Raw genomic sequence first — 57520 nt, forward strand, 5'->3', positions numbered from 1 at the left:
TCGCCTTGACGCGTGCGGTGCGGGCGGCAACAATCACGCGGCGGGGAAGGAGGGAAACCCACCCCCACCCCGCCCAACAACCCCAAGGAACCCCACCCCAGGCGCCCCACCAACACACCCATGAGACGCCCAACGACCATTAGGGCTCCTACCCGAGGCACACCACCAAGCCACGATGCCTCGAACTCGATCGGCTAGGGCTCATTGCCCTGCCACACCGCGGCACGGGCAGGCGGCACGTGACGGCTCGCAGGAACGCCTCCGTGAAAAAGGCGCAGGTCTCCTCCTCGCCGGGCATGTCGACGACAGGGGGCGCCCGGTGATCGGGCGCGTCACGAAGTGCAGCAGGGTCGGAGCGATCATCTGCTGTATCAGGAGCGGTAGCGGCAGGGTTCGGACGCGCCCCATGGCCATCTCCTCGACGAGCATGGCCGGCAATACGCGCGGCTGTCGGTCGACCGCCTCCGGGGTGAGCGCGACCAGGCCCTGGTCACTGATCAGGTGGGCACCGGCGCGTCGGGTTCGTGCTGGTCGACCGGTTCGACTTCGTCTCCCCCGGTTCCACGATCGCGTCCGAGCACGTGCGTGAACTGCACGTGAACCGCACGGGGCGACCACCGAGTACCAACCCGTTCAGCACCCCCATGGTGATGCTGACCTACGCGCCCCTGGCGGAGGCGTTGCGGGAGGTCGGGGTGACACGCGAGGCCGAGAACGGTACCTGGTCGTTCGACATGTCCGCCTACCTGGAGCTGACCGAGGAACGCACCCGTTGGCGGGATCTTCCGGGCGACTCGGTGAGTTCGGGCAACCGCAACGAGGTCCTGGCGCGCACCACCGATCCCCGCACGTCGAACTCGGCGGCGATGCACATGGTGGTGTTGTCCTACCTGCTCAACGGTGAGGAGGTCGTCTCGCCCGGCACGGAGGACGACGAGCTCACCGAAACGCTGTCCCGGTTGTTCCTGGCCCAAGGCCAACCCCGGAGTCCTCCCAGCAGCCCTTCGAGCAGTTCCGGGACTTCAGCCCAGGAGCCGCTTGTGCAGGGCCGAGGCGGAGGTGTCGGTGAGCGAGGCGACCTGGTCGATGATGACGCGCAGCGCGGCGGCGTCGTCGGGCGCGGTCTCGTAGGGGTCTCGGAACTGGGGTTCGAGGGCTCCTGGTGCGCCGTGCCAGAGGACGTCGACCAGTTCGGTGAGGACGCGGCGTTCCTCGATCTGGTAGCGGCGTGCCTCCTCGCGGTCCATCACGAAGTGCGCGGCCATGGCCTTGAGCAGCGCGCATTCCAGGAGGGTGCGGCGAGGCACGATGAGGTCGGCGCCGTAGCGGGTGAGCCCGATCGGGCCGTGGACCTCGCGCGTGGCCAGTTCGGCGGCGCGGCAGAAACGGCCGATGAGTTCGCTGGTGAGGTTCTTGAGCCCGGCCAGGGAGGCGAGGTCACCGGTGAACTCGCGGGGCCAGATCGGTTCGGCGAGCAGGGAGAGGTAGACGTCCTCCAGTTCGGCGGCGCCGGCCTCGCAGTAGCGGTCGCCGGCGATGCGCACCACCTCGGCGCGTTCGACCGGGTCGCGCAGGGCCGCCATGCGCACCAGGCCGGAGTGCAGGGCGTCCTCGACGTCGTGCACCGAGTAGGCGACGTCGTCCGCCCAGTCCATGACCTGGGCCTCGAAACAGGTCCGACCGGTGGGCGCTCCCTTGCGCAGCCAGGTGAACACCTCGACGTCGTCGGGATAGCAGTTGAACTTGTGGGTGTCACCGCCCTCCCCTCGTCTCCAGGGGTACTTGACCGTGGCGTCCAGGGTGGCGCGGGTGAGGTTGAGTCCGGCGCTGCGGCCGTCGGGGTCGACGACCTTGCCCTCCAAACGCACGAGCAGGCGCAGGCTCTGGGCGTTGCCCTCGAACCCGCCGCAGACCCCGGCGGCCTCGTCGAGGGCCCGTTCGCCGTTGTGCCCGAAGGGCGGGTGACCGAGGTCGTGGGACAGGCAGGCGGCTTCGACCAGGTCGGGGTCGCAGCCGAGCGCCTGTCCGAGTTCGCGGCCGATCTGGGCGCACTCCAGGGAGTGGGTGAGCCGGGTTCGTGGAAAGTCGCTGACCCCGGGCTGGACGACCTGGGTCTTGGCCGAGAGTCGGCGCAGCGCGGAACTGTGCAGTACGCGGGCACGGTCGCGTTCGAAGGGGCCGCGCCTACGGCTCTTGCGGGATTCGAGGGCGAAGCGCTCGGTGTCGTCGGCGGTGTAGCCGCGATCGGCGGCCTCTCCCGGGGTGGTCGTCATGTTCGTGACCCTACTTCCGGCCCAGGTCAGGCGGCGTTGACGCGGATGTCGCTGCTGTCGTTGAAGACCCAGTAGTACCAAAGGGAGGCTGTCTCCCTGGTGATGTACCAGAGCTGGGTGCGGCGTTCGATCACGGCGGGCCCGGAGCGCGAAGGCGAGGTGCCCGCCTCGATGCCGACGTCGGAGGCCATCACCTTGGAGCGCAGGCTGTGCCAGGGGTCGGAGACGAGGACGGCGGTCTCCCACTCGTTGGCCTCGTACACCTCGGAGACGGCCTGGAAGCTCTGAAGGGTGTCGCTGCCCTCCTCGACCGCGACGACGTGGTCGGCGGGGATACCGACGTCCATCAGCCAGTTCCGGCCCGCGGCGGCCTCGGTGAAGTTGTCGTCGGGCTGTTTTCCGCCGACGGTGACGATGACGGGGGCGACCCCGTCCAGGTAGAGGACCTGGGCCTGGCGCAGGCGGGCCTCGAAGACGGGTGAGGGAACGCCGTTGTACTGGCTGGCGCCGAGCACGATGATCGCGTCGGAGGCCTCGCGGTCGTCCTGGCGGGCGGTGTACCAGACCCAACCCCAGGTCGCGGGCGGGATGGCCAGGGCGACGATCAGGACCAGGGTGATGAGCCGACCCAGCCGGAAGCGGCGACGCTTGCGGCGCACGGGGCGGCGGTCGGGACGTGGCTCGGGTTCCTCGTCGAAGGGTTCGGGTTCGGGTTCGGGAAGCGGCCTCGGGGCCCGTTCCTCGCGGGAACGCGGCTTGGGCCGGTCCCGGACGAACCTGCGGGTGAACTTGTCCTCTTCGCTTGGCGCGGACCGCCCGAACTCCTGGGTGTCCTCGGTGTCGGGGTCGCGGGGGAAGGAGGCGAAGTCGTCTCGCGAGAAGACCCGGGTGGCCTCGTCGTCCGTCTCGTCTCCGCGATCGTCGCCGGCCGTTCGCACCTGCTCACCTCCGCACAATCGTCACAGGGATACCTGTCCCCAACTGAGTTGTCCGGATACGCCGTCGGTGGGGAGACCGTCACGGCCGCCAGAATATATCACGAACGGATCACGACCACCGGCGCGGAAGAGGCGACCGTACAGGTCGAGTCTAGTGCCGAAAAAGCCCGTGGTGACGCTCTCGAACAAGCGTCACCACGGGTCGTGGCATGGGACACGTCAGTGGGTACGTCCAGCGGCGCGACCGGCCTCCAGACGGGCCACGGGGACCCGGAACGGCGAGCAGGACACGTAGTCGAGACCGACCTGATGGAAGAAGTGCACCGACGCGGGGTCTCCGCCGTGTTCACCGCACACGCCCAGCTTGATGCCCGGGCGGGCGGCGCGGCCCTCTTCCGCGGCGATGCGGATGAGTCGGCCCACCCCGTCCACGTCCAGGGACTCGAACGGCGAGACCCCGAACACACCCTTCTCCAGGTAGGCGGAGAAGAACGACGCCTCGACGTCGTCGCGGGAGAAGCCCCACACGGTCTGCGTGAGGTCGTTGGTGCCGAAGGAGAAGAACTCGGCGTTCTCCGCGATCTGGCCGGCGGTGAGCGCCGCGCGGGGCAGCTCGATCATGGTGCCGACGGGGAAGTCGAGCTCCACGCCGTTCTCCTCGCCGACCTCGCGCAGCACCCGCTGGGCGTCGTCACGGATGATCTCCAACTCCTGGACGGTGCCCACCAGCGGGATCATGATCTCCGGGCGGGGCCGGCCGCCCTCCCGGATCCGGTCGACGGCGGCCTGGGCGATGGCGCGCACCTGCATGGTGAACAGGCCGGGCACGACCAGGCCCAGGCGCACGCCGCGCAGGCCCAGCATCGGGTTCTGTTCGTGCAGCTTGTGCACGGCCTGGAGGACGCGCAGGTCGTTCTCGTGGCTCTCGCCGCGGGCCTCGGCCACGGCCACGCGCACCGACAGCTCGGTGATGTCGGGCAGGAACTCGTGCAGCGGCGGGTCGAGCAGGCGCACGGTGACGGGCAGGCCGTCCATGGCGTCGAGGATGCCGCCGAAGTCCTGCCGTTGCAACGGCAGGAGGGCGTCCAGCGCCCCCTGTTGTTCCTCGGGGGTGTCGGCGAGGATGAGCCGCTCCACCAGCCGGCGACGGTCGCCGAGGAACATGTGCTCGGTGCGGCACAGTCCGATGCCCTGAGCGCCCATGCGACGGGCACGGGCGGCGTCCTCGGGGGTGTCGGCGTTGGCGCGTACGTACATGCGTCGGGCGGCGTCGACGTAGTGCATCATCCGGTCGACCGCGCGTACGAGGTCGTCGGCTTGGTCGGAGGCCGGGTCGATCTCGCCCTCGAAGTAGCGGACCACCGGGGAGTCCACGACGGGCACCTCGCCGAGGTAGACCAGCCCGCTGGTGCCGTCGAGGGAGATGACGTCGCCCTCCTCGATCACCTCGCCGGCGGGCGCGGTCATGCGCCGGTTCTTGGTGTCGATGTCGAGTTCCTCGGCGCCGCAGACGCAGGTCTTGCCCATACCGCGGGCGACGACGGCGGCGTGCGAGGTCTTGCCGCCGCGGCTGGTGAGGATGCCCTCGGCGGCGATCATGCCCTCAAGATCGTCGGGGTTGGTCTCACGGCGGCACAGGATGACCTTCTCGCCGCTGCGCGACCACTTGACGGCGGTGTAGGAGTCGAAGACGGCCTTGCCGACGGCGGCGCCGGGCGAGGCGTTCATGCCGCGACCCAGGCGGTGGACGTCGTCGCCGGCCGCGACCTCGTCGTCGAAGCGGGGGAACATCAGCTGGGCGAGCTGGTCGCCGGTGACCCGCTGGACGGCCTCGTCGAGGGTGATCATGCCCTGGTCGACGAGCTGGTCGGCGATGCGGAAGGCCGCGGCCGCGGTGCGCTTGCCCACGCGGGTCTGGAGCATCCAGAGCTTGCCGCGCTCGATGGTGAACTCGATGTCGCACAGGTCGCGGTAGTGGTTCTCCAACGTGTCCATGATGCCCATGAGCTCTTCGTGGCTGTGGGCGTCGATGTCCTCCAGGTCGGTGAGGGGCACGGTGTTGCGGATACCCGCCACGACGTCCTCGCCCTGGGCGTTCCGCAGGTAGTCGCCGTAGACGCCGGGCTGCCCGGTTGCGGGGTCGCGGGTGAAGGCGACGCCGGTGCCCGAGTCCATACCGAGGTTGCCGAAGACCATGGAGCAGATGTTGACGGCGGTGCCGAGGTCGGCGGGGATGCGTTCCTGACGGCGGTAGAGGATGGCGCGGGGCGCGTTCCAGGACTCGAAGACGGCCTTGACGGCCAGGGTCATCTGTTCGCGAGGGTCCGCGGGGAAGGGCTTCCCGGTCCGATCGGCGACGATCTCCTTGAACCGTTCGACGAGTCGGCGGAAGTCGGCGGCGTCGAGGTCGAGGTCGTCGATGACGCCCTTCTCGGCCTTGAGGTCGTCGATGGCGTCCTCGAAGAGTTCACCGTCGATGTCCTGGACGGTCTTGCCGAACATCTGGATGAGGCGGCGGTAGGAGTCCCAGGCGAAGCGCTCGTCGCCGCCCTGGGTGGCCAGGCCGACGACGGACTCATCGTTGAGGCCGATGTTGAGGACGGTCTCCATCATGCCGGGCATGGAGAAGCGCGCGCCCGAACGTACGCTCACCAGGAGCGGATCGTCGGGTTGACCGAGTCCACGGCCCATCGCCTTCTCCAGCTCGACCAGGTCGGCCTCGATCTCGGCGTCCAGTCCGGCGGGCATGGTGCCGCTGTCGAGGTAATGGCGGCACGCCTCGGTGGTGATGGTGAAGCCGGGGGGAACGGGGAGACCGATGTTGGTCATCTCGGCGAGGTTGGCGCCCTTGCCACCGAGAAGATCCTTCAGGTCCTTGTTGCCCTCGGTGAACTTGTAGACGTACTTGGTCACGGGGGTGCTCCCTCGTTCTCTTGGCGACCCGGTGTTCCGGGCCGACCCCTGGATCTGGGCGCGACTCTATCCACATCCGACAGGAGTGACCCTTCAGATACCACCATTTCATGGCATATTCGCAGGTCAATAGAGCCAAAGAGGTCTATACCAATGGTCTAGTCATTGATCAGTGCCTCCACCTTGATTCCCCTGGATGAAAGAGCTACCGGCAGCCTCCGTGGCCCCGCAACCAATCCCTCGCCCCAGCGGGTTTCCGACGCCTCATTGTGCGGGGCGACACAGCTCTACCTTCAAGTAACCTACGCTTCCGTAAGTTAGGCTTTGCCTGGACCCGCCAAGGGGTGGGCCCGGACCGGAAAGGGTGCGCGCGGTGACTAAGAAGCAAGGACAGGGGGAGACCGAGGCGAACACCTCAGTGCCCGAACGGGCCGCTGCGGCCGCCGGCGACCTGTTGGAGTCCGTCAAGCCCAAACTGCGCGGTTGGCTGCACCTGGGCACCGCCCCGCTCGCGTTGGCCGCCGGCGTGGTCCTGGTGGCGCTCTCCCCCACCGTGCCCGCGATGCTCGCCGCCGCGATCTACGCGCTCAGCTCGGTCCTGCTCTTCAGCACCTCGGCCGTGTACCACGTGGGCCGCTGGTCACCGAGCGCTCAGCGCCTGCTGCGCCGGATGGACCACTCGAACATCTACCTGATCATCGCCGGCACCTACACGCCGTTCATCGTGCTGGTCCTGGACGGAACCCTGCGCGTGGCCATGCTCATCCTGGTCTGGGGCGGGGCGATCGCCGGGGTGACGTTCAAGCTCCTGTGGCTCAACGCCCCGCGCTGGCTGTCCACCGCCCTGTACCTGGCCATCGGCTGGGTGGCGGTGCTGTTCATCCCCGACCTGGTCAACGGCACGCACCCGGCCACCTGGATCCTCATCCTGGTCGGCGGCGTGCTCTACAGCGTCGGCGCCGTGGTCTACGGGCTCAAGCGGCCCGACCCCGCGCCCCGTTGGTTCGGCTTCCACGAGATCTTCCACTCGCTGACCATCGCGGCGTTCGTCTGCCACTACATCGCGGTGTCCTTCGTCGTGTATACGGCGGGCTGATCCGCCCCGCGACACACGCTGACCGCTTCTGGCCGGTTCGTCACGATTCGCTTACGCAGTAGGACAACAGGACCGAAACTCCCCGGAATCCCCCGAGCCCTACCGCTACGTTGTTACCGGTTCCCGCGATCGTGTGCGACCGCGGGTTCCAGGAGGCGGCCGGAAACCAATCCCCCCGGGTCCGGTCGTCTCTGCTATGCGCACGAGCCGTCAGGCCGAACCCGAGGCCGCCTCGATCAACACCCTCTCGCGACCCGCGTAGACGTTCATCGACTCTCCGCGCAGGAATCCCACCAGCGTCATCCCGGCCTCGGTGGCCAACTCGACCGCGAGCGACGACGGAGCGGAGACCGCCGCCAGCGTCGGGATCCCCGCCATCCAGGCCTTCTGGACCAGTTCGAACGAGGCCCGCCCGGACACCATCAGCACGCTCCCCCGCAGCGGTGTGCGTCCCTCGCGCAGGGCCCAGCCCACCACCTTGTCGACGGCGTTGTGGCGGCCCACGTCCTCGCGCACCACCAGCAGTTCGCCCTCGGTGGTGAAGAGTCCGGCCGCGTGCAGCCCGCCCGTCCGGTCGAACACCCGTTGGGCCTCGCGCAGCCGCCCGGGCAGTGTCGTCAGCGTCGACAGCCCGATCCCGCCCTCGTCCTCGGCCACCGACCAATGGGCCTGGGTGCGCACCGCGTCCAGGCTCGCCTTGCCGCACAGCCCGCAGGAGGAGGTGGTGTAGAAGTTGCGCTCCAGCGAGGTGTCCGGCGGAGGCACGTGCGGGGCCAGGGTCACGTCGAGCACGTTGAAGGTGTTGGAACCGTCCTCGGTCGCGCCCGCGCAGTAACGGATCACCCGCACGTCGTCGGTGTGACGCACCACGCCCTCCCCCACCAGGAACCCCGCGGCCAAGTCGAAGTCGTTGCCGGGGGTGCGCATGGTGACCGTGAGCGGGGAGCCGTCGATCCGCACCTCCAGCGGCTCCTCGGCGACCAGGGTGTCCGCGCGTTCGCTCACCACGCCGTCCCTGATCCGCAGGATCCTCTGGCGTGTGGTGACCCGTCCCATGTACCCCCCGTTCCGACGCCGGCCTCGACCGGACGTGTGTACGCGTCACGTTACAACCGCCGATCCGGCAGGTACAGGTCGGCACCCATGACACCAGGGCATTCAGGGGTGGGACCGGAAGGACCTTCGTCCCTGTTCCCCACCCCGACGACGAAAAGGGCCCCGTGCTCCGCGAGTGCGGTGCACGGGGCCCCAGAACCCCGGGTTCGAGGATCAGCAGCCGGGCAGACGCTCCAGCAGGTACATCTCCACGTTGTCCAGCGAGACGCGCTCCTGCGACATGGTGTCGCGATCGCGCACGGTCACCGCGTTGTCCTCAAGGGTGTCGAAGTCCACCGTGACGCAGAACGGGGTACCGATCTCGTCCTGGCGACGGTAACGACGACCGATCGCACCGGCGTCGTCGAAGTCCACGTTCCACCGCTTGCGCAGCATGGCGGCGAGCTCGCGGGCCTTGGGCGACAGGTCGGAGTTGCGCGACAGCGGCAGGACCGCGGCCTTGACCGGGGCCAGACGCGGGTCCAGACGCATCACGGCGCGCTTCTCCAGCTTGCCCTTGGCGTTGGGCGCCTCGTCGATGTTGAAGGCGTCCAGCATGAACGTGAGCACCGCCCGGTCGACACCGGCGGCCGGCTCGATGACGTAGGGGAAGTAGCGCTCGTTGCTCTCCTGGTCGAAGTAGGACAGGTCGACACCGGAGGCCTCGGAGTGCGTCTTGAGGTCGTAGTCGGTGCGGTTGGCCACACCTTCGAGCTCGCCCCACTCACTGCCCTGGAAGTTGAAGCGGTACTCCAGGTCAACGGTCCGCTTGGAGTAGTGGGACAGCTTCTCCTGGGGGTGTTCGTACAGGCGCAGGTTGTCCTTGGCGATGCCCAGGTCCAGGTACCACTGGTGACGCTGCTCGATCCAGTACTCGTGCCATTCCTCGTCACTGCCGGGCTTGCAGAAGAACTCCATCTCCATCTGCTCGAACTCGCGGGTCCGGAAGATGAAGTTGCCCGGGGTGATCTCGTTGCGGAACGACTTGCCGATCTGGCCGATGCCGAAGGGAACCTTGCGGCGGGCGCTCTGCTCGACGTTCTTGTAGTTGACGAAAATGCCCTGCGCCGTCTCCGGGCGCAGGTAGGCGAGGCCCTTGTCGTCCTGGACCGGGCCCAGGAAGGTGCGAAGGAGACCGTTGAACATGCGCGGCTCGGTGAAGGAGGCCTTGGCGCCGCAGTTGGGGCAGGCGATGGCGGCCAGGCCCTCGGCGGGCTCGTGGCCGTGCTTCTCCTCGTAGGCCTCGATGAGGTGGTCCGCGCGGTGGCGCTTGTGGCAGGCCTGGCACTCGGTGAGCGGGTCCGCGAACTCACGGACGTGGCCCGAGGCCTCCCAGATCTCGCGGGCCAGGATCACGCTGGAGTCCAGGCCGACGATGTCGTCGCGCTCCTGCACCATCGAACGCCACCACTGACGCTTGACGTTGTTCTTCAGCTCCACGCCCAAGGGGCCGTAGTCCCAGGCGGCGCGCAGACCTCCGTAGATCTCACTGGAGGGGTAGACCAGACCTCGGCGCTTGGCGAGGTTGACCAGTGCGTCCATTGCCTCTGACTTGGCGGCCATGGGTGACTCTCCATCCGGCTGGCGGTCGGTGGATCGCTGTTCGCGATACATCGTGGTGTGTGGGGAACGCGGATCACGCGCGGAGCCACGGATGTGGCGCTCCGGGCGACCGCGTCACTCCAGGCTAGAGCAATCGCGGGCCTCTCGCGCACTCCTTTCTCCCGTCCGGCACCGGCCGATCCGCCGCATATCAGGTCAAGGGGTGTCCTCGGTATCGAGGATCTCGAAGGCGCTGGGTTCGTCGATGGCTCGGGACAGCAGCGGCACGGCGTTGACCTTGACCTCGTAGGAGGACAGGGCGCGACGATAGAAGCCGGCACCGTCCCACTCGGTCACGACGGTCCACAGGGTGGGGTCGTCGGCGGCACGACCGATGCGGTGCCACCGGAATCCGGGTCGCTGGGAGAGCACCTCCACGGCGGCGTCGGCGTCGCTACGGAAGGCCTCGGTGTCGGCCTCGGGCACGGAGTAACGGGTGATGACGATCACCACCCCATTGTGGCGCAGGAGACGGGGCGGGCCGCCCCGGGAGTCCCGGAGCGGCCCGTGATCGATCCCCTACTTGCCGAACGCCTGGTCCACGACCCTGGCGGAGGCCCGGCCGTCGTCCAGGGGGCAGAACCGTTCGACGAACGATCGGTAGGAGGCGCCGGCTCGTTCGGCCACCTCGTCGATGTCGAGCAGGGCCGCGATGACGTCGTCGGACTCGGTCAGCAGCGGTCCCGGGGCGGTCTCCTCGAAGTCGAAGTAGAAGCCGCGCAGGTTGTCCCGGTAACCCTCCAGGTCATAGGTGAAGAAGAGCATGGGACGACCCGTGTTGGCGAAGTCGAACATCATCGACGAGTAGTCGGTGATGAGCACGTCGGTGATCAGGAACAGCTCCATGATCTCCGGGTACAGGGACACGTCGTAGACGAAGTCCTCACCGACGATCGGCACGCTGTCGACCACGCGGGGGTGCCGGCGCACCAGCAGCACGTGGTCGTCGCCGAGCTTCTCGTACATCCGGCGCAGGTCCAGGTTCAGGTCGAGCTTGTGCTTGCCGCGCGTGTAGTACTTGTCGTCACGCCAGGTCGGCGCGTACAGCACGACCTTCTTGCCCTCGGGCAGACCCAGGATGCGGCGGGTGCGTTCGGCGATGCGCTCCTTGTCCGCGGAGAAGAAGATGTCGTTGCGCGGGTAGCCGGTCTCCAGGATCTCGCCGTCGAAGCGGAAGGCGCTGCGCAGGATCGGTGTCGCCCAAGGGCTGGGCGAGACCAGGTAGTCCCACTGCTGTGTCTCCCAGGCCAGCTTGTCGAAGTAGTCGCGCGACTTGCCGCGGATGTTCTCCACGTCGAAACCGATGCGCTTGAGCATCGACCCGTGCCAGGTCTGCACGACCACCTGGTCGGGGTGGCGGTGGAACCAGGTGGGCTGACGGGAGTTGGTCACCAGGTAGCGGCTGCGGGCCAGCTCCCGGTAATACTCCTCGCCCTTGTGGCGGACCGGGGAGAGGTCCTCGGGCAGGCGCACCTGCCCGTCGGCGACCAGCCACGACATCGGATAGTCGGCCCAGCCCTCGCGCTCGCGCAGTTCGGCGTAGATGCTCTGCGGGCTGTCGGAGTACTGACGACCGGTGTAGGTGTCGAACAGGACTCCGTCGGTCACCGACAGTTCGCGCTGCGCCGGGTAGAAGACCTCGCGCAGCCGATGCTGGGCGAAGGTGCCCCGCTCCACCGGACGCAGGTCGCTACCCACCTGGAGCACCGGGATGCCGCGGTTCTGGTAGGTGAGCGTGTAGGTGCGTTCGGGGCTGTCGGTCTCCGACGGCAGCTCACCGATGACGGCGTCGGCGAACTCCACGCCCACGTCGGCGCTCTCCTCCCCGATGCGCCCCCACAGCTGGTAGGAGCCGGCCGGCAAGGAGATCTCACCGGACAGGGTGGAGATGCGGGAGGGGTCGAAGCTGGTGGTGAAACGGTCCCCCTCGCGTTCGAGTTCGAGCTCGTGCTCCTCGTCGCGGCCACGGGCCTTGGCGACGATGCGCAGGTCCACCCCGGCGGGGAACTCCCCGCCCAGGACCAGGGTCCGTTCCCGCCACTCGGCGCGGTCCGCCATGGGGCGGGCCCGGCCGGCGCGCAGCTTCAGGTGGCCGGTGGCGGTGCGCAGCACCACCAGTTCCTGCTGCGCCCCGTCGGAGTTGTAGGGGCGGCCCGGCACCTCGTCCGGCAGGATCAGGGGCACCCGGGCCCCCTCCTCCGTGACGAGTTCGGCGTCCCACTCCTCCTGGCGGATCACACCGCCGCACTCACTGAGGCTGCGGGCGAAGAGCTCGTCGGCGCGCACGCGGGCGCTGAACCGGCCGCCTTCGATCCGGACCGGGTAGGTGAGGCGGGCGGTGCCCGGGCGGCGGATCAGACGTAGTTCGGTGGCCTCGGCCGCGGGCGGCGCCACCAGCTCGCCCTCGATGTGGAGTTCGGCGTCGTGCGTATCGAAGCGGTGTTCGGTGACCCGGGCCCGCGCGGGTTCGATACCGATGAGGAGGTGGCGCTCCTTGTTCCAGTACGGACGGATCCACATGTCGCCGCCGACGCTGTGGTATCCGGGCCGCTCCGGCTGACCGGAGACGGGGTTGGAGATGAACTTGCGCCGGGTCAGGCCCCGGTTGAACACGACCAGTTCGATCTTCCAGTCACCCGGTTCCCAGGTGCGTGACGAGCGCAGCCGACGCGGGTCCACGATCGCGGTGAAGCCCCCGTAGTCGTGGCGGGCGGCGTCGGGAAGGTCGGGCAGCCGGTACTCGGCGGCCAGACGCACCTGGACGGGGACCCGGATGCGTCGCTTCGTGACGGTGTTGACCGCGAAGGCGACGAGGTGCTGGTGCCAGCGCTTGTGGGCGCGCAGGTGGCGGATGCCGACGCGCCCCTTGATGTGCAGGCGCCCGTCCTCCCAGTGGACCGCCTCGGTCTTCTGCCGGACCTTGATCTCGTCTTCGAGCCGATAGATCTCCCGAGGCACGGACTTGGTCTGGTCGTCGGTCTCGAAGAAGGGGTAGCGGATGTAGTAGCCCAACCCCTGACGGACGGCGGGCGCCTTCTTGATCTCGACGCTCTTGGCGAAGGTGGCGACCTCCAGCACGTCGTTCGAGCGCCGCTTGCGCACCAGGTGGTACAGGAGACGACCCAGGACCGGAAGGCCGCGCAGGAGGGATGCGGGCACATGGTCCAGATAGGCGTTGACCAGGTCCATGGCGGTCTCGCGCACCTGCGTGTCGGCGTCGTCCAAGCGCATGAGGAGACGGTGGATCTCGCCTTGGAGGAGGGTGCGGTCCCAGAGTTCGCGGTCGGCCTCGCCCAGGTCCTCGGCGATCCGGCGCATCGTGGTCAGGCGCCGGGTCAGGACGGCCATCTCCAGTGGCAGCCGGGTGTCGGTGCGTTCGCGCATGAGCAGGACGGGTGCGGGCAGGACGTCGACGGCGTAGGCCCGTAGGGAGAGCCGCCGGACGGCGAGGTCGTCATCGTCCGGGTCGGTCACGGGCGCGGTGTGCGAGAGCCAGAACTCCTTGCGCCAGAGCCGGTTGCCCAGGGTGGCGTCGGAGGCCAGACCGGTGATGGTCCGCGGATCCTCGGCCAGGCGGAGACGACCGCACAGTCTCTTGTGCGCCTTGGAGGGTGAGGCGCCCAGTTCGTTGAACCGGTACACGTTGCCGATGACCAGGTCCGAGCGCGTGTCGATGGCGCTGTGGAGCAGGTGGGCGATCGCGTAACTGGTCAGGGCGTCGGATCCGGTGAGGAAGAGCAGGTGGCTGCCGCCGGCCTCGGCGGCGCCGCGCGCGCGGGCCTCGGGGTGGTGCGGCGCCGGTTCCTCGTCCAGGAGCCGCACGCTCAGGCCGGTGGGCGGCGCCTGCGCGAAGGCGCGGGCCGTGGCCAGTCCGTCCTCACGTGCGGAGGCGACAGCCTCGTCGCCCTGCTCGCCCTGCTCGTCCTCCTCGGAACCGGATCCGTCGGAGTCGGCCTCGGGCCCCTCGTCCGCGCCGTCTCCGTTTTCTTCGTTGTCACCGTTGGCATCCGGTTCGGGGGTCCGCCCCTCGGGGACCTCCGGGTCGGTGGACTCGTCGACGGCGTCGCCGCCGTTGCGGACCGGTACGAGGATGACCTCGGTGTCGGTCCTGGCGCCGTCGGGCGACGCGGCCTCGGTCTGGACCTCGTCACGCTGACGGGCCAGGGAGTCGAGACAGTTCTGCAGATGAGGCTCGGTGACGTCGAACGTCACGATGACTGTGGGTTCGGGCACGGAAGTTGACACCCTCCGGAGGGTTCGTCGCGGTGCGACGTACGGGCAGCGTAGTGCGGACGATCCGCGCTGATCAGACGGTCACTAACTGAATGTAGAAGGTACTTGACCCTTCGCGCACCGAGCCCCCGACAGCCGGAACCGGGGGGAGAGGGGCTACGCGGGTCGGGCTCTGGTGCCCGGACCTACGCCGCGGTGCCCTCGATCAGGGTCTGACCCACGAACTCGGCTTCCTCCCAAGGCGGGATTGCCACACGCCTCGCGGCGGCGGCCGGTTCCTGCTTCACTGACATGGTGGCCCAGAGGTCTCCGCAGACTGGCACGGATCGCCTACCCGCGCATGCCCGCTGCCTCCAGCGGACACGCAAGCGAATCTACCAGGCAGGCGGGACAGGACATCCCGGTGGACACGGACGAAGGGGAAACGGGCGACGATGACTTCTCCCGAACACGAAGACGAGCGCCCGCTCCCCGCGGGTGACTCCCTGTTCACCCCGGGTGCGGGCCGGTTGCGCCGCGAGGTGGAGCGGCGCAGCGCGGTTCCCCTGGTGTGGTTGCACCGGCGTCCGCGCTGGTCGGCGCCGGTGGCGCTGGGCGCACTGTTCATCGCGGGCCTGATGGCCCCGGGCGTGTTGGGCGCGCTGTGCCTGGCGCTGGTGGCGGTGTTCTTCTCCTGGTTGGCGTTCCTGACCTGGCCGACCCTGGACCGACGGCAGCGGGCACCGCGGGTGTTGATGGTCTCGGTGGTGCTGGTGCTGGCGGTGGCCCGCGTTCTGGGTTACTGACCCCCGGGGACGGATTCGACCGGCCCCGGACCACTCATCAAGTTTTGACAACCATTTTCGTTTTCGCCATAATGTGTGAGTGTCTGCCCAGTTCACCGGGGAGGGGGATCACACCCCCGACGCCCCGCCCGCCTTCCAGGCCATCGACGCGCACGCCGCCTACGACGGCGTTCCCGTCCTCAACGGCGTCGACCTCCGGATCCCGTCGGGTCAGACCATGGCCGTGCTGGGACCCAACGGTTCGGGCAAGTCGACCCTGATGCGCGCGATGCTCGGCATCGTCCCCCTCACCTCCGGTGAGATCAGGATCCACGGCACCCCCCTGCGCCGCTTCCGCGACTGGAAGCGCATCGGCTACGTCCCCCAGCGGCTCACCGCCGGGGGCGCCGTGCCCGCCACCGTCCGTGAGATCGTCGCCTCCGGCCAGGTCGCCCGACGCCGTCGCCTGTCGCTGAGCACCAAGGCCGACCGTGCCGCCGTCGACGATGCCTTGGCCGCCGTCGACCTGAGCGACCGGGCCGGCGACGCCGTACGCGAACTCTCCGGCGGCCAGCAGCAGCGGGTGCTCATCGCCCGCGCGCTGGCCGGGCGCCCCGACACCTTCGTCATGGACGAACCCATGGCCGGGGTGGACGCCGAGAACCAGCGGGCACTGGCCCGCGCCATCGCACGCCTGCGCGAACAGGGCAGCACGGTGGTCCTGGTCCTGCACGAACTGGGGCCGCTGGAGAACGTCATCGAACGCGCCGTCGTCCTGGAGCACGGCCGGGCGGTGCACGACGGCGCCCCGCCCGAGGCCGATGGCGAGTGCGCGCGGCCCGGGCACGAACACCAGCACCCCCACCCCGATCCCAACGACCCCGACCCCCGTGTCGCGCCCACCGACGCGCACACGGAGATCGTCCGACTAGAGGTGCCCCACCGTGACTGAACTGCTCCACTACGAGTTCATGCAGCGGGCACTGATCGCCGCCGTGTTGGTGGGTCTGGTCACCCCGGTGATCGGTACCTTCCTCGTCCAGCGGCGCTTGGCCCTGCTGGGCGACGGCATCGGCCACGTCGCGCTGACCGGTGTGGCGCTGGGCCTGCTCACCAGCACCTCCCCCGTGGTGACCGCCGCGGTGGTGGCGACCCTGGGCGCCGTCCTCATGGAGTTGGTCCGGGTGCGCACCCGGACCAGCGGTGACGTGGCGCTGGCGCTGCTCTTCTACGGCGGCATCGCCGGTGGCGTGCTGCTCATCGGGCTGACACCGGGGGCGAGCAACGCCACCCTGACCTCCTTCCTGTTCGGTTCGGTCAGTACCGTCGCCGAGGAGGACATCTGGATCGTGGTCGTACTGGCCGTGGGCGTGCTGGCGGTCCTCGCCATCTTCGGCCGGGAGCTGTTCGTGCTGTGTCAGGACGAGGAGGTGGCGCGGGCCCACGGGCTGCCGGTGCGTTTCCTCAGCATCCTGTTGGCGGTGACCGCGGCGTTGACCGTGGTGATCGCGATGCGGGTGGTGGGCGTGCTGATGGTGAGCGCACTGATGATCATCCCCGTGGCCGCGGCGCAGCAGCTCAGCCGCAGTTTCCGTGTGACCATGGGCCTGGCGGTGCTCATCGGGTTGGCTTCCTCGTTGGGCGGGCTGACCACCTCGTTCTACTCGGACCTGGCGCCGGGCGCCACCATCGTCCTGCTGGCCCTGCTGGTGTACTGCGTGGCCGTGGTCGTCGGTGGGGTACTGCGCCGGGTCACCCGGCGACGAGGGTCCACACCCCTACCGCCGGTTTCGGGAAGCCCCACGGATACGATGATCCAGACAGATCGGGGGAAGGTGACACCATGAGTACACGACGTGAGGCCGTGCATCGGGCGCTGACGGCCTCCTCCGGTTTCCGCAGTGCGCAGGACCTTTACGCGGACCTGCGGGCCGACGGCTCCAAGATCGGCCTGACCACCGTCTACCGCGCCCTACAGGCGCTGAGCGACTCGGGTGATGTGGACGTGCTCCGCACCGACGAGGGCGAGGCCGTCTACCGCGCGTGCGACACCGAGAACCACCACCATCACCTGGTCTGCCGGGTGTGCTCCACCGCGGTGGAGATCGAGGGTCCCACCGTGGAACGCTGGACCGCCGAGATCGGCGCCCAACACGGTTTCACCGGGGTGACCCACACGGTCGAGGTCTTCGGCACCTGCGCCGAATGTTCCAAGGCCTGATGAGTGAGGCCCTCACCGATCGGTGAGGGCCTCACTCGCGTTCGGACCACTCCGAGCGCGGGGTCAGTCGCTGTGGCGGACGGGTTCGCAGCGTTGCAGGGTGGGACGCTTGGGGCTCACACCGTCGCCGGAGGAACGGCCGGTCAGCCGGCGGTGGATCCACGGGACCAGGAACTCACGGGCCCAGTGCAGGTCCTCGTGGCGGGCGGTCCGCCAGTCACGGGGCTCCGGCGGGGGCCACGGCTCGTTCCAGTCGCCCTCGACCGGCACGTCCAACACCTCGCACACACGCAGGGCCAGGCGCCGGTGACCTTCCGAGGACAGGTGCAGGCGGTCCCAGTTCCAGGCCCGGCTCTCGTCCAGGACACGCATGCTCCACACGTCGACGACGTCACAGCCGTACTTGTCGGCGACCGCGCGCATGTGCATGTTGTAGGTGGCGATCTTGCCTCGCAGGTGACGCATGACCGGCTGCCAGTTGGTGTCGAAGCCGGTGAAGACGACCACCCGGGCCCCGGTGGCGCGCAGTTCGGCCACCATGGACTCGAAGGTCTCCACGACCTGGTCGGGGTCGCTGCCAGGGCGCAGGATGTCGTTTCCGCCCGCGCACAGGGTGATGAGGTCGGGCTTCATCTCGACCGCGCGCGGCACCTGCTCGTCACGGATCCCGGCGATGAGGCGACCGCGGACGGCGAGGTTGGCGTAGCGGACCTCGGGCACGTGTTCGGCGAGATGCTCGGCCACGCGATCGGCCCAGCCCCGATAACGCCCGTTGGGCACGCTGTCACTGTCCGGGTAATGATCGCTCATACCCTCGGTGAAGCTGTCACCGAGGGCGACGTAGGACAGGATGTCCTTGCTCTTCAGGTCACCGGAGGCTCCGGTCGGCACACCACTCATGGTGTTCGATGATGCAACCTCCGACCCGGGTTACGCGACAGTAGGTTGATGGTTCGTCACGTTTTGGGGTGGAGCTCACACCACGGGCGGTGTACCGAAGGTCGCCCGGGGCGACCGCTCATGGCCCCCCGGGTTCGGGATCATCGGTCCTTGGTCAGGGGTGTCAGCTCGGGACGCTTGGCGGTCACCGTGTCACCGGAGGAACGTCCGGTCAGCCGCCGGCCGATCCACGGGCCCAGGGACCCCTTCACCCAGTGCAGGTCCTCCCGACGCGCCTCGGCCCAGCCCACCCGTTCCGTCTCGGGCCAGGGCTCGTCCCAACGCTCGGAGGTGGGCACGCCGAGGACGTCGGCCACGCGCAGCGCCAACCGGCGGTGCCCCTCCGGGGACATGTGCAGCCGGTCCTCGTCCCAGGCCCGGGCGTCGGTGAGCACGTCCATGGACCACTGGTCGACCAGGTGGCAGCCGTACTCGTCGGCGATCGCGCGCACGTTCATGTAGTAGCGCGCGAACAGGCCGATGGTGCCGCGCATGTACCCGGTCGCGATGTTCACGCCGGTGAAGAGGACCACGTCGCTGCCGCCCTTGCGCAGGCGGGACACGGTGTGCTCCAGGACGCGGGCCAGACGCTCGGGGTCGCCGGCCGGGCGCAGCAGGTCGTTGCCGCCGGCGCACAGGGTCACCAGGTCCGGAGCCATCTCCAAGGTGGGCGGCAGCTGGTCGGTGACGATCTGCCGGATGAGCTTGCCCCGTACCGCCAGGTTGGCGTAGCGGACCTCACCGACGTGGTCGGCCAGGTGCTCGGCCAGGCGGTCCGCCCATCCGCGGAACACCCCGGAGCCGTCCGGATAGGGGTCGCCCACACCTTCGGTGAAGCTGTCCCCCATCGACACCACGGACATCCCGGGCCGGATCGGTGAACTCTCGCTGTCCTTCACTTCTTCTCCCCCTTGACCGGGTTGGGCACGGCACCTCCGTACCGACGGTCCCGGCTCGCGTAGATCTCACAGGCACGCCACAGGTCGCGGCGGTCGAAGTCGGGCCAGAGCGTCTCCAGGAAGACGAACTCGGCGTAGGCGCTCTGCCACAACAGGAAGTTGGACAGCCGCTGCTCACCGGAGGAGCGCACGAACAGGTCCACCGGGGGAACGTCGGGGGCGTACAGGTGCTGGGAGATCGTCTCCTCGGTGATCTTCTCCGGGGACATGCGCCCCTCGGCGACCTTGCGGGCCAGCGCGCGGGCCGCGTCGACGATCTCGGCCTGGCCGCCGTAGTTCACGCAGAACTGGAGGGTCAGCGCCGTGTTGTCCTTGGTCATCTCCTCGGCGTCCTGGAGCTCGGAGATGACGCTCTTCCAGAGCATCCCCGCCCGACCGGACCACTTGACGCGCACGCCGCGAGCGTGCATCTCGTCACGGCGTCGACGGATGACGTCGCGGTTGAAGCCCAGTAGGAACCGCACCTCATCGGGGGAACGCTTCCAGTTCTCGGTGGAGAAGGCGTAGGCGGACAGGTTGGGCACGCCCATCTCCAAGGCGCCCTCGACCACGTCGAAGAGGGAGGCCTCCCCCGCCTTGTGGCCGTCGGTGCGCGGCAGGCCGCGTTCCTTGGCCCAGCGGCCGTTGCCGTCCATGACGACGGCGACGTGGCGGGGCACCAGATCTGCGGGGAGCTGAGGGGGCCGCGCCCCACTGGGGTGCGGAACGGGCGCGGTGTACTCCGGCCGGTTCCGCCCACCGTTGTCGAAGCCGAACATACTCAAGAACGCTCCACATGGCGCAGGGATCGAATTCCGTTTTCCAGGTGCCACTGTAGGTAGGCCGCGACCATCCCACTGCACTCGGAGCGGTGCCTGCCGTCGCTGGCGTCCGCGCTGTCCCAATCGCCTCCGAGCAGGTCGAACATGAGTCGGACCGTCTCGGGCGCGGGATGCACGGAGCCGTGCGGGCGGCACACCGAGCAGACCATACCGCCGGCGTGCACCGCGAACGCACGGTGCTCCCCCTGTGTTCCACAGCGGGCGCACTCGGTCAGGGCCGGGGCGTAGCCGGCCACCGCCAGCGACCGCAGGAGGTAGGCGTCCAGGACGAGCCTGGAGTCGTGACTTCCCTCACCCAGGGTGCGTAGAGCGCCGATGAGCAGGAGGAACTGGCGCAGCGCCGGGTCCTTCTCCACCGCGACGACCTTCTCGGCCGTCTCCAGCATCGCGGTGGCCGCGGTGTAGCGCGAGTAGTCGTGGACCACCGCCGTGCCGTAGGACCGGACGGTCTCGGCCTGGGTGATGACGTCGAGGGAACGTCCGGTGTAAAGCTGGAGGTCGACGTGGGTGCACGGTTCCAGGCGGGCGCCGAAGCGGGACTTGGTACGGCGTACGCCCTTGCCGACGGCGCGCACCAGCCCGGTACGGCGGGTCAAGAGGGTGACGATGCGGTCGGCCTCGCCCAGCTTCTGGTTGCGCAGGACGACACCCTCGTCTCGGTAGAGGCTCACTCCCCCATTGTCGCGGATGAGTCCGACCACCTGGTCGGTCACCCCCGAGCAGGTTTATGGCGGTTTAGATTCCCTTTTACGGACATTTGCTCTACTCTCACGCGCTAGGGAGTTTCGACGTTCGGGGCGTGCTGCCCCTCCCCCACGGCCGGTAGGACACCGGCGTCGTACGAACTCCCTCGGGCGCGGGCACGGGAAGGACCACACCGAGACGGTTCTCGCATGGTGGAGCCCCGATCACCCCACGGGGGTGCCCGCGCGTTCCCCGATCCCGCATGGAAGGTACAGCGAAATGGCGCGAGGCAGGCGCAGGATGAGCGCTCGCGAACAGCGCTCGCTCCACGACCCCCGATCATCGGAGTACGACGATCGTTACGACGACGAGTACGACGACTTCGATGCGAACGGCCCTGAGCGTCGCAAGAAGCGCCGAATGGTGCCCCTGGTCGCCGGTGTCATCGCCATCCCGGTCGGACTGACCCTGGCCGGGGCCCTGGTCTTGAACACGGTCAGCGAGGACGGCCAGGAGGCGGCCAACGGTACGAGCGCCGTCGGCGAGATCGGGGAAGGCGCCGTCGCCGACGACTCCTTGGTCCCCGAGGGTGAAGAGGACGACGACTTCTTCGACGAGCCCACCGGGTCGCCCGAGCGCACCGAGCCCTCCGGGGACAGCGCACCGCGCAGCGCGCAGGCGACCGCCACGTACTCGCCGGAGGACTCCGAGGAGGCCGACTCCGAGGGCGGCGGAAGCGGTGGCGGCGGAGGAGGAAACGGCGGCGGAGGCGGCGGTGGGGGCAACACCACCAACGCCGGCAGCGCCACGGCCAACGAGGTCGTGAACCTGGTCAACGACGAACGTTCCTCGAACGGGTGCGACCCGGTGCACGTGGACGGTCAGTTGACCGCCGCTGCGCAGGAACACAGCGACGACATGGCCGCCCGCGACTACATGGCGCATGAGAGCCCCGAGGGCGAGGGCCCCGGCGATCGCGCGAACCGCCACGGCTACGACGCCTGGGGCGCGGAGAACGTCGCCAAGGGGCAGCAGTCCGCCCAGCAGGTGATGGACGCCTGGATGAACAGCGAAGGCCACCGCGCCAACATCCTCAACTGCGACCTACAGGCCATCGGCGTCGGCGAGGCCGACTCGGCCTGGACGCAGAAGTTCGGCTACCAGTAGTCCGACGAGCACGATCGACGGAACGGGGCTCGCGATGGCCATCGCGAGCCCCGTTCCGTTCAGTGCCAGAGGTTGGGTTCAGGCGCGGGTCAGGCGCGGCCGATGGCGCTGCACATGGCCTTCAGCGAGGCCGTCGTGATGCTGCTGTGGATACCCACGCCCCACACGACCCTGCCGTCGATCTCGGCCTCCACGTACGCGGCGGCGCGGGCGTTGCCGTCCTCGCCCATGGAGTGCTCCACGTAGTCGTTGACGCGCACCTTGACGTCGACGTCGGTCAGCGCGTCGGCGAACGCGGAGATGGGACCGTTGCCGGTGCCCTTCAGTTCACGGATCTCGCCGTGCACGCGGGCGTCCGCCTCGATCGTGTAGGTGCCGTCCTCGGCGGTGCTGGAGCGGTGGGCCAGGACCGCGACGGGGCCCTGTTCGGCCAGGTAGGTCTTGGAGAAGATCTCCCAGATGCGATCGGCCACGAACTCGCCGCCCTCGACATCGGTGAACTGCTGGATGACCTGAGAGAACTCGATCTGCAGCCGGCGCGGCAGGTCCAGGGAGTGGTCCCGCTGCATGATGTAGGAGACGCCGCCCTTGCCGGACTGGCTGTTGACCCGGATGACCGCCTCGTAGTTGCGGCCCACGTCCTTGGGGTCGATGGGCAGGTACGGCACGTCCCAGGGGTACTCCTCGACGGGGACCCCGGCCTCGGCGGCGCGCTTGTTCAGGTCGTCGAAGCCCTTCTTGATGGCGTCCTGGTGGGAGCCGGAGAAGGCCGTGTAGACCAGGTCACCGCCGTAGGGGTGGCGCGGGGCCACGGGCAGCTGGGTGCAGTGCTCGACCGTGCGGCGGATCTCGTCGATGTCGGAGAAGTCGATCTTGGGGTCGACGCCCTGGCTGAACAGGTTCAGGCCCAGGGTGACCAGGCAGACGTTGCCGGTGCGCTCACCGTGGCCGAACAAGCAGCCCTCGACGCGGTCGGCGCCGCCCATGACGGCCAGCTCGGCGGAGGCCACACCGGTGCCGCGGTCGTTGTGCGGGTGCACGGACAGGACCACGTGCTCGCGTCGGGACAGGTTGCGGCTCATCCACTCGATCTGGTCGGCGTAGATGTTGGGGGTGGCGCGCTCGACGGTGGCGGGCAGGTTCAGGATGATCTCGCGGCCCGGACCGGGGTTCCAGACGTCCATGACGGCCTCACAGACCTCCAGGGCGAAGTCCAGTTCGGTGTCGATGAAGATCTCCGGCGAGTACTGGTAGCCGAAGTACTCGGTCTCGCCCAGGTACTGCTCGGCGAAGCGCACCACGTGGCGGGTGCCCTCGACCGCGATGTTCTTGCACGCTTCCTTGTCCACCTTGAAGACGACGCGACGGAAGGTGGGCGCGGTGGCGTTGTACAGGTGCACGGTGGAGCGCTTGGCTCCGATCAGGCTCTGCACGGTGCGCTCGATCAGGTCCTCACGGGCCTGGGTCAGCACGGAGATCTGTACGTCGTCGGGGATCAGGTCGCCCTCGATCAGCGACCGGACGAAGTCGAAGTCGGTCTGGCTGGCCGAGGGGAAGCCGACCTCGATCTCCTTGTAGCCCATCTTGACCAGCAGCTGGAAGATCTCGTGCTTGCGCGCGGAGTCCATCGGCTCGATCAGCGCCTGGTTGCCGTCGCGCAGATCGGTCGACAGCCAACGAGGGGCTTCGGTGGTGGTCTTGGTGGGCCAGGTGCGGTCCGGCAGGTCCACCGGCGTGAAGGCCTGGTAGCGCTCGAACGGCATGGAACTGGGTTGCTGATGCGGCACCATAACGGTGTTGCTCCTCGGGAGAAATCAGTGGCACGTGGTGTAACGGCCGACAGGGCAAGCCGAAGTCCCGCGGCGAGGGGGCCGACCTTTTAACGATCCCCGCCGCGGCCACTAAGGAGGAGCAGCTCGCGCAGCATAACGATCTTCACGCTAGCAGACGGTCGCGAAATTTCGACACTCTCTGCTCACATACTGAGACGTGACCCCTGTGACCTGCGGCGACCCGGGAGGCCCGCGCGGATATTAGATGATCGCTCAAAATGGGTACCTCGACTTCAAGATACAGCCGATGAGGGCTACTCTGGAGGGGAACCCTTCAGTGCTAGGGGGGTCATACGGAGTCCGTCGGCGGGACCCAGGGTGCGGCCAACACCCGAGGCCTCGGTCGGCCGGTAAGCCCGAGCCGCCGCAGCGCCGGTACCGCCGACGGACATCCTCATCCCGTCGCTCCTCGGGCCACCGTCACCGGTGGGAGCACGAACTCCGCCCAGAGCGCGATCACCGGTTCTCCCCACTCCCAGCGAAGCCTGCGAGCGCCCCACCCGTCGCTGAGGTGGTCGACCATCTCCAGGTTCCGACCTTCGGACTCGGGTTCGTCCGCCCCCGGGCACGGCATGGCCGCGACCTCGCTCCCCACCGGCCGCTCGGTGACGATGAGCCGCAGCACGAGGGAGGCACCGCTTCGCCCCAGGGAGAGCACGCGCACCACGTCCGCGCTGCGCCCACCCCGCGAGGCCCGTCTCATGGTCACCGTGAGCATCTCGCTGGCGCAGAGGATGACGGCCGCCTGCTTGTCGAGGTCGACGCCCGGCACCTTCCTCAGGTCCCGCGCGGTATCGAACCGGGCCCTCGCCAAGACCTCGACGGCCTGCGGGTACCTGCGCGAACTGGGAAAACCCGGATAGGCCATCCGTGAACCACGCGCTCGCGAGGGCCGGACGCGCTCACACGACCCGACTCCGCCCTCGGATCTCCTCATTCGGTCACCGCCCATACCGAGCGGTCGTCGTCCAGCCAGATGGTCTGCCCCGTCCGTCCGGCCGTCACCCCGAAGCGGTCGAGTCCCGGCCGTCCCGCCCTCTTCCACGCCAGGTGGGCGCGGGCCCACTCCTCGAAGAGCATGCGCGGACCGTGTTGCCTGGCCAGGATCCCTCGCGGCGCCTGGGCCGCGACCGCTCCCAGCGCCCAGGAGCCGGATTCGGGGTCGATGAGGTAGAGGGCCACACGCAGGTCCGATCTCAACAGGGCCGGCCGTACGATGCGACGCACCCCCGGCATCGCGAGACCGCAGCACAACGCGCTCGCCTCGTCCATGAGGTCCCAGGCGTCCAGGTCGAAGGCGTGGGACCGTTCCTCCTCGCCCGGTCTCACGTACCGGGAGATCAGGGCGGCCTCGTGGTCCCCCGCGAGCGCGGGAGCGTAGGGGCGCGCGATGGTGAACCGACCATGGGCACGGCCGTCGGCGCCCACGCGCAGGTCGGCCACCAGATCGTGGGAGAAGGAACCGCCCCAGCGAGTGAGGATCCGCCCTCCGGGCAGGCACTGGTCCATCCACGCTCGGGGCACCCGGTCGACCGGCACCGATGAGATCACCCGGTCGAAGGGGGCTCGGATCGCGCAGCCGTCCCCACCGTCGCCGTCCGCCACCGAGGGGGCCAGCCCCGCTCCCAGGAGGTCGACGCGCGCGTGCTCCGCACGGGCGGGGTCGATCTCGACCGATGTCACCGCCTCCTCGCCCAGGAATCCGCACATCAGGGCGGAGCAGTAACCGCTCCCCGTCCCGATCTCCAGGACGTCCATGCCGCGGGCGAGGTCGGCACGGATCAGCAGGTCGGCCGCGCGGGAGGGCGAACAGACGGAACCGACGGCGTGTCGGCGTCCGGCCATCACCCCCTGGTCGGCGTAAGCGGCCTCCATCCACACGGCCTCGTCGTCCCAGCGATCGACCTCGCCCTGTCCACCGTCCGGGACGAAGCGATCCGGAAGGAACAGGTGGCGCGGGACCTCGGCGAAGATCCGCTCCCAGTCGGAACCCACTCTCACCTGCGCTCGGAGACGATCGACCATCCTTCTGTGGGCCCGAATCACGGTGCCACCTCCGATCAAGGTCTTCGGTCCATTAACCGGCCCCCGAATCCGGGTAAGGATGAACAAGGTGAGCAAACCCCGTTCTCTCTTCGGCACGGAATCCTGTGCAGATATACACCGGTGATATGTATGGCGAAATCGCAGCTCCCGCCCCGGGCACTCCCGCCGAACCCGTTCTGGAATCGAAATGACGTTCGTGGCTGCCTCGCACGAAGGGACGCGGGTGCCCTCTTCGGGCTCGTGCGACAGCACACCGGGGCGAGCCAACAGACGATCGGTTCGGCGATCGACATGGCCCAGCCTCACGTGAGCGCGATCATGTGCGGGCGGCGGGCGGTCACCGCTCTCGACACCTGGCTCCGCGTGGCCGACGGTCTGGACATGCCCTCGCAGGCCAGAAGGGTTCTCGGGCTGGCCGCCTCGGATTCCGAGAATGAAATGGAGGCGTCGTGGACAGAATCCTCATTGCGCGATAGCGACTCGTCCCCCTCCGCCGATATGGCGCGGGAGATGGCCGACAACACTCTGAGGGACCTGATGAAACGTAGAGAGGCATTCGCCATCGGCGGCACGGTGCTGGCCGGGGCCGCCCTGACGGAACTCCTGGAACGGTGGTCCGCACCAGGGCCGAGGGGTACTCGAAAGGGCGGCTCGACCATCGGCGCGATGGAACTGGAACGGATCGAGGCGGCGACCGTGTGCCTGCGCCATTGGGACGAGCGGTGGCGGATGGGGACACGACGCAAGGCCGTGATCGGTCAGCTCTCCGAGGTCTCCGAGTTGGTCGAGCACCGGCAGCGGTCCGACGTGCAGCGGCGGCTGTTCGCGGTGATGGCCGAACTCGCACGGGTGGTGGCGTCGATGTCCTTCGACTCGGGCGACCACGGGATGGCGCAACGCTATTACACGCTCTCCCTCCGGGCGGTCCGGTACGCGGGCCCCGAGCACTCGTCCTTCGGGGTCCGTGTGCTGGCCGACATGGCGCGCCAGATGTTGGACCTGCACCATCCCGAGGACGCGCTCGACATCACGCGCCTGGCCCTGGACCAGGCGGCCTCGCTGGGGGCTCCGCCCGCGGTCCGTGCCCTGTTACGCACACGCGAGGGATGGTCGTACGCGCGTATGGGTCGCGCGGCGTCGTTCGAACGCACGGTGGTCCAGGCCGAGGATCTTCTGGCACGGGACGAGGGATCCGGCCCCGAGTGGTCGCCGGGGTTCGACGAGGCTGAACTGGCCGGGGTGGTCGGTGCGCGCTACCGCGACCTGGGGCGGTCCCTGGAACGGCCGGAGTCCGAACGCTTCGCGCTGAGGTCGGTCGAGTACATCTCGTCCGCGCTGGAACGACGTGGGACGGGAAGGGGAAGGACCCTCGACCTGATCGGGCTGGGTCGCACGTACGCGGTCCTGGGCGAGGGCACGGAGTCGGCGCGTGCCGTGCGCGCGGCGTTGGGGTCGGGTCCGGGGCTGGCGTCGGGACGGGTGCGCCGACGCCTGCGCGATTGGTACGTCGAGTCGTCGGCACTGCACCGGAACCCGGACACGGCGGCGATCCGTGACGAACTCCCCCTTACCCTTCTGGCAACGCCATAGAAGACAAAAGGGGCCAGGATGACACGGATCGGAATCACCGGGCACTCCAACCTGACCGAGGAAGGCCGCGAGGTGGTCGCCAAGGCACTCGGGGCGGCCCTGACGCCCTATCGGGGCGGGGAGCTGGTCGGCATCTCCTGCCTGGCGCGCGGCGCCGACCGACTGTTCGCCGAGGCCGTCCTGCGCGCGGGAGGCAGGGTCGAGGTCGTGCTCCCCTCCGCGGACTACCGCGAGAACAAGGTGAAGCCGGAGGACCGCGAGGACTTCGACGGCTTCCTCATCCGCGCGTCGTCGGTGCGGTACATGCCCCACAGGCAGGCCGGTCGCGCCGCCTACGAGGACGCCAACCAGGCGGTGCTGTCGGACGTGGAACGCCTCTTCGCGGTCTGGGACGGGCGACCCTCCGACGGGCGCGGGGGAACCGCCGACGCGGTGGACGCGGCCCGGGGCCAGGGGCTGCCCGTCGAGGTGATCTGGCCGGAGGGTGCCCGCCGCGGGTGAGCGTCGGGCGGTGCGGTACCCGGTTCCGGTTGGCCGGATCCGGCCACACTCGTCACGTGCGCGTCGACGGGAAAAGCGGGCTTCACGTGGCAAGTGCGCCAAACAAGACGATTCGCCACCTCGGTCGCGAAAAACTCGCCATATTGACAAGTTGCGGTGGTCCGATCTCCAATACCGCCTAGTAACCATCGCCTCACTCCCCGCTCATGGAGGCACAGTGGAGTACCCCTCCCCCGCAACCCCTGTCAGAAGAGCCCTCGTCCCCGTCGCCGCCGGCGCCCTCCTCCTGGGGACGCTGGCCACCGGAAGCGCCACCGCCGAACCCGCCTACGGGTTGTACGAGATCGACGGCGTGCGCACCGCGGAGGAACGTTCCGAGATCGCGGCCACCGGTGTGGCGATCGACCACGTCGGCGACGACTCGTTGCTGGTCACCGGATCGGCCGAGGACGTCGACGAGTTGGACTCCCTCGGTTACGCCGCCGAGCCCTACGACCTCCCCGAGACCTTCGCGAATCCGGACCCGGGTTACACCACCTACCCCGAACTGCTGGAGGTCGTGGACGAGGTCGTCGCCCAGCACCCCGACCTCGCCTCCCAGGAGGTCTACGGGCAGTCCTACGAGGGCCAGGACCTGGTCGCGGTGAAGATCAGCGACAACGTGTCCGTGGACGAGGATCAGCCCGAGGTGCTGTTCACCCACTCCCAGCACGCGCGCGAACACCTCACCGTGGAGATGGCGATCTACCTGATGCGCCTGCTCACGGACGGGTACGGCGAGGACGACCGGATCACCGATCTGGTCGACGGCCGGGAGATCTGGATCCTGCCGAACGTCAACCCCGACGGCAGCGAGTACGACATGGCGGGCGACACCTGGCGGGACTGGCGCAAGAACCGCCAGCCCAGCGAGGGTTCGTCGGCCATCGGCACCGACCTGAACCGCAACTGGGCCTACAACTGGGGCTGCTGCGGCGGTTCCTCCGGCGACCCGGAGAGCATCACCTACCGGGGCGACGCGGCCGAGTCCGGTGTCGAGGTGGCCGCCGTCGCGGACTTCGTGCGCGGCCGCGTGGTGGACGGCGAACAGCAGATCACCAGCGCCATCGACTTCCACACCTACAGCGAGCTCATCCTCTGGCCGTTCGGGCACACCTACGACGAGACCAACGACGCGATGTCGCAGGAGGAGTACGACACCCACGAGGCGCTGGGCGAGTACATGGCCGAGGCCAACGGGTACACGCCCCAACAGTCCAGCGACCTGTACGTCACGGACGGGTCCATCAACGACTGGTTGTGGGCCGACCAGGGCATCGTCAACTTCACTTACGAGATGTACCCGAAGTCGCCCGCGGACGGTGGTTTCTACCCGCCCTCGTCGGTCATCGAGCGTGAGACCTCGCGCAACGAGGAGGCGGTACTGCGCCTGCTCGACTACGCGGACTGCCCCTACCGCATCATCGACCAGGAAGGGACGTACTGCGGCTGACCCGCCTCAGTGAAGGCCCCGGTCCGCCCACTCGGACCGGGGCCCTCTCATCTACCCGAAGCGGTTGCGATACGTCAGCCCGTCCTTGACGATGACCGACAGGTTCCGCTCGGGATCGGCCAACAGGGAAAGGTCCTTGGTGGGATCGCCCTCCACCACCAGCAGGTCCGCCCAGGCGCCCGGCCGCACCACCCCCAGCTCGGCTTGACCATAGGGGTCGCGGTTCCCGGACATGCGCAGCAGGGCCGCGTTGCCCGAGGTGCCCACGCGCAGGGCGTCCACCGGTGACATGTACCGGTCCAGGCGGGCGAACATCCGTGATTGTCGATCGCCCGCGTCCGGGGCGAAGAGCAGGTCCGTGCCGAAGGCGAGCCGCGCGCCGTGATCGCGAGCCCAGGTGAACAGGTGGTCCACCCCTTGGCAGACCCTGGCGTCCTTCTCCTTGGACCGCGGGTCGGGGAAGGTGTGGTCGCCCTCGGCGAAAGGCTGGGTGCTCAGCCACGCCCCCTTGCTCGCGATGAGGGCGACCGTCTCCTCGTCCGCCAACTGCCCGTGTTCGATGGAGCGGACCCCCGCGTCCAGGGCACGCTTGATCCCCTCCGTGGTGAACACGTGCACGGCGACGTAGGTTCCCCAGTCCTCGGCGGCCCGGACCGCCACCCGTAGCTCCTCCGGGGTGAACTGAACCACGTCCAGGTCGTCATAGACCGAGGTGACCCCACCACCGGCCATGAGTTTGACCTGACTGGCCCCCTTCTTGAGCTGTTCGCGTACGGCGGCGAGCACCCGTTCGGTCCCGTCCGCGACCCGCATGATCCCCACCTGGTCCGCTCGGGAGAGAGGCCCGCCCAGGGCGGTGGGCGCGTCGTAGACGGCGGAGAAGTCGCCGTGCCCGGCGGTCTGGGAGATCGCGGCGTTGCTCGGATAGATACGCGGGCCCGGGAAGTCACCGGAGTCGATCACGTTCTTGATCGCCGTGGTGGGACCGCCCATGTCACGCGCCGAGGTGAACCCGCGCATGAGCATGCGTCGGGCCTCGACGAGGGCCTTGCAGTGCACCAGCCCGTCCGGGCCGGTCAGCACTTCGAGAGCGGAGACACCGGCCACGGCCAGGTGCGTGTGGGCGTCGATGAGCCCGGGCATGAGCACCCGGGTGATCTCTCCCGCCTCACCGGCGCAGTCGATGACCCGGGCGCCGTCGGGTTCGGCGAACGTGTCCGTGTGAGGGACGATCCGTTCGATGTGCCTTCCGCACACCACCACGTGCCCGGGTTCGAGTCGGTCGTTCTCCCCGTCGAAGACGCGCACGTTCTTGAGGACCAGATGTGATGACTCAGGGTTGTTGTTCACATCCCCCCTGTGATCACCGCCGCGCCCCCCAAAACCTCCGACCCCACTTCGACCGGGCACATCGTCGTACATACGAGGGGATTCGGCGATGAGTCCGGGGCGTGACGAAGGGCCCCTCCTGCCGGTCTCGGAGGGGCCCGGCCACGGGGCTCGGGTGCAGGTCCGGCCCCGTGGCGGTCTCTTCGGTCAGGCGCCCGGCAGCGGCTCGAACTCCTTGACCGCGTCGATGGCCGGACCGTGCGGGGTGTTGGCCTCGCGCTCGATCATGATCTCCACCAGCACCGGCCGCGAGGTCGCTTTGGCCTCCTTGCGCGCCCACTCCAGGGAGTCGCGGACCTCGCCCGGCTCCCACACGCGCCGCCCTGAGCACCCGTAGGCCTCCATGAGCTTGACGTTGTCGGTGCCGTACTCGTCGTAGTGGACGTCCACCTGGAAGTTCATGTCGAACGGGATGGACGCCTGGCGGATCAGGCCCAGGTACTCGTTGTTGAGCATGATGATCACGTAGGGCACGTCGTACTGGGCGGCGACCGCCAACTCCTCGACCATGTACTGGAAGCCGTAGTCGCCGACGATGCCGACGACCTCGGCGTCGGGCTCGGTGTTCTTGAGCGCCTTCTTGACGCCGATGGCCGCGGGGATCTCCCAGCCGAGCGGGCCGGCCTGGCCGCAGATCTGGTAGTGGCGCGGCTTGTACGCCTTCTGGTGCTGGCCGCCCCAGATCTGGTAGAGGCCGATGGCGGTGACGAAGTAGGTGTCGGCGTCGAAGACCTCGTTGATCTCCTTGTACACGCGCGGTGCCTTCACCGGGACACTGTCGAAGTCCTCGCGGCGGGTGAGGGTGTCCTTCAGGTCGCCGACGCGGGCGATCCACTCCCCCACCCGCGCCTTGGCCCGGCGACGCTTGGCGGCGTCCAGCAGTTCGCGCAGGAATAGGCGGGCGTCGGAGACCACGCCCAGGTCGGGTTCGAAGACCCGGCCGATCTGGGTGGCCGCGATGTCGACGTGGATGAACTTACGCTCGCCCCGGTAGACGTCGATCTGACCGGTGTGGCGGTCGGCGAAGCGCGCGCCCACCGCCAGGACCAGGTCGGACTCCAGGAAGGACGTGTTGCCGTAGCGCTGAGAGGTCTGCACACCGGTCATGCCCGAGTACAGCGGTGAGTCCTCGTCGAAGGAGCCCTTGCCCATGAGGGTGACCTGCACGGGGACCTGGAGGTACTCGGCGAGTTCGCGCAGGTCCTCGGACGCCTCGGCCAGGATGATGCCGCCACCGGCGAGGATGAGCGGACGCTCGGCCTCCAGCAGCAGGTCCAAGGCCTTCTCCACGCGCGGCAGGTGCGGCTCGACGGTGTTGATCTTGAGCGCGCTGTCCAGGGCCGGGTCGTACTCGATGACCTTCTGCGCGACGTCCAGGGGAATGTCGATCAGAACCGGTCCGGGGCGCCCCTCCTGGGCGACTCGGAACGCCTCGCGGAAGATCCACGGGGCGGTGGCCGCCTCCTTGATCTGCACGGCCCACTTGGTGACGGGCTTGGCGATCTCGACGATGTCGACCGCCTGGAACCCCTCCTTGTCGAGCAGGTCGGTGCGCTGCTGACCGGTGATGCACACGATCGGGACGGAGTCCGCGATGGCGGTGTACAGCCCGGTGATCATGTTGGTGCCGGCCGGGCCGGAGGTACCGATGGCCACGCCGACCTTGCCGGTGGTGCGGGACCATCCGTCGGCCATGTGGGTGGCGCCCTCCTCGTGGCGGACGGTCAGGTGCTCGATGCCACCGACGTCTTCGAGGGCCTTGTAGAGCGGGAGGATCGCTGCGCCTGGGCAGCCGAAGGCGGTATCGACGCCCTCGTCCTTGAGAATCTCCACGACCGCGTTCATCGCGGGCATCTTCGCCATGGGAGTGAACCCTTCAGTGCTGGGGTGACTGTGTGTGCCAGGGGTGGGGGCACCATCGCTTCGGTCCCGGGTGGGCCAACACCCGGGGACGACGGCGTCGCCCCGTGTCCTACGGGAGAATCGAGTTCCTACCGGTCGCGTCCGGAGAGCTGCTCGACGAGCTTGAGCAGCGCGGAGTGGTCGAGGCCGCCGTGCCCCTGGTTCTTGAGCGCGGCGACGTACTGCGCGACCTGCGACCCGAGCGGGATCGCCACACCGGCGGCGCTCGCGGAGTCGGTGATGATGCGCATGTCCTTGTCGTGCAGGGCGATCCGGAAGCCGGGATCGAAGTTCCGTTCGCGCATGCCCTTGCCCTTGCGCTGGAGAACGGTGCTGCCGGCGAGCCCGCCGCCCAGGACCTCCAGGCCGGCCTCGGTCTCCACGCCGTGCGCCTCCAAGAACACCAGGGCCTCGGCGAGGAGCTGAATGTTGCCGGCGACGATGAGCTGGTTGGCGGCCTTGACCGTCTGGCCGGAACCACTGGGGCCGACGAGGACGGGGGTGCTGCCGAGGACGTCGAAGATCGATCGGGCGGCGTCGAAGTCCTCCTGGGCACCGCCGACCATGATGGAGAGCTTGGACTCGATGGCACCGGCCTCACCACCGCTGACCGGGGCGTCCAGGACCCGGAAGCCGCGCTCGGCGCCGGTGGCGGCGAGGGCGCGGGCGACGTCGGGACGGATGGTGCTCATGTCGATGACGAGCGTCCCGGGCCCGGCGTGGTCGTAGACGCCGCCCTCACCGGTCAGGACGGCCTCGACGTCCGGGGAGTCGGGGACCATCGTGATGACGACGTCGGCGTCGGAGACCGCGTCGGCGACGCTGCCGCCGCGCAGGCCGCCCTCGCCGACCAGGGCGTCGACGCGCTGCGGGCTGCGGTTGTAGCCGGTGACGGTGTGACCGGCGCGGACGAGGTTGACGGCCATCGGCAGGCCCATGATGCCGAGGCCGATGAACGCGATCTTCTGGGCGGACATGGCGGGTCCTTGTCTGTCGGTGTGCGCGGTGCTCAACGAAGCCAGCCGAAGCTTTCGGCGGAGGGGACGGTGGGCTTGTACTCCAGGCCCACCGGGCCCCGGTAGCCGCCGGCCTGGGACGCGGTGAGGAGTTCGTCGATGGGGAGTTCGCCGGTGCCGGGTTCACCGCGGCCGGGGGCGTCGGCGATCTGGATGTGCCCGAAGGCGGCGGCGTGCTCGCGCACCACGGCGGCGACGTCGTCGCCGTTGACGGCGAGGTGGAAGAAGTCGGCGAGCAGGGCGACGTTGTCGGCCCCCGCGTCCTTCGCCCGGGCGACGAAGGCCAGGCCTTCGGCCGCGGTCTTGAGCGGGTAGGTCTCGGCCCCGCTGAGGGGTTCGATGAGTACGGTGCCGCCGACCTCGGCGACGCCTTCGGCCGCGGCGAGGGTGTTCTCCAGCGCGATGCGGTCCTGTTCGGCCGGGTCGACACCGTCCTGGCGCAGCCCGTAGAGGGCGTTGAAGCCGGTGGCTCCCGTACGTTCGGCGATCTGCGCGACGACGCCGATGTTGGCGCGGAACTCGGCGGCGCGGTCGGGGTGGGAGAGCACGCCGCGGTCGGGGCCGGGCAGCCGTCCCGCGAAGAAGTTGAGTCCGGTCAGGCGCACGCCGGCGGTGTCGATGGCGGTGACGAAGGCGTCGACGTCGGCCTGGTCGGGGGTGGCGGTCTCGAAGGGCCACCAGAACTCGACGGCGTGGAAACCCGCGTCCCTGGCGGCCTGGGGGCGTTCGTCGACGGGGAGTTCGGTGAAGAGCAGGGAGCAGTTCACCGTGTACCCGAGTGTGTGGCTCATGTTCGGCCTCCAGAAGCTACTTCCACATTACGGAAACTACTTTTCGCTTTAAGGAATGATTTGAGTGTGCAGCGACCCACTGAGCCTTGTCAACCACTCCGCCGCCCCGAGTCCACCTTGAGAACCGACCCACCCTCCGCGAACAGCAACTTCACGAGTTCTTCGCGCGAGGGCACGGAACCCGGACTTTTTCGCGGATTACCCCTTGCCAGTGTTGACAAGGTCACACTGTCATCAATTAGAGTCCCCTCAATCCGTAATGCGGAATCAGCTATCTGCCCTACGAAACCAAGGTCTGGGCTTTCGGACCCCACGCCCACGCGGGGCTACCGGCCGGACCCAGGGAGAACACATGCCCGAGACCACCCCGGACACCTCGGGGGCGGCCCCCGAACCGGGACTGGCCCACCTGAACCGGCTGTCGAAGGAGGACCTGCGCACCGAACTCGCGCAGTGCCTCGACATCGACCGCTGGGTGGAGGCCGTCGCCGCCGAGGCGCCCTTCACCGACCGCACCACCCTGCTCGCCCATGCCGACGAGCACGCGCGCGCGATCACCTCCGCCGAGGTCGCCACCGCCCTGGCCCGCCACCCGCGCATCGGGGAGAAGGCCTCGGGCGAGAACACCGAAGCGGCCTGGTCACGCGGGGAACAATCCGCGTTCGCCGCCGACATCGACGACGCCTCCACCCGTGTCCAGCGGATCTTCACCCACGCGCAGGGTGAGTACGAGGGGCGCTTCGGGCAGATCTACCTCGTCTGCGCCAGCGGACGCTCCAGCCGGGAGCTCCTCATGGACCTGGTCACCCGTCTGGACAACGATCCCGAGTCCGAACTCGTCGTGGTCGGCGACGAACTGCGCAAGATCGCCGGGCTGCGCCTGGTCAAACTGTTGGAGGCGGCATGAGCCACGTGACCACCCACATCCTCGACGCCGCGTTGGGACGACCCGCCCGGAACGTGCCCGTGCGCCTGGAGGCCGCCGCCGACAGCGCGCGCACCTCCTGGAAGCCGGTGGCCGAGGGTCGCACCAACGACGACGGGCGCGTCCCCGACCTCGGACCGGATCAGCTCGACGCCGGGTACTACCGGGTCGTGTTCGACACCGAGTCCTACTTCACCGCGACCGGGCAGAAGGGCTTCTACCCCGAGGTCGCCATCGTGTTCGACCTCGCGGACGAGGACGCGCACTACCACGTGCCGCTCCTGCTCAGCCCGTTCGCCTACTCGACCTACCGGGGTTCCTAGAACCACCCCGGACCCTCGACCCAGGAGAAGCGCCAGGACACATCCCGGCCCCGCATAGGCACCCCCGACTCTTCGAGTGCGTGACAGGTCCTTCCGCATGACCACAGCGGTCCTCCCTCATACGCACAGCGCGCACCGGCGCGAGCGATGAAACGAATCCATACGGATGGAGTTCACCCTGATGGGCATCAGGCTCGGAGACAACCAGTACGGCAAGGCCGAGGTCCGCCTCGTCCACATCAACCGCGACACCGCCGTCCACCGGATCAAGGACGTCAACGTCACCTCCCAGCTCCGCGGAGACCTGGAGGAAGTCCACACGGTCGGCGACAACGCCAAGTGCCTGCCGACCGACACCCAGAAGAACACCGTCTACGCCAAGGCCCGGGAGTGGGGCGGCGTCGGCGCGATCGAGACCTTCGCCCTCCGTCTCGCACGCCACTTCGTGGACGAGCACGACTACGTGTACGGCGCCCGGCAGGAGATCCAGGAGTACTCCTGGGACCGCATCTCCACCGCCAACGGCCCGCACGACCACGCGTTCACCCGCCGCGGCGCCGAGACCCGCACCACCGTCGTCAACAAGGACGGCGACAAGGAGTGGGTGGTCTCCGGCTTCGAGGGACTGAGCGTCCTCAAGTCCACCGGCTCGGAGTTCCACAGCTACCCCAAGACGCGGTACACGACGCTGCCCGAGACCGACGACCGGATCCTCGCCACCGACGTCACCGCCCGCTGGCGCTTCATCGGCACCGACCACGACTTCGACAAGGTCTACGCCTCCGTCCGCGCCCTGTGCCTGGAGGCCTTCGCCGAGACGCACAGCCTCGCCCTGCAGCAGACGCTGTACGCGATGGGTCAGGCCGTCCTCGAAGCCCACCCGGAGATCGCCGAGATCCGCTTCTCCATGCCGAACAACCACAACTTCCTGGTGGACCTGTCCCCCTTCGGCCTGGACAACCCCAACGAGGTCTTCTTCGCCGCCGATCGTCCCTACGGCAAGATCGAGGCCTCCGTCGAGCGTGACGACGCCCCCGAGGCGGGCGACGCCTGGAAGGCCGTACCGGGCTTCATCTAGGGCTCCGACCTCGACAGGACCCCCCACCTTCCGGGGCCCGCATGTGCGGCCGGGCCCCGGACCCTCGTCGGCGTACTCCCGTCGTCCCGAGGACACCCATCCGAGGACCACCTCGCCTGGCCCGCCGATCCGTGGGCCCCACCGGCCTCAGGCGTGCCCGAAATCGGGCCGCCGGGGTCGCAGCGACACCACCGGATCCCTTCGGATCCGCAACGCAGGTCTTCCACGACCGCCGATCGCAAAGGCTGGAAACTGGCCATGTCGAACAGTCCGTCCGCGAAGGACTCGGCCACAACGAACGCCACGACCCCCGATCGCCCGGAGGACGAGAAGCTGCCCCTTCGACTCCTCATCATCTACGGGCTCCAGCACATCCTCACCATGTACGCCGGTGCGGTGGCACCGGCACTCGTCATCGGAACCGCCGCTGGGCTCGCGAACGACCCCGCCGCCATGGGAATCCTCGTCAGCGGCGCGCTTCTGATGGCCGGTATCGCCACGCTCCTGCAAACCGTCGGCCACCGCAAGGTCGGTGCGCAGATGCCGATCGTGGTGGCCTGTTCCTTCGTCCCCGTCAGCGCCATCGCCACCCTGGCCGCGGGTCAGGACGGGGAGAACCTGCCCGTCGCCCTCGGCGCGTCCATGGCCGCCGGTGTGTTCGCACTCCTGCTGACCCCCTTCTTCGGTCAGCTCATCCGCTTCTTCCCCCCGATCGTCACCGGCACGATCATCACCGTCATCGGCATCAGCCTCATGCCGGTGGCGGCCGGCTGGATCATGGACGACGCCACGCGCGTCCTCGACGACGGCTCCACGGTTCCGGCCGCCCCCATGGCCAACCTCGCCCTGGCCGGGGTGACCCTCGCGATCATCCTGGTCGGTTCCCGGGTGCTCCCCGGCATCTGGGGACGACTGTCCATCCTCTTCGGTCTGCTCATCGGCACCCTCATCGCCGTCCCCCTCGGCATGGCCGACTTCAGCCGGGTCGGTGAGGCGGACATCGTGTTCAACCCGACCTCGGTGTTCTACTTCGGTGCCCCGGAGTTCGAGATCACCGCGATCGCCACCATGTGCGTCATCATGCTGGTCGTGCTCACCGAGGGCGCCTCGCACATCATCGCGGTCGGTGAGATCACCGGTTCCAAGGTCGACGCCAAGCGCATCTCCGCCGGTCTGCGCGCCGACGTGAGCGGCTCCATCATCGGCCCGATCTTCAACACCACCCCCACCAGTTCCTTCGCGCAGAACATCGGGCTGCTGGCCCTGACCGGTATCCGGAGCCGCTACGTGGTGGCCACCGGCGCGGTCATCCTCCTGCTGCTGGGCATGTTCCCGATCCTGGGCGGGGTCATGGCCGCCCTGCCGACCCCGGTCCTGGGAGGCGCGGGTCTGGTCCTGTTCGGCACCGTGGCCGCCAGCGGCGTCAAGACCCTGATCAAGGTGGACTTCAACAACAACCTCAACCTGATCCTGGTGGCCACCTCCATCGGCGTGGCGATCATCCCGCTGGCCTACCCGACCTTCTACTCCTTCCTCCCGGAGCCGGTCGAGATGATCGCGCACTCGGGCATCATCGGCGCGGCGATCATGTCGATCCTGTTGAACATCTGCTTCAACGTGATCGGCCGACCGCCCTGCGACGAGCCCCCGGAGATCGACCGGGAGGACATCGGCAGCGCCGGTCCGGGCGAGGCCAAGTACTCCCACCACGCCGGGTTCGCCTACCGCGACGAGTCGACCGACCCGACCGAGAAGGCCTGATCGAACCGGCCTGATCGACGACTGTCCGGGGCGGGTGCGCGAATATCGTGCGCCCGCCCCGATTCCGTTCAGTGGAGGTGAATGGTATGCCTGTGAGGGTGACCGACTGGGACCTGCGCAAGCTCCGTGTACTCCGCACCCTCCACGAGCTCGGAACCGTCCGGGAGACCGCCGAGGCACTGTCCATGACGCCCTCCGGCGTCTCCCAGCAACTGTCGTCGCTGTCCCGACAGGTGGGGGTGGCGCTGTTGGAGGCGCACGGGCGTCGCGTCCGGCTGACCGACGCGGCCCACGTGCTGCTGCGCCACGCCGACGTGGTGCTGGCCCAGCTGGAGCGGGCCGAGGCCGAACTGGACGGGTTCGTCCGCGGTGAGGCCGGGCGGGTTCGCGTGGGCGCGTTCGCCACCGCCATCCCGACCCTGGTGGTGCCCGCGCTGAGCACCCTGCGCCGCACCCACCCGCACCTGCGCACACGAGTGCACCAGGCCGAGGCCGCCGAGGTGTACGAACTGCTGGCCGCCGGGGAGGTCGACATCGGCCTGTCCCTGGCCGCCCAGATCCCCGGTGACCAGGACGGACGCTACGAACGGGGCGAGCTGCTGACCGACCCCCTGGACGTGGCGCTGCCCGCCGGGCACCGGTTGGCCGACGCCCCCGCGCCGCACCTGCGCGACCTGTCCGACGAACCGTGGATCTACGGTGCGGCGGGCCCTTGGCGCGACATCACGGTGGCCGCCTGCGCCCAGGCCGGTTTCGTGCCGGAGCAGGGGCACGTGGCCTCGGACTGGCGGGCCATCCTCGACATGGTGGCGGCCGGGTTGGGAGTGGCGCTCGTCCCGCGGCTGGCCGCGGCCGACGACGCTCCGGGGGTGGTGCTGCGGACCCCGCGCTCGGACCGGCCCCGCCGACACGTGGTGTGGGCGGTCCGCGCGGGTTCGGGCCGGCGTCCCCAGATCGACGCCGCCCTGCGCGCCCTCACCCAGGTCGCGGCCGACCTGCACAGCACAACCATTCAGTACAAGTGAACGTATAGATCAAAAACTTTCGCTGGAAGTTATCGGTTTCTCCTGCCAATCTGGAAACGTCCCACCAATCGACGTGCCAGGAGAACCATGAGCGGGGCCCAGCCCTTCGACCCTCGTGACTACAACGCCCGGCCCTACGGCGGAGGTGATCCCTACGCCGACTACAAGAAGACCAAGCTCGACTTCGCCGGCATGGTCGACCTCGCCGATCGGCGCCTGGGCGGCGGCGTGGTCGCGGCCAACGACGAGTTCTTCGCCCAGCGCGAGAACCTCCTGCGGCCCGAACCCGCCGTGTTCGACCCGCATGCCTTCGGGCACAAGGGCAAGGTCATGGACGGCTGGGAGACCCGCCGCCGCCGCGGCGTCAGCGCCGAACAGCCGCACCCCACCGCCGACGACCACGACTGGGCGCTCGTCCGCCTGGCCCTTCCCGGCGTCGTCCGCGCCCTGAACATCGACACCGCGCACTTCCGGGGCAACCACCCCACCGAGGTGAGCGTGGAGGCCGCCCAGGTGGAGGGCACCCCCACCACCGAGGAGCTGCTGGCCGCCGACTGGACCGAGCTGGTGCCCCGCACCCCCGTGTACGGGCACGCCGCCAACGGCTTCGAGGTGACCTCGACCCGCCGCTGGACCCACCTGCGCCTCAAACAGTTCCCCGACGGTGGTGTGGCCCGGCTGCGCGTGTACGGCGAGCCCGTCGCCGACCCCGCCTGGCTGGCCGCGCAGGGCGCGTTCGACGTGGCGGCGCTGCTCAACGGCGGCACCGTGGAGGACGCCTCGGACCGGTTCTACTCCCCGCCGGAGAACATCATCGCGCCGGGCCGTTCCCACAAGATGGACGACGGCTGGGAGAACCGGCGCCGCCGCGACACCGGCAACGACTGGGTGCGTTTCCGGCTGACCGCCCAGTCCACCGTGCGCGCCCTGGAGGTGGACACCGCCTACCTCAAGGGCAACGCGGCCGGATGGATCACCATCAAGGGCCGTGACGCCCACGGCGCCGACCCGGACGCCTGGTTCGAGATCGTCGGCCGGACCCGTCTGGAGCCCGACAGCCCGCACCGCTTCGTCCTGGATGCCCCGGTGACCGTGACCCACGTGCACGTCGACGCGTTCCCCGACGGCGGCATGGCGCGCCTGCACGTCTTCGGTTCCCTCACCGAGACCGGTGTGGCCGACCTGGAGTCCCAATGGAAGGCCACCCGCGGCTGACCGCTCGGCCCCTCCGGCCAGAGAGGGCCCCACCGTCTCGGTGGGGCCCTCTCCGCTGTTCCGGGTCGGTCCTACCGGGTGATCATGTGCCCGTCGACGCTGTCCGCCGTGACCTCGGCGCCGCGCAGCAGCGTGCGGCGTACCCGGCCCTTGAGTTCGGCGCCGTCGTAGGCGCTGACCGGATTGCGGTGGGCCAGCTCGCCCACCGACACCCGGAAGGGTTCCTCCGGGGCGAACACGGCCAGGTCGGCCTGGTTCCCCACGGCGATCGTGCCCTTGCCGCGGACCCCCGCCACGCGGGCGGGCCCGGCGGACATCCACCGCACGACGTCGGCCAGGGGCACCCCGCGACCGGCGGCCTCGGTCCACATGGCCGACAGACCCAACTGGAGCCCCGCGACGCCGCCCCAGGCGGTACCGAAGTCGCCGGTGTCCAGCTCCTTCAGGTCCGGCGTGCTGGGCGAGTGGTCGCTGACCACACAGTCGATCAGCCCGTCCTGGAGGGCCCGCCAGAGTAGGTCGCGGTTGGCGGAGTCCCGGATGGGCGGGCAGCACTTGTAGCTGGTGTCCCCCGCCGGGATCTCCTCGGCGGCCAGGGTCAGGTAGTGCGGGCAGCTCTCCACAGTGAGCGGCACGCCCTCCTGCTTGGCCTGAGCGATCAGGGGCAGCACGGAGGCACTGGACAGGTGCAGCACGTGCGCCCGCACCCCGGTTCGGCGGGCGGTGTCGACGACCAGGGCGATCGCCGCGTGCTCGGCTTCGTCGGGTCGCGAGGCCAGGAAGTCCGCGTACTCGCGTCCGGACGCGGCGGGCGCCGAGTCCAGCACGGTGGGGTCCTCCGCGTGCACGATCAGCAGGCCACCGAAGGCGTGGATGGCGCCGGCCGCCGTGTCCAGGTGTTCGGGGTCCAGGTGCCCGAACTCGTCCACCCCGGAGGGCGACAGGAACGACTTGAACCCGAACACCCCCTCCGCCCACAGGTCGGCGAGGGCGCCGATGGTGTCGGGGCCGGTGTTCTCGGGAACGGCTCCGCCCCAGAACCCCACGTCGACGGCGAGCTTGCCCTCGGCGGCCGCCTTCTTCGTCTTGAGGTGGTCGGTGGTGGTCGTGGGCGGCACGCTGTTGAGCGGCATGTCCACGAGGGTGGTCACCCCGCCCAGGGCGGCGGCGCGGGTGGCGCTCGCGAAGCCCTCCCACTCGGTGCGTCCGGGCTCGTTGACGTGCACGTGGCTGTCGACCAGCCCGGGCAGTAGAACCTCGTCGTCGGCCAGGCGCAGCTCACGGCGGGCGTCGACGGCGACGTCGGTTCCGGAGAGGACGTCGATGATGCGTCCGTCGTCCACCACCACGGTGACGGGACGCTCCCCCTCGGGGGTGAGGGCGCGGTCGGCCCGCACCACGAGTTCGTGTTCGCTCATGACTACTCCTGTCCGACCCGGCGGGTGGCGAGGGCCTCGATGCCGGCGGCGTCGGTACCGCAGGCGTCGACGACCTCGGTCTCCTCCAACGCCCCGCAGCGCAGGCCACGGGCCAGGACGGCGGCCAGGGCCTGGGCGGTGGCGGGTTCGTCCATGACGTTACCGCCGGCGTGGCCGAGGTAGGCCTGAAGGCGTGCGGCCGCGGGGGCGAAGGCCTCCCGGTAGAACGCGTAGGTGGCCAGGAAACGGATGGGCAGCTGGTGGGGGTGCAGGTCCCAGCCCTGGTAGTAGCCGCGCTCCAGGGAGCGCCGCACCAGCCCGGCGTGCAATCGCCACGCGGAGTGGACCTCTTCGGGGGTGCCGGTGGGCATGATGTTGCTGCCCCCGTCGGAGAGCCACACCCCGGTGCCCGCGGCGGCCACCTGCATCACGGACTTGGCGTGGTCGGCCACGGGGTGGGCCAGGCTCTGGTGCGCCGCGGTGATCCCGCAGGCCGCGCTGTAGTCGTAGGTGCCGTAGTGCAGGGCGGTGACGCGGCCCTGTCCGGCCTGGATCATCCGAGAGACCGCGACGGTGCCGTCGGGCAGCAGGATCGATTGGGGGGTCTCGATCTGCAACTCGAAGCGGATCCGTCCCTCCGCCAGGTCGAGGTTCCGCTCCAGGCGTTCGCTCAGCCAGACCATCGCCTCGACCTGCTCCACCGAGGTGATCTTGGGCAGGGTGAGCACGAGGTTGTCCGGCAGGGAGCCGTGCTCCTCCAGGAGAGTGCCCAGGAACATGCCCAGGGTGCGCACCCCGCGGTGTCGGCCGGCGGCTTCCATGCCCTTCATCCGGATGCCGAAGTAGGGCGTGGCCTCCCCCTTCGCCAGGTCGGACGCGAAGGCGCGGGCGACCCTGAGCACGTCCCGGTCCTCGGCTTCCTCTCCGGGGCTGCCGTAGCCGTCCTCGAAGTCGGCGCGCAGGTCCTCGATGGGTTCGCGGGCGAGCTTGTCGCGGACCCGGGGCAGGGCGTCGGCGACGGCGGCCTCACCGATGCCGGTGGCGGCGGCCAGGTCGGCGGCCTTCGGGGCGAACTCGTCGAGAGCGGCCAGGGCCTTGGCCCCCCAGTCGGCGGCCAGACCCGCCCCGACCTTGTCGGCGGGGACGTAGACACTGTGGACCGGCTGGCGGCCGCCCTGGTCGCCCGGGTACTCGCGCTCCAGGCGGGCGTCGGCCTCGGCGAGTCGGGTGTCGAGTTCGGTGGCCAGGCCGCTCGGGCCGGGTGGGGTGTCACTCGCCACGTGGGGTGTCCTCCTCCGTCTGCGTCACCGGCCTCCACTCGAAGGCCGGGTAAGTTTTCTACATGCGGATACTAACTTTTGCTATTCGGAAGAACAAGGGCCGGCGGGCGGCGAAAAGCCACCGCGCCGGCCTTCTCTGAGCGACCAAGAGCGAAAAGCAGCTTTCGTATTGCAGAATGAGAGCGTGACCGTAGCGGCCCTCAGCATGGGAGCACGACCCTTGTCAGCCTCACAGACCCCCCACATGGACCAACCCCGCCCCGCCGCGGAGACGGCCCGCCGCTCCGGTGGCGTACAGTCCCTCGACCGTGCCTTCTCCCTGTTGGAGATCATGGCCGAGGCGGGCGGCGAGGCCTCCCTGAGTCAACTCGCCGACTCCTCCGGCCTTCCCCTGCCCACCATCCACCGCATCATCCGCACGCTGGTCGGCAACGGCTACGTCCGCCAACTGCCCTCGCGCCGATACGCGCTGGGCCCCCGCCTGATCGGACTCGGCGACAAGGCCGCCCAGATGCTCGGTACCTGGGCCCGTCCCCACCTGGCACAGCTCGTGGAGGACCTCGGCGAGACCGCCAACCTCGCCATGCTCGACGGCGACAAGGTCATCTACGTGGCACAGGTCCCCTCACCACACGCGATGCGCATGTTCACCGAGGTGGGCCGCCGCGTCCTGCCGCACTCCGCCGGTGTCGGCAAGGCCTTGCTGTCCCAGCTGAGCGACGAGGACGCACTGGCCACCGTGCGCCGCACCGGCATGCCGGCCGCCACCGAGCGCACCATCACCGACCCGGACGCCTTCCTGGCCGAACTCCACCGCATCCGCGAGAACGGCTACGCCATCGACGACGGAGAACAGGAGATCGGTGTGCGCTGCGTGGCCGTCCCCGTCAAGGACGCCCCGTCCGGCATGGCGGTCTCCATCTCCGGCCCCGAAGCCCGCGTGAGCTGGGACTTCGTCGACCGCGCCGCCCCCATCGTGCGAAGCTCCGCCACCCTTCTGGCCACCGACCTCAACAATCAGGCCTGAACCGTCCATGACGAGGGGCCCTGACCGAAAGTGGTCAGGGCCCCTCGTCATGCTCGCGGCAGGCTACGTCTGTTGGTCGAAGCCCAGCTTGCGCAGCTGTTTGGGGTCGCGCTGCCAGTCCTTGGCCACGCGCACCCGCAGGTCCAGGAAGACCCGCCGGCCCAGCAGACCCTCGATCTGCTTACGGGCCCGCGAACCCACGTCCCGTAGCCGCGTGCCCTTGGACCCGATCACGATCGCCTTCTGGCTGGACCGCTCCACGTACAAGGACGCGTAGATGTCCACCAGTTCCTTACCGGGCTTGGTGTTCTCGCGCTCGAACATCTCGTCCACGACCACCGCGATGGAGTGCGGCAGTTCGTCGCGCACGCCCTCCAAAGAGGCCTCGCGCACCAGTTCGGCCACGAGCATCTCGTCGGGTTCGTCGGTGAGGTCGCCATCGGGGTACAGCGGCGGCCCCTCCGGCAGGTGCGAGCAGAGCACGTCGGCGGCGGTCTCCAGCTGGTAGCCGCTCCGACCGGACACCGGCACGATGTCGGCCCAGTCGCCCAGCTCGTTCACCGCCATCAGGTGCTCGCCGAGCGTGTTCTTGTCGACCAGGTCGGCCTTGGTCACCACCGCCACCACCGGGGTGTTGCGCTGCGCGGCCAACTCCTTGGCGATGTAGGTGTCGCCGCGACCGATCGGCTCGTTGGCCGGCAGACAGAACACGATCACGTCCACCTCGACCAGCGTGGACCGCACCAGCGAGTCCAGCCGCTCCCCCAACAGGGTGCGGGGTTTGTGCAGACCTGGTGTGTCCACGATGATCAACTGTGCGTCGGGGCGGTGCACGATCCCGCGCACCGTCCGCCTCGTGGTCTGGGGACGGCTGCTGGTGATCGCCACCTTCTGCCCGACCAGCGCGTTCATCAAGGTGGACTTGCCGACGTTCGGGCGGCCCACAAAACACGCGAAGCCGCTACGGAAACCCTCCGGATAAGAGGGCATCTCCAGCGGAACGCGGAGTTTTTCGAGGTCGAGGTCCTTCATCAGTCCTTCTCAGCGCCGGGTGATGCTCGCGGGCACCCCGTCGGGGGCCGCGATCACCAACACCTGGGTCTTCAGGTCGTCCGCCACCGCGCGGTCGTCCTCGGTCAATTCCTCGGCCTCGGTGACGATTACCGCCGCCTCCAAGGCGGAGGCCTCGCTGGAGACCGCCGCGGCCACGGCGGCCTGGAGCGCGGACAGGCGCAGCGAGCGCAACGACACCGTGGTGGCCGCGTACGTGCGGCCCGTCTCATCGCGCACCGCGGCGCCCTCGGCGGTCGCGTTGCGTGCCCGGGAGGCGCGCGCGAGCGTGATGAGCTTGGCGTCCTCGGGGCCGAGCCCCGTCGTGTCCGTCACTGGTCCGTGCTCCTTACGTTCTCTTCCTTGCCCCGCTCGGGTTCGGAGTCCTCCTCCGGCAACCGTTCCACCAGGACGGTCGTCATCCGGTTGCGGCGGCTGCTCTTGCCCTCCAGGGTGAGCCTGAGTCCAGCGTATTCGGCCTGGGCCCCTCCGGCGGGGACCCGACCCAGCACGAACGCGACGAGTCCGCCCACGGTCTCCACGTCGGACACCTCCAGGTCGAGTTCGGGGAAGACTTCGGCGAGCTCGCCCAGTGGAAGGCGCGCGGTCACCCGGACTCGGGACTCGTCCAGACGCTCCACCGGCGCGATCTCGTGGTCGTACTCGTCGGTGATCTCCCCGACGATCTCCTCCACGATGTCCTCGATGGTGACCAGACCGGCGGTCCCGCCGTACTCGTCGATGGCCACCGCCACGTGGTTGCGCTGCTTCTGCATCTCGCGCAGCAGTTCGTCGATCGGCTTGGTGTCGGGGACGTAGGTGGCCTGGCGCATGACGTCGCCCGCGGTCAGCGGCACGTCCTCGGCGCCGCCCGCGGCCGCCGCCCAGCGGTCGCGCAGCCGCTCCACCAGGTCCTTGAGGTAGAGGATGCCCACGACGTCGTCCTCGTCCTCACCCGTGACCGGGATGCGCGAGTATCCGCTGCCCAACGCGAGGGTGAGCACCGCGTCGGCGTCGGCGTCGCGCCCGGTGAAGACGATGTCGGGCCGGGGCACCATGACCTCGCGCACGGAGGTGTCGTCGAGCTTGAACACGGAGTGGATCATCTGCCGTTCCTCGGCGTCGATGACCTCCCCTCGTTCGGCCAGGTCCACCAACTGCCGCAGTTCGGTCTCGGTGCTGAAGGGCCCCTCGCGGTCGCCCTTACCGCGCGGGGTGAGCGCTCGGCCCGCCCCGACCAGCAGTCGGGCCAGGGGGCCCAGAACGACCTGCGCCGGGTGGATGACCGCGGCGCTGACCCGGGCGACGGGACCGGCGAACTGGCGACCGAGGATGCGCGGGGTGACGGCGATCAGGACGCACTCCACCACGATCATCGCGACGGCGGTCAGGACGAGCGCGGGCCACCCGATTCCCAGCAGGAACACCATGCCCACGCCGGCGGCCAGGACGGCGCACACCTCGCACACCACACGCAGGAACAGCAGCATGTTGAGGTGCGCGGTGGGCTCCGCGGCCACCCGCTCCCAAGCGGGGCTCGCCTTGACGGCGCGTTCACCGTAGGTCGCCTCCAGGCCGACCGCCATCACTCGGGTGACGGCGACCTCGGCGGCCACCAGGAACCCGGCCATCGCGATCAGCACCAACGCCACGAGCAGGGCCAGCGCCCATTCCCAGGGTTCCCCGGTGCTCACCGGGGCCAGGTCCGGCCAGATCGCGCTCATCGGGCGGTCTCGTCCCCTTCGAGTTCGGCCTTCCGCGCGGCTTCGCGCTCACTCCAGGAGGCGAGGATCTCGCCCTGGAGCCCGAACATCTCCTTGTGCTCGTCGGGATCGGCGTGGTCGTAGCCGAGCAGGTGCAGGATGCCGTGGGTGCACAGCAGGTCGATCTCGGCCTGGGTGCCGTGCCCGGCCTCCTCGCCCTGGCGTTCGGCGACCTGCGGGCAGATGATCACGTCACCGAGCACCCCGAGGTCGCTGGTGCGGCCGGGTCCACCGGGACGCAGCTCGTCCATGGGGAACGAGAGAACGTCCGTGGGACCGGGTTCGTCCATCCAGCGCACGTGCAGGTCGGTCATCGTCCCTTCGTCCACCAGCACGACGGAAAGCTCGGCCAACGGGTGGACGCGCATGGCGTCGAGCACGTGCCGGGCGAGGCGGGAAAGCCTCTCCTCGTCCATGGTGGAGACGCCGGACTCGTTGGCGACGTCGATACTCATCGGATTGTCGGTGCCTCACTTGATCGATGGTGGTCGGCGGGGCGGCCCCACCGGGCGTTCTCGCGCCAACGCCGTATCCGACAGCGGTGGGCCCGCGCACGTGGCGGGCCCACCGGCCGGTGTCACTACGTACTCTTCCTCAGTCTGCCCGGTTCCGGCCGCCCGCGTCGCCGCCGCCCTTGCCCTGAGCGACGTCGTAGCGGTCGTAGGCGTCGACGATCTGGCCCACGAGCTTGTGCCTGACGACATCCTCGCTGGTCAGCCGACAGAAGGCGATGTCGTCGACATCACGCAGGATGTTCTCGATGGTGCGCAGTCCGCTGGTCTGCCCACCGGGCAGGTCGACCTGGGTGACGTCACCGGTGACCACGATCTTGGACCCGAAACCCAGACGCGTGAGGAACATCTTCATCTGCTCCGGCGAGGTGTTCTGCGCCTCGTCCAGGATGATGAAGGAGTCATTGAGGCTTCTGCCGCGCATGTACGCCAGGGGGGCGACCTCGATGGTGCCGGCGGCCATCAGCTTGGGGATGGTCTCCGGGTCGAGCATGTCGTGCAGGGCGTCGTAGAGCGGACGCAGGTAGGGGTCGATCTTGTCGTAGAGGGTGCCGGGCAGGAAACCCAGACGCTCACCGGCCTCGACCGCGGGACGGGTGAGGATGATCCGGTTGACCTCCTTGTCCTGCAGGGCCTGGACCGCCTTGGCCATCGCCAGGTACGTCTTTCCGGTACCCGCCGGGCCGATGCCGAAGACCACGGTGTGCTGGTCGATGATGTCGACGTACCGCTTCTGGTTCAGCGTCTTCGGGCGGATGGTCTTGCCCCGGTTGGACAGGATGTTCGTGGTGAGCACGTCCGCGGGGCGTTGGTTCCCCGGGGCGCTCAACATGTGGATCATGCGCTCGATCGTGTCCGGGGTGACGTGCGTACCGCTCTTGGCGAGTTCGATGAGCTCTTCCACGAGGCGGACCACGACGGCCGTCTCCTCGGGGTCCCCCTTGATCGTGAACTCGTTGCCGCGGACGTGGATGTCACTGTCGAAGGCCCGCTCCAGCGCCCGGAGCAGTTCGTCACCCGAGCCGAGCAGACTGATCATCGTGTGCTCGTCCGGCACCACGACCTTGACCTGGCTGCCGGCGTCCGGGTGCGTATGAGTTGACTCGGCCATGGTGTGGCCTTGCGGCCGCTGTCCCTACCCTTCGGTCACGGGCCCCTCGTCGGGGCCGGGTCCCGGGCTCGGCACCGCGGTCGACGGCGCCGTCCCGGCTCACCACGGGGTTCGTGACTCCCGAAGTGGCCGGTGGGGCCCTGTGCACGAGTCTACCAAGATGCATCCTGCGGACTCGATGGGTCGAATCCGGCCCCACCGGAGGAACCGGACTACCCGGGAGGCCAGTTGAGGCCACGGCCGCCCAGGAGGTGTCCGTGGAGGTGGAACACCGTCTGCCCGGCGCCGGCACCGGTGTTGAAGACGAGTCGGTAGCCGGTCTCGGCGATGCCCTCGGCCACGGCGACCTCGTGGGCCTCCCGGGCCAGGACGTCCATCAGACCGGTGTCGCCGGCGGACGCGGAGGCGACGTCGGGGTGGTGTTCGCGCGGGATCACCAGAACGTGGGTGGGCGCCTGGGGGTTGATGTCGCGGAAGGCCACCGTGCGCTCTCCCTCACGGACGATCTCCGCCGGCACCTCCCCCTCGACGATCTTGCAGAAAAGGCAGTCGGGATCGACCATCGCACACCTTCCATCTCGGGACCCGTGCCGTGCGGCGAGGCCCTTACCCGGTTCGTTCGTGGACCATGATGCCGCAGTGACCCGTCGGCCGCAGGGGACACAGGAGGGAGATGAACTCTCAACCTTTCCGAAACCGATCGGATCATGGTTCCCCTGACGACAGTGGGATCCGGCACGATAGGCTTGGCGTCCGTGCGCGTCAGGGCGTCTGCTCCGCCTGCCGTTCGGCCGGATTCGGCGTGTTCGGATGGGAACGCACATCTACTTGGAAAAGAAGAGGTATGCCCTTTCGTAAACCCCGCGACAAGGGTGTGCGTCGAACAGATGTGACGACAGAAACCATGGTTGCCGGGGCCACCACGGCACCGCTCTCGGTCGAGTGGGACGCCGACCACGCCGTGACGGAGCTCTACCGAGAGCACTACCGTCCGCTCGTCCGGCTCGCCACCCTTCTGCTCCGAGACCACGCGACCGCCGAAGAGGTCGTCCAGGACGCCTTCGTCGCGATGCACGGAGCCTGGCGCCGCCTGCGGGATCCCAACAAGGCGCTCTCCTACCTACGTCAAGCGGTGGTGAACAAGGCCAGGTCCGTCCTGCGCCACCGCGCCGTGGTCGAGAAGCACGCCCCCAAGGCCCTCCCGGACGCTCCCAGCGCCGAACACGGTGCCATGAACCTGTTGGAGCGCGAGGCCGTCATCCGTGCCCTGCGCAAACTTCCCACCCGCCAGCGAGAGGCCATCGTGCTCCGGTACTACGGCGACCTGTCCGAAGCACAGATCGCCGATGCCATGGGCATCAGCCGCGGCGCGGTCAAGAGCCACACCTCCCGTGGTGTTTCCGCGCTCCGCTCTGCACTGGAGCAGACCACATGAGCAGCCCCAACGACCCGAACACACCGGAGTTCGAGGACCGACTCCGGCAGGCCCTCCGCGCCGAGGCGGACGAGTTCACACCGTCGGCCGAGGGCCTCAACCTGATCCGCGAGCGCACCGAACGCAGCCGTGGCGCGTTCTGGTTCGGTCTGCCCTGGCTACGACCGGTCGCGGCGGTGGCGGGGGCCGTGCTCATCGCCGGATCGGTGATCATGTCGAGCCCCCAGGTGCGCGACCAGGTGATGGAGATCGTGCCGGCGGGCGCGGACCGTGAGGGCACGCCGCCCTCCGCCGGCGGGGGCCAGGACGGGGACGCCGCCGCGCCGTCCACCGCGAGCGACTCCGCGACCGGGTCCAGTCATCCCACCCAAGAGCCCGAAGAGGGCTCTCAGGCCTCCCCGTCCCCCGAGGGCGAATCGGGCACCGAGGAGGAGGGCCAGGAGGCCACCGCCTCCTGCCCGCCCCAGGACGAGGTCACGCCCACCGCGACCGAATCCGAACGGGACGAGGACGAGAGGGAGGCGGCCTCCGCCGACCCCGAGTGCGACCCGGAGCAGCAGCCGACGGACGAGCCGACCAGCCCCGGTACGCCCCCCGGCACCGACCCGGAGGACGACCCCGAGGACGATGAGTCCCCCGGCGGCGGCACCCCCGGCAACGGGAACAACGGCGGCGGAAACGGTGCCGACGACGAGCTCCCCAGCACCCAGTGACCTCGATGACATGACCTGGAGAACAGGAGAGGGGCCCGCGCTATGAGCGCGGGCCCCTTCTCGTTATCGTTTCACCAACGACCGGTGCGGGCCTGAAGCAGCGCCAGGGCCGCTACCCCGGCGGTGGAGGTGCGCAGGACCGAGTCGCCCAGAAGCGCCCGTACGGCGCCCGCCTCGTCGAAGGCGGCGAGCTCCGCGTCGGACACCCCGCCCTCGGGCCCCACCACCAGTACGACTTCGGTGACGGAGTCCGGCAGCGGCAGTCGGGACAGCCGTTCGGCCGCGCCCTCGTGCAGTACCACCGCCAGGTCGGCGTCGGCGAGCAACGCCGCCGCGCCCTTGCGGTCCACGGGTTCGGTGACCTCGGGCAGGTGGGCCCTACGGGCCTGCTTGCCGGCCTCCCGGGCCACGGCCCTCCACTTGGCGAGGGCCTTGGCGCCCCGGTCGCCCTTCCACTGGGTGACGCACCGTTCCGCGGCCCAGGGAACGATGGTGTCCACCCCGACCTCGGTCATCGTCTCCACCGCGAGCTCGCCCCGGTCCCGCTTGGGCAGGGCTTGGAGCACGGTCAGGCGAGGACTCGCCTCGGGTTCGTCGAGGCGTTCGAGGACCCGGCAGAGAAGCGTCTCCTTGCCGATGACCTCCACCACCTCGCACCGCGCCCGCAGGCCGAGACCGTCGGAGAGATCGACGGTCTCGCCCTCACGGACGCGTCGGACCGCGGCGGCGTGCCGCCCCTCGGGCCCGTCGAGCCGGATCCGGTCGGCGGCCAGGGCCGCGGTGTCGACCAGGAAGACCGGTGGGGTCACTTGCCGGCGCCGAAGGCATCTCGGATCTTGGAGAAGAACCCGCCGTGACCGGGACTGAACCGGCCCGGGTTCTGGTCCTCGCCGCGCAGCTCGGCGAACTTGCGCAGGAGCACCTCCTGCTCCTCGTCGAGCTTGCTCGGCGTCTCCACGTCCACGCGGATGCGCAGGTCGCCCCGCCCACCACCGTCGAGGTGACTGACGCCCTTACCGGGCAGGGTGATGATGTGTCCGGAGTTGGTGCCCGGGCGCAGGTCGAGGTTCTCCGTGCCGTCGAGGGTGTCGAAGGCGAAGGAGGCTCCCAGCGCGGCCGCGGTCATCGGCACCGCGATGGTGCAGTGCAGGTCGTCGCCGCGCCGCTCGAAGGTCGGGTGCGCCTTCTGGACGATCTCCAAAATGATGTCACCGCGCGGTCCGCCGTTGGGGCCGACCTCACCCTCGCCCGCGAGCTGGATGCGGGTGCCGTCGTCCACCCCGGCGGGGATCTTGACGGTACGGGTGACCTTCTCCCGGACCCGCCCCTCACCGGCGCAGTCGCCGCAGGGGTTGGTGATGACCGAGCCCTGCCCCGAGCACTGCGGGCAGGGGCGCGAGGTCATGACCTGACCCAGGAAGGAGCGCGTGACCTGGGAGACCTCACCCTGGCCATGGCACATGTCACACGTGGAGCGGTGTGAGCCGGCGGCCGTCCCCTCACCCTGGCAGGTGTCGCACAGGATGGCGGTGGGGAAGGTGATCTCCTTGCTGACGCCGAACGCGGTCTCGACCAGGTCCAGCTCGATGCGGATCTTGATGCTGCGTCCGCGCCGGACCCGCTCACGCGGGCCCCGCCCACCGGGCTGACCTCCGCCGAAGAAGGCGTTCATGATGTCGTCGAAGGCGAATCCGCCGGCGCCGCCGAAACCACCGGCGCCGCCACCGCCTCCACCACCAGGGGCGAAGGGGTCATGGCCCATGTCGAACATCCGACGCTTGTTCTCGTCGGAGAGGACCTCGTAGGCCTGGGTCACCTCCTTGAAGCGCTCCTGAGTCGCCGGGTCCGGGTTGATGTCCGGATGCAGCTCGCGCGCGAGCCGCCGGTACGCCTTTTTGATCTCGTCCTTGGACGCGTCGCGACGCACCCCGAGAACCTGGTAATAGTCTCTGGCCACTGAGTTACTGTCCTGCCAAAATCTGTCCGACATACCGAGCCACCGCACGGACGGCGCCCATCGTCCCTGGGTAGTCCATCCGGGTGGGTCCCACCACACCGATCTTGGCCAGCGACTGGTTTCCCACACCGTAGTCGGCCGACACGATGGAGGTGGACCGAAGGCCCTCGTGGAAATTCTCCGCGCCGATGCGCACGGTGAGCATCGAGGGGTCCTTCGCCTCACCCAACAAGCGGATGAGGACCATGTTCTCTTCCAGTGCTTCGAGCACTTCCCGCAGGCTCGCCGCGAAATCGACCGCGGCGAGGTTGGCGGTTCCCGCCAGTACGATCTTCTCCTCGTGTCGTTCGACGAGGCTCTCCAGCAGGACCGTGAGGACGGCGACCGCCACGGGTCTGTCCTCCGGTGCGATCTGCGCGGGAAGGTCGTCCACCGCGTCCGGGACCTCACCGAGGTGTTTCCCGGCTATGGCGCGGTTGAGCATGTTGCGCAGATCGTCGACGACGTTCTCGCTGACGGCGCCCAGCCCGTCGATGACGCGCTGTTCGACCCGCCCGGTGTTGGTGATGACGACCATCATGATGCGTTGGCCGCCGAGGGGTACGAGTTCCACGTGCTGCACCGACGAGCGGGTCAGCGACGGGTACTGGACGATCGCGACCTGACGGGTCAGCTGCGCGAGCAGCCGCACCGTACGGGCGACGATCTCGTCGAGGTCCACCGCACCGCCGAGGAAGGACTCGATGGCTCGGCGTTCGGCCGCCGAGAGCGGCTTGACCGAGGAGAGCCGGTCCACGAACAGGCGATACCCCTTGTCCGTGGGCACCCGCCCGGCGCTGGTGTGCGGCTGGGCTATGTACCCGTCCTCCTCCAGCGCGACCATGTCGTTGCGAATGGTCGCCGAGGAGACACCGAGCGGATGTCGATCGGCCAACGCCCTGGAACCGACGGGTTCATTGGTGTTGACGAAGTCCTCGACAACGGCACGCAGGACCGCGAGCTTGCGCTCGTTCAGCAACTCGCCACCTCCTGGCACTCCGTGGTCCTCAGTGCTAATTCTATGCCCGACCGCAAACGCGTGTGTGTACTCGGCGGTAGTAACACGGGGAAGAGGTGATCTTCTTCCCGACGGAACGGCGACGTGCGCCACCCGATCGCGTGGGTTCGAGGCCTCCCACCAGTACACTGCGGCACCGTGGTTACCAAGGGAGCCGGCCGTTACGGCCGCGACGTTCTGGCCGGAGACTGGCGACGCGCGAAGAAGGGCACGGTGCCCGAGATCCCACTCGACCGTGACCTGGTGGTCGAGGACGCCGACGAGACGTTCTGTGGGGCGGTGGTGGCCTGGGACAAGGCCACGGTGACATTGGAGGACGGCGCCGGCGGACGGCGGGTGTTCGAGTTGGGCCCCGCCGCGTTCCTGGTGGACGGGAAACCGGTGACGCTGGTGCGCCCCGCCGCCGGGCCGAAGGGTCCGCTGCGCAGCGCCTCGGGTTCGATCGCGGTGACTGACGCGCGGGCGCGTACCGCGCGAGAGAGCCGTATCTACGTCGAGGGCGCGCACGACGCCGAGCTCGTGGAGAAGGTGTGGGGTCACGACCTGCGGGTGGAGGGCGTGGCCGTGGAGTTCTTGGAGGGCGTGGACGACCTGCCCGCGGTGGTGGAGGAGTTCGCTCCCGGGCCGGGGCGCCGGTTGGGCGTCCTCGTGGACCACTTGGTGCCGGGGTCCAAGGAGAGTCGTATCGCCGAGCGGGTGCACGGCGAGGACGTGCTCGTGGTCGGGCACCCGTACGTGGACGTGTGGCAGGCGGTCCGACCGAGCGCGGTCGGGATCCGGTCCTGGCCGGAGGTACCGCGCGGACGCCCCTGGAAGGAAGGGGTCGTGGACGCTCTGGGCTGGCGGATGGAGACGGGGGAGGCCTGGCGCCGCATCCTGGGTTCGATCCGCGGCTACGGCGACCTCGAACCGTCGTTGCTGGGACGTGTCGAGGAGCTCATCGACTTCGTCACGGGCCCCCACCCCCTGGAAGACTAGGCTTGCGGGACCACCGGCCCCACCATTCGGGCACGTCCGATCAGCATCCCCGACAGCGGATCCAAGGAAGACCATGAGCGAGACCCCGTCGAACCCCCCGTCCCCGGACGAGCAGCAGGGGCGGCAACGGCCTCCGCTGCCGCCACAGGCACCCCAGCAGCAGGTGCAGGGCGGGCCGGGGTACGGACAATATCCGCAGCAGCAGCCTCAGCGGTACGCGCCGCAGCCGGGGCCGCCCCCGGCCCAGCCCTATGGGCAGCAGGGACAGCCGGGCTTCGCCCCGCCTCCCCCACAGCCCGGTTACGGGCAGCAGTACGCGCAGCAGGCACCGCAGCAGTCGCCTCAACAGGGATTCCCGCAGCAGCAACCCCGGCCGGTTCCCGGACAGCAGCCCTATGGTCAGCCGGGGTACACGCAGCAGCCCCAGCCGTCGGGCGGCGGCAATGACATCCTGGTCGCGATGTTGGCGCACCTGACCGGCTTCATGTTCGCCTTCCTCGGTTGGATCCCGCCGTTGGCCATCTACTTCGCCAAGCGCAACACGTCGCCGTTCGTGCGCCACCACGCCGCGGAGGCCGCGAACTTCCAGATCACGATGCTGATCCCTTACGTGTTCGCGGGGGTTCTGTACGTTGGACTGGGTATCTTCTTCGGGAACCTGGCGTGGATCGGTTCCCTGTTCATCGCTCTCGTATGGATCCTTTCCATCGTCTTCGGCGTCCTAGGAGCTTCAGGCGCGAACAAGGGCGCGTGGTACCGCTACCCGTTCAGCATCCGACTGCTCAAGTAGAACCAGCTCTCGCATCGACAAGGAAACCGAGCCATGTCCTATCCCAACGGCCCGTCCCCGGAGGATCCGTACTCCCAGCAGGGCGGTCAGCCCTCCGGGGGCTATCCCGCACCCGATCAGTCCGGTGGCTACCCGCCGCCCCCGCAAGGTCAGCCCGGTTACGGCCAGGGCGGTCCCCCGCCCGGTTACGAGCAGGGTGGCTACCCGCCGCCCCCGCCCGGCTACGACCAGGGTGGTTACGCGCAGCAGGGCCAGTACGGCGGCTACGCACCGCACCCCGGCATGCAGGGGTCCTCGGCGACCACCGGTCAGCCCAACCAGGACGAGCGCACCATGGGTCTGCTCAGTCACCTGAGCGGCATCCTGCTCGGGTTCCTCGGCCCGCTGATCTTCTTCCTGATCAAGAAGGACGAGTCCCCGTTCGTTCGCGACCAGGCCGCCCAGGCACTGAACTTCCAGTTCATCCTGTTGATCGGCTACTTGATCTCGGCGGTGCTGTACGTCATCTTCATCGGGGCCATCCTGCAACTGGTCGTGTGGGTGTGCGCGGTCGTCTTCGGCATCCTGGGCGGTGTCGCGGCCAACAAGGGCGAGTGGTACCGCTACCCGTTCAACGTCAGCTGGGTGAAGTAGTCCCCGGCGACACCGTGAGGGGCTCGGCTTCGGCCGAGCCCCTTCGTCGTGGCCTCAGGTGAGGTCGCGCACGACGGCGTCGGCGAGCAGACGGCCGCGGCGGGTCAGGACGGCGTGCCCGCGGGTGTGGGCGTCGGGTTCCAGCAGCCCCTCCCCCACCAGACGTTCGGCGGCGGCCAGGCCGGAGGCGTCGAGCAGCTCCAGGGGACACCCCTGTTCCATCCTCAGTTCGAGCAGGACGCGTTCGAAGCGACGTTCGTCGTCGGTGAGGACCTCCCGGGCCTGGGCGGGGGTCTCCCGGGCGACCAGGCGTGCGGCGTAGGCGGCCGGGTGCTTGACGTTCCACCAGCGAGTGCCGCCGACGTGGCTGTGCGCGCCGGGGCCCACGCCCCACCAGTGCCCACCGGTCCAGTAGAGCGTGTTGTGCGCACTGCGCCCTTCGGGGGTGCGGGCCCAGTTGGATACCTCGTAGGGGGTGTATCCGGCGGCGGCCAAGGCTTCGTCGGCCATGAGATAGCGGTCGGCCATGGTGTCGTCGTCGGGTTCGGTGAGTTCGCCGCGGCGCACACGGGCGGCCAGGCGGGTGCCCTCCTCCACGATGAGCGAGTAGGCGGAGACGTGGTCGGGTCCCGCGCCGATCGCGGCGTCAAGGGACGCCGCCCAGTCGTCGTCGCTCTCACTCGGGGTGCCGTAGATCAGGTCGAGGTTGACGTGGTCGAACCCGGCTTCGCGGGCCCAGGTCACACACTGCTCGGGGCGGCCGGGTGTGTGGCCGCGCTCCAGGACGCGCAGGACGTGCGGGCGGGCGCTCTGCATACCGAAGGAGACGCGGGTGAAGCCGGCGTCCCGCAGACGGCGCAGGTAGTCGGGGGTGACCGTCTCGGGGTTGGCCTCGGTGGTGACCTCGGCGTCGGAGGTGAGGCCGAAGCGGTCGTCGATGGCGGCGAGCACGCCGCCCAGGTCCTCGGCGGAGAGCAGGGTGGGGGTGCCTCCCCCGATGAACACGGTGCTCACCCTTGGACGGTCGCCGGTCAGGATCCTGTCGGCGAGGTCGATCTCGGCGATGGCCTGTTCGGCGTAGGTCTCGCGGGAGGAGGAGGCGGTGCCGTCCCGGGAGACGAGTTCCTCGGCGGTGTAGGTGTTGAAGTCGCAGTAGCCGCAGCGGGTCACGCAGAAGGGCACATGGACGTAGAACCCGAGGGGCC

52 protein-coding genes (1 of these 52 cut by a window edge) are annotated in these 57520 nt (G+C 69.1%); 21 read left to right on the forward strand and 31 right to left on the reverse strand.

Translation table 11 applies throughout. The features are described from left to right. Window positions 1–742: 742 nt before the first annotated feature. The 4 genes from BQ8420_RS33110 to ppdK all read right to left on the reverse strand — a co-directional run bounded on the left by BQ8420_RS33110 (window position 743) and on the right by ppdK (window position 6124). Window positions 743–874: a hypothetical protein gene (locus tag BQ8420_RS33110; RefSeq protein ID WP_255404917.1), complete on the reverse strand. Its 132-nt coding sequence runs from the start codon at window positions 872–874 to the stop codon at window positions 743–745. A gap of 148 nt (window positions 875–1022) precedes the next feature. Next, window positions 1023–2273: a deoxyguanosinetriphosphate triphosphohydrolase gene (locus tag BQ8420_RS29500; protein WP_087103506.1), complete on the reverse strand. Its 1251-nt coding sequence runs from the start codon at window positions 2271–2273 to the stop codon at window positions 1023–1025. Between the two features lie 26 nt (window positions 2274–2299). Beyond that, window positions 2300–3211, reverse strand: coding sequence for a YdcF family protein (locus BQ8420_RS29505; RefSeq protein WP_235006562.1), 912 nt, complete (start codon window positions 3209–3211; stop codon window positions 2300–2302). Window positions 3212–3430: 219 nt separating this feature from the next. Next, window positions 3431–6124, reverse strand: a complete 2694-nt coding sequence (ppdK, locus tag BQ8420_RS29510; protein ID WP_087103510.1) for a pyruvate, phosphate dikinase — start codon at window positions 6122–6124, stop codon at window positions 3431–3433. Between the two features lie 373 nt (window positions 6125–6497). On the opposite strand from ppdK, the gene BQ8420_RS29515 reads away from it, so the two are divergent. Then, complete coding sequence (locus tag BQ8420_RS29515) at window positions 6498–7220, forward strand: hemolysin III family protein (protein ID WP_087103512.1); 723 nt, start codon at window positions 6498–6500, stop codon at window positions 7218–7220. Window positions 7221–7430: 210 nt separating this feature from the next. On the opposite strand, the gene fdhD is transcribed toward BQ8420_RS29515, so the two are convergent. From fdhD to BQ8420_RS29535, 4 genes are all read right to left on the reverse strand, one after another. Continuing rightward, entirely contained in the window at window positions 7431–8276 is an 846-nt protein-coding gene (fdhD, locus tag BQ8420_RS29520; protein WP_087103514.1) for a formate dehydrogenase accessory sulfurtransferase FdhD, read from the reverse strand. 213 nt (window positions 8277–8489) lie between these two features. Further along, entirely contained in the window at window positions 8490–9878 is a 1389-nt protein-coding gene (locus tag BQ8420_RS29525) for a glycine--tRNA ligase (RefSeq protein ID WP_200816148.1), read from the reverse strand. Between the two features lie 195 nt (window positions 9879–10073). Further along, window positions 10074–10367, reverse strand: a complete 294-nt coding sequence (locus BQ8420_RS29530; protein WP_087103518.1) for an antibiotic biosynthesis monooxygenase — start codon at window positions 10365–10367, stop codon at window positions 10074–10076. A 69-nt stretch (window positions 10368–10436) separates the two neighbouring features. Continuing rightward, the gene (locus tag BQ8420_RS29535; RefSeq protein ID WP_087103520.1) at window positions 10437–14150 is read right to left on the reverse strand and encodes a CDP-glycerol glycerophosphotransferase family protein; all 3714 of its coding nucleotides are present in this window, start codon (window positions 14148–14150) and stop codon (window positions 10437–10439) included. Window positions 14151–14584: 434 nt separating this feature from the next. On the opposite strand from BQ8420_RS29535, the gene BQ8420_RS29540 reads away from it, so the two are divergent. The 4 genes from BQ8420_RS29540 (at window position 14585) to BQ8420_RS29555 (ending at window position 17135) form a co-directional block, all read left to right on the forward strand. Next, the gene (locus BQ8420_RS29540; RefSeq protein WP_087103522.1) at window positions 14585–14935 is read left to right on the forward strand and encodes a DUF6703 family protein; all 351 of its coding nucleotides are present in this window, start codon (window positions 14585–14587) and stop codon (window positions 14933–14935) included. A 79-nt stretch (window positions 14936–15014) separates the two neighbouring features. After that, the gene (locus BQ8420_RS29545) at window positions 15015–15866 is read left to right on the forward strand and encodes a metal ABC transporter ATP-binding protein (protein ID WP_087103524.1); all 852 of its coding nucleotides are present in this window, start codon (window positions 15015–15017) and stop codon (window positions 15864–15866) included. Then, entirely contained in the window at window positions 15859–16761 is a 903-nt protein-coding gene (locus BQ8420_RS29550) for a metal ABC transporter permease (RefSeq protein ID WP_087103526.1), read from the forward strand. Before BQ8420_RS29545 ends, BQ8420_RS29550 begins: the two co-directional genes overlap by 8 nt. Beyond that, window positions 16758–17135, forward strand: a complete 378-nt coding sequence (locus BQ8420_RS29555) for a Fur family transcriptional regulator (protein ID WP_087103528.1) — start codon at window positions 16758–16760, stop codon at window positions 17133–17135. Before BQ8420_RS29550 ends, BQ8420_RS29555 begins: the two co-directional genes overlap by 4 nt. A 63-nt stretch (window positions 17136–17198) precedes the next feature. On the opposite strand, the gene BQ8420_RS29560 is transcribed toward BQ8420_RS29555, so the two are convergent. The 4 genes from BQ8420_RS29560 to recO form a co-directional block, all read right to left on the reverse strand. Continuing rightward, on the reverse strand, window positions 17199–18035 hold the full coding sequence (locus BQ8420_RS29560; protein ID WP_087103530.1) for an SGNH/GDSL hydrolase family protein: 837 nt from the start codon (window positions 18033–18035) through the stop codon (window positions 17199–17201). A 140-nt stretch (window positions 18036–18175) separates the two neighbouring features. Continuing rightward, entirely contained in the window at window positions 18176–18937 is a 762-nt protein-coding gene (locus tag BQ8420_RS29565; RefSeq protein WP_087103665.1) for an SGNH/GDSL hydrolase family protein, read from the reverse strand. A gap of 32 nt (window positions 18938–18969) precedes the next feature. Beyond that, entirely contained in the window at window positions 18970–19797 is an 828-nt protein-coding gene (locus tag BQ8420_RS29570) for an isoprenyl transferase (RefSeq protein WP_087103532.1), read from the reverse strand. Then, window positions 19794–20525, reverse strand: coding sequence for a DNA repair protein RecO (gene recO, locus BQ8420_RS29575; RefSeq protein ID WP_087103667.1), 732 nt, complete (start codon window positions 20523–20525; stop codon window positions 19794–19796). Before recO ends, BQ8420_RS29570 begins: the two co-directional genes overlap by 4 nt. 313 nt (window positions 20526–20838) lie before the next feature. Between recO and BQ8420_RS29580 the strand changes: the two genes are divergently transcribed. Continuing rightward, on the forward strand, window positions 20839–21705 hold the full coding sequence (locus tag BQ8420_RS29580) for a CAP domain-containing protein (RefSeq protein WP_087103534.1): 867 nt from the start codon (window positions 20839–20841) through the stop codon (window positions 21703–21705). Window positions 21706–21794: 89 nt separating this feature from the next. Here the strand turns inward: BQ8420_RS29580 and leuA are convergent, their stop codons facing one another. The 3 genes from leuA to BQ8420_RS29595 form a co-directional block, all read right to left on the reverse strand. Continuing rightward, entirely contained in the window at window positions 21795–23495 is a 1701-nt protein-coding gene (leuA, locus tag BQ8420_RS29585) for a 2-isopropylmalate synthase (protein ID WP_087103536.1), read from the reverse strand. 436 nt (window positions 23496–23931) lie between these two features. After that, window positions 23932–24405, reverse strand: a complete 474-nt coding sequence (locus BQ8420_RS29590) for a hypothetical protein (RefSeq protein WP_087103538.1) — start codon at window positions 24403–24405, stop codon at window positions 23932–23934. A 65-nt stretch (window positions 24406–24470) separates the two neighbouring features. Next, on the reverse strand, window positions 24471–25532 hold the full coding sequence (locus tag BQ8420_RS29595; RefSeq protein ID WP_160049493.1) for a protein-L-isoaspartate(D-aspartate) O-methyltransferase: 1062 nt from the start codon (window positions 25530–25532) through the stop codon (window positions 24471–24473). Between the two features lie 291 nt (window positions 25533–25823). On the opposite strand from BQ8420_RS29595, the gene BQ8420_RS29600 reads away from it, so the two are divergent. The 3 genes from BQ8420_RS29600 (at window position 25824) to BQ8420_RS29610 (ending at window position 29166) form a co-directional block, all read left to right on the forward strand. Beyond that, window positions 25824–27173: a hypothetical protein gene (locus BQ8420_RS29600; protein ID WP_235006563.1), complete on the forward strand. Its 1350-nt coding sequence runs from the start codon at window positions 25824–25826 to the stop codon at window positions 27171–27173. A gap of 18 nt (window positions 27174–27191) precedes the next feature. Next, window positions 27192–27674 (forward strand): hypothetical protein, encoded by a 483-nt coding sequence (locus BQ8420_RS29605; RefSeq protein ID WP_087103544.1) that lies wholly within the window; start codon window positions 27192–27194, stop codon window positions 27672–27674. A gap of 217 nt (window positions 27675–27891) precedes the next feature. Then, window positions 27892–29166, forward strand: coding sequence for a M14 family metallopeptidase (locus BQ8420_RS29610; protein ID WP_087103546.1), 1275 nt, complete (start codon window positions 27892–27894; stop codon window positions 29164–29166). A 51-nt stretch (window positions 29167–29217) separates the two neighbouring features. Here BQ8420_RS29610 and BQ8420_RS29615 read toward each other — a convergent pair whose 3' ends face one another. The 4 genes from BQ8420_RS29615 to BQ8420_RS29630 all read right to left on the reverse strand — a co-directional run bounded on the left by BQ8420_RS29615 (window position 29218) and on the right by BQ8420_RS29630 (window position 34264). Beyond that, complete coding sequence (locus BQ8420_RS29615) at window positions 29218–30516, reverse strand: amidohydrolase family protein (RefSeq protein ID WP_087103548.1); 1299 nt, start codon at window positions 30514–30516, stop codon at window positions 29218–29220. A gap of 186 nt (window positions 30517–30702) precedes the next feature. Further along, window positions 30703–32418 (reverse strand): glyoxylate carboligase, encoded by a 1716-nt coding sequence (gene gcl / locus BQ8420_RS29620; protein WP_087103550.1) that lies wholly within the window; start codon window positions 32416–32418, stop codon window positions 30703–30705. Window positions 32419–32546: 128 nt separating this feature from the next. Continuing rightward, the gene (locus BQ8420_RS29625; protein WP_394335831.1) at window positions 32547–33470 is read right to left on the reverse strand and encodes a 2-hydroxy-3-oxopropionate reductase; all 924 of its coding nucleotides are present in this window, start codon (window positions 33468–33470) and stop codon (window positions 32547–32549) included. Next, window positions 33467–34264 carry a hydroxypyruvate isomerase family protein gene (locus BQ8420_RS29630; protein WP_087103554.1) on the reverse strand — a complete coding sequence of 266 codons (798 nt, stop codon included), beginning with the start codon at window positions 34262–34264 and terminating at the stop codon, window positions 33467–33469. The genes BQ8420_RS29625 and BQ8420_RS29630 overlap by 4 nt, the downstream gene beginning before the upstream one ends. Window positions 34265–34616: 352 nt before the next feature. Between BQ8420_RS29630 and uraD the strand changes: the two genes are divergently transcribed. From uraD to alc, 6 genes are all read left to right on the forward strand, one after another. Further along, a complete protein-coding gene (gene uraD / locus BQ8420_RS29635) occupies window positions 34617–35171 on the forward strand; it encodes a 2-oxo-4-hydroxy-4-carboxy-5-ureidoimidazoline decarboxylase (protein ID WP_087103556.1) in 555 nt (184 codons plus the stop codon). After that, window positions 35168–35512: a hydroxyisourate hydrolase gene (gene uraH, locus BQ8420_RS29640; protein ID WP_087103559.1), complete on the forward strand. Its 345-nt coding sequence runs from the start codon at window positions 35168–35170 to the stop codon at window positions 35510–35512. The genes uraD and uraH overlap by 4 nt, the downstream gene beginning before the upstream one ends. Before the next feature lie 181 nt (window positions 35513–35693). After that, window positions 35694–36590 (forward strand): factor-independent urate hydroxylase, encoded by an 897-nt coding sequence (gene pucL / locus BQ8420_RS29645; protein ID WP_087103669.1) that lies wholly within the window; start codon window positions 35694–35696, stop codon window positions 36588–36590. Window positions 36591–36848: 258 nt separating this feature from the next. Continuing rightward, window positions 36849–38351, forward strand: a complete 1503-nt coding sequence (locus BQ8420_RS29650) for a nucleobase:cation symporter-2 family protein (protein ID WP_087103561.1) — start codon at window positions 36849–36851, stop codon at window positions 38349–38351. 86 nt (window positions 38352–38437) lie between these two features. Then, window positions 38438–39376, forward strand: coding sequence for a LysR family transcriptional regulator (locus BQ8420_RS29655; RefSeq protein WP_087103564.1), 939 nt, complete (start codon window positions 38438–38440; stop codon window positions 39374–39376). An 87-nt stretch (window positions 39377–39463) separates the two neighbouring features. Further along, window positions 39464–40591 (forward strand): allantoicase, encoded by a 1128-nt coding sequence (alc, locus tag BQ8420_RS29660; RefSeq protein ID WP_087103566.1) that lies wholly within the window; start codon window positions 39464–39466, stop codon window positions 40589–40591. A gap of 71 nt (window positions 40592–40662) precedes the next feature. Here alc and allB read toward each other — a convergent pair whose 3' ends face one another. Together allB and BQ8420_RS29670 are read right to left on the reverse strand one after the other, a co-directional pair. Then, window positions 40663–42009 (reverse strand): allantoinase AllB, encoded by a 1347-nt coding sequence (gene allB / locus BQ8420_RS29665; protein WP_087103568.1) that lies wholly within the window; start codon window positions 42007–42009, stop codon window positions 40663–40665. A 2-nt stretch (window positions 42010–42011) separates the two neighbouring features. Then, window positions 42012–43289 (reverse strand): DUF6986 family protein, encoded by a 1278-nt coding sequence (locus BQ8420_RS29670; RefSeq protein ID WP_087103570.1) that lies wholly within the window; start codon window positions 43287–43289, stop codon window positions 42012–42014. A 244-nt stretch (window positions 43290–43533) separates the two neighbouring features. Between BQ8420_RS29670 and BQ8420_RS29675 the strand changes: the two genes are divergently transcribed. Beyond that, a complete protein-coding gene (locus BQ8420_RS29675; protein WP_087103572.1) occupies window positions 43534–44316 on the forward strand; it encodes an IclR family transcriptional regulator in 783 nt (260 codons plus the stop codon). 63 nt (window positions 44317–44379) lie between these two features. Here BQ8420_RS29675 and era read toward each other — a convergent pair whose 3' ends face one another. The 6 genes from era to BQ8420_RS29705 all read right to left on the reverse strand — a co-directional run bounded on the left by era (window position 44380) and on the right by BQ8420_RS29705 (window position 49315). Further along, window positions 44380–45348, reverse strand: coding sequence for a GTPase Era (gene era, locus BQ8420_RS29680; protein ID WP_087103574.1), 969 nt, complete (start codon window positions 45346–45348; stop codon window positions 44380–44382). Window positions 45349–45357: 9 nt separating this feature from the next. Then, window positions 45358–45702, reverse strand: a complete 345-nt coding sequence (locus tag BQ8420_RS29685; RefSeq protein ID WP_087103576.1) for a cytidine deaminase — start codon at window positions 45700–45702, stop codon at window positions 45358–45360. After that, a complete protein-coding gene (locus BQ8420_RS29690; RefSeq protein ID WP_087103578.1) occupies window positions 45699–47090 on the reverse strand; it encodes a hemolysin family protein in 1392 nt (463 codons plus the stop codon). Before BQ8420_RS29690 ends, BQ8420_RS29685 begins: the two co-directional genes overlap by 4 nt. Next, on the reverse strand, window positions 47087–47584 hold the full coding sequence (gene ybeY, locus BQ8420_RS29695) for an rRNA maturation RNase YbeY (RefSeq protein ID WP_087103580.1): 498 nt from the start codon (window positions 47582–47584) through the stop codon (window positions 47087–47089). The genes BQ8420_RS29690 and ybeY overlap by 4 nt, the downstream gene beginning before the upstream one ends. A 139-nt stretch (window positions 47585–47723) precedes the next feature. Continuing rightward, a complete protein-coding gene (locus BQ8420_RS29700) occupies window positions 47724–48752 on the reverse strand; it encodes a PhoH family protein (protein ID WP_087103582.1) in 1029 nt (342 codons plus the stop codon). A gap of 212 nt (window positions 48753–48964) precedes the next feature. Then, window positions 48965–49315 (reverse strand): histidine triad nucleotide-binding protein, encoded by a 351-nt coding sequence (locus tag BQ8420_RS29705; protein WP_087103584.1) that lies wholly within the window; start codon window positions 49313–49315, stop codon window positions 48965–48967. Window positions 49316–49656: 341 nt separating this feature from the next. Here BQ8420_RS29705 and BQ8420_RS29710 point away from each other — a divergent pair, with 341 nt between their 5' ends. Further along, window positions 49657–50187, forward strand: a complete 531-nt coding sequence (locus tag BQ8420_RS29710) for a SigE family RNA polymerase sigma factor (protein ID WP_087103586.1) — start codon at window positions 49657–49659, stop codon at window positions 50185–50187. After that, entirely contained in the window at window positions 50184–50900 is a 717-nt protein-coding gene (locus tag BQ8420_RS29715) for a hypothetical protein (RefSeq protein WP_087103589.1), read from the forward strand. Before BQ8420_RS29710 ends, BQ8420_RS29715 begins: the two co-directional genes overlap by 4 nt. A 71-nt stretch (window positions 50901–50971) precedes the next feature. Here the strand turns inward: BQ8420_RS29715 and BQ8420_RS29720 are convergent, their stop codons facing one another. From BQ8420_RS29720 to hrcA, 3 genes are read right to left on the reverse strand one after another with little or no spacing between them, the layout of a single operon-like run. Beyond that, window positions 50972–51709: a 16S rRNA (uracil(1498)-N(3))-methyltransferase gene (locus tag BQ8420_RS29720; protein WP_087103591.1), complete on the reverse strand. Its 738-nt coding sequence runs from the start codon at window positions 51707–51709 to the stop codon at window positions 50972–50974. Further along, window positions 51706–52857, reverse strand: coding sequence for a molecular chaperone DnaJ (dnaJ, locus tag BQ8420_RS29725; RefSeq protein ID WP_087103593.1), 1152 nt, complete (start codon window positions 52855–52857; stop codon window positions 51706–51708). Before dnaJ ends, BQ8420_RS29720 begins: the two co-directional genes overlap by 4 nt. Before the next feature lie 4 nt (window positions 52858–52861). Next, complete coding sequence (hrcA, locus tag BQ8420_RS29730; RefSeq protein WP_087103595.1) at window positions 52862–53875, reverse strand: heat-inducible transcriptional repressor HrcA; 1014 nt, start codon at window positions 53873–53875, stop codon at window positions 52862–52864. 177 nt (window positions 53876–54052) lie between these two features. Between hrcA and BQ8420_RS29735 the strand changes: the two genes are divergently transcribed. From BQ8420_RS29735 to BQ8420_RS29745, 3 genes are all read left to right on the forward strand, one after another. After that, window positions 54053–54892, forward strand: a complete 840-nt coding sequence (locus tag BQ8420_RS29735; protein ID WP_087103597.1) for a DUF3097 domain-containing protein — start codon at window positions 54053–54055, stop codon at window positions 54890–54892. A gap of 460 nt (window positions 54893–55352) precedes the next feature. Beyond that, on the forward strand, window positions 55353–55682 hold the full coding sequence (locus BQ8420_RS29740) for a DUF4870 domain-containing protein (protein ID WP_087103671.1): 330 nt from the start codon (window positions 55353–55355) through the stop codon (window positions 55680–55682). A gap of 33 nt (window positions 55683–55715) precedes the next feature. Then, the gene (locus BQ8420_RS29745; protein WP_087103599.1) at window positions 55716–56315 is read left to right on the forward strand and encodes a DUF4870 domain-containing protein; all 600 of its coding nucleotides are present in this window, start codon (window positions 55716–55718) and stop codon (window positions 56313–56315) included. A 54-nt stretch (window positions 56316–56369) separates the two neighbouring features. Here BQ8420_RS29745 and hemW read toward each other — a convergent pair whose 3' ends face one another. Beyond that, window positions 56370–57520 carry the 3' portion of a radical SAM family heme chaperone HemW gene (hemW, locus tag BQ8420_RS29750; RefSeq protein WP_087103602.1) on the reverse strand. 82 nt of this gene lie beyond the right edge of the window, so the window shows 1151 of its 1233 coding nt (coding positions 83–1233); the start codon falls outside the window, past its right edge; it ends in the stop codon at window positions 56370–56372.

Source organism: Nocardiopsis sp. JB363, assembly GCF_900143625.1.
GTDB lineage: Bacteria > Actinomycetota > Actinomycetes > Streptosporangiales > Streptosporangiaceae > Nocardiopsis.

What these genes read in the sequence shown, in the direction of transcription:
- BQ8420_RS29715 (WP_087103589.1), top strand. Translation starts at nt 50,184, where the DNA reads ATGAGCAGCCCCAACGACCCGAACACACCGGAGTTCGAGGACCGACTC.
- BQ8420_RS29590 (WP_087103538.1), bottom strand. Translation starts at nt 24,405, where the DNA reads ATGGCCTATCCGGGTTTTCCCAGTTCGCGCAGGTACCCGCAGGCCGTC.
- BQ8420_RS29655 (WP_087103564.1), top strand. Translation starts at nt 38,438, where the DNA reads ATGCCTGTGAGGGTGACCGACTGGGACCTGCGCAAGCTCCGTGTACTC.
- BQ8420_RS29555 (WP_087103528.1), top strand. Translation starts at nt 16,758, where the DNA reads ATGAGTACACGACGTGAGGCCGTGCATCGGGCGCTGACGGCCTCCTCC.
- BQ8420_RS29560 (WP_087103530.1), bottom strand. Translation starts at nt 18,035, where the DNA reads ATGAGTGGTGTGCCGACCGGAGCCTCCGGTGACCTGAAGAGCAAGGAC.
- leuA (WP_087103536.1), bottom strand. Translation starts at nt 23,495, where the DNA reads ATGGTGCCGCATCAGCAACCCAGTTCCATGCCGTTCGAGCGCTACCAG.
- BQ8420_RS29580 (WP_087103534.1), top strand. Translation starts at nt 20,839, where the DNA reads ATGAGCGCTCGCGAACAGCGCTCGCTCCACGACCCCCGATCATCGGAG.
- uraD (WP_087103556.1), top strand. Translation starts at nt 34,617, where the DNA reads ATGCCCGAGACCACCCCGGACACCTCGGGGGCGGCCCCCGAACCGGGA.
- uraH (WP_087103559.1), top strand. Translation starts at nt 35,168, where the DNA reads ATGAGCCACGTGACCACCCACATCCTCGACGCCGCGTTGGGACGACCC.
- BQ8420_RS29710 (WP_087103586.1), top strand. Translation starts at nt 49,657, where the DNA reads ATGGTTGCCGGGGCCACCACGGCACCGCTCTCGGTCGAGTGGGACGCC.
- allB (WP_087103568.1), bottom strand. Translation starts at nt 42,009, where the DNA reads ATGAGCGAACACGAACTCGTGGTGCGGGCCGACCGCGCCCTCACCCCC.
- BQ8420_RS33110 (WP_255404917.1), bottom strand. Translation starts at nt 874, where the DNA reads ATGTGCATCGCCGCCGAGTTCGACGTGCGGGGATCGGTGGTGCGCGCC.
- BQ8420_RS29700 (WP_087103582.1), bottom strand. Translation starts at nt 48,752, where the DNA reads ATGGCCGAGTCAACTCATACGCACCCGGACGCCGGCAGCCAGGTCAAG.
- era (WP_087103574.1), bottom strand. Translation starts at nt 45,348, where the DNA reads ATGAAGGACCTCGACCTCGAAAAACTCCGCGTTCCGCTGGAGATGCCC.
- BQ8420_RS29540 (WP_087103522.1), top strand. Translation starts at nt 14,585, where the DNA reads ATGACTTCTCCCGAACACGAAGACGAGCGCCCGCTCCCCGCGGGTGAC.
- BQ8420_RS29500 (WP_087103506.1), bottom strand. Translation starts at nt 2,273, where the DNA reads ATGACGACCACCCCGGGAGAGGCCGCCGATCGCGGCTACACCGCCGAC.
- alc (WP_087103566.1), top strand. Translation starts at nt 39,464, where the DNA reads ATGAGCGGGGCCCAGCCCTTCGACCCTCGTGACTACAACGCCCGGCCC.
- BQ8420_RS29675 (WP_087103572.1), top strand. Translation starts at nt 43,534, where the DNA reads ATGGACCAACCCCGCCCCGCCGCGGAGACGGCCCGCCGCTCCGGTGGC.
- gcl (WP_087103550.1), bottom strand. Translation starts at nt 32,418, where the DNA reads ATGGCGAAGATGCCCGCGATGAACGCGGTCGTGGAGATTCTCAAGGAC.
- BQ8420_RS29630 (WP_087103554.1), bottom strand. Translation starts at nt 34,264, where the DNA reads ATGAGCCACACACTCGGGTACACGGTGAACTGCTCCCTGCTCTTCACC.
- BQ8420_RS29565 (WP_087103665.1), bottom strand. Translation starts at nt 18,937, where the DNA reads ATGTCCGTGGTGTCGATGGGGGACAGCTTCACCGAAGGTGTGGGCGAC.
- BQ8420_RS29650 (WP_087103561.1), top strand. Translation starts at nt 36,849, where the DNA reads ATGTCGAACAGTCCGTCCGCGAAGGACTCGGCCACAACGAACGCCACG.
- fdhD (WP_087103514.1), bottom strand. Translation starts at nt 8,276, where the DNA reads ATGGGACGGGTCACCACACGCCAGAGGATCCTGCGGATCAGGGACGGC.
- BQ8420_RS29525 (WP_200816148.1), bottom strand. Translation starts at nt 9,878, where the DNA reads ATGGCCGCCAAGTCAGAGGCAATGGACGCACTGGTCAACCTCGCCAAG.
- BQ8420_RS29690 (WP_087103578.1), bottom strand. Translation starts at nt 47,090, where the DNA reads ATGAGCGCGATCTGGCCGGACCTGGCCCCGGTGAGCACCGGGGAACCC.
- BQ8420_RS29740 (WP_087103671.1), top strand. Translation starts at nt 55,353, where the DNA reads ATGTTGGCGCACCTGACCGGCTTCATGTTCGCCTTCCTCGGTTGGATC.
- BQ8420_RS29705 (WP_087103584.1), bottom strand. Translation starts at nt 49,315, where the DNA reads ATGGTCGATCCCGACTGCCTTTTCTGCAAGATCGTCGAGGGGGAGGTG.
- BQ8420_RS29605 (WP_087103544.1), top strand. Translation starts at nt 27,192, where the DNA reads ATGACACGGATCGGAATCACCGGGCACTCCAACCTGACCGAGGAAGGC.
- BQ8420_RS29745 (WP_087103599.1), top strand. Translation starts at nt 55,716, where the DNA reads ATGTCCTATCCCAACGGCCCGTCCCCGGAGGATCCGTACTCCCAGCAG.
- ybeY (WP_087103580.1), bottom strand. Translation starts at nt 47,584, where the DNA reads ATGAGTATCGACGTCGCCAACGAGTCCGGCGTCTCCACCATGGACGAG.
- pucL (WP_087103669.1), top strand. Translation starts at nt 35,694, where the DNA reads ATGGGCATCAGGCTCGGAGACAACCAGTACGGCAAGGCCGAGGTCCGC.